This window comes from Ruegeria sp. HKCCD7296 (assembly GCF_013110775.1).
In the GTDB taxonomy this organism is placed as follows: domain Bacteria; phylum Pseudomonadota; class Alphaproteobacteria; order Rhodobacterales; family Rhodobacteraceae; genus Ruegeria.
In genome coordinates this window covers 55594-112102 of the sequence record NZ_WVRF01000013.1, presented here as the reverse complement: position 1 = coordinate 112102, position 56509 = coordinate 55594, and the positions used below count along the sequence as shown (strand labels likewise).

Genomic DNA, 56509 nt, shown 5'->3' with positions numbered 1-56509 from the left:
CAGTGAATTCCCGCGCCCCATCTCGTGGATCGATTTTCCGCCCCAGCAAAACAACGTGTCGGAGGATTTCTCTCTCAAAGTACCCATAGTTTTCGGGCCTCACCGCACCCGCAATCAAAGCGGTAGCGTCAGGTTGGAAACCTGTTCGCAACAGCATTTCGGTAAGATAGTCGCGCGCTTCTTCACGACCCGAAGCAAATGCTGCTTTCAGACCAACGGACAGCACAAGAGATTTTCGTTTCTCTAAGGTATCCCTGTGTGAGGAGATAAAAGCCTCGAATGACTCGGGGTGCCGTCGCTCGTGGACAGGAGCCAGAAGAATGACCTTGACCACATCACCCAGTGACACGCGGTCGGACATTTTGTCGGTATTGACCAGATTTGTGTTGAAACCGGCTTCCTTGGCAATTTTACCGACGAACCGCGCGATCTTTGCGGTCTGACCTTCGACTGTAGCGAAGGCTATGAGTACGGTCATTCCGATCCTCCCATAAATCGGCCTGAATAGATCCTAGAATATGAATGAATGGTGCGTGTTTGCCCTTGATCTCAATCAAAAGCGTTTTCCGGATCAATGAGGTGGTGTTGTGGCACATTTTTTCTGCGCTCAGTACGGCGTGAACAAAGACGCTTTGTGATGGCTTAGTTCAGCCACTCAACGCTAAATGGTCTGCTTTGCTATCGCAGAGAAAAGGCCAAAACAGCGAAGCAAATTAAAGTATTGATGACCCAGAAAGCCAATCTTAATCGTCGCCGCGCAGTTTGGTTTCTGAACCGATCAATCATAGTCGAACCTTTCGGACAGAATCCGCTCTGACGAAGCTCCTCGGGCGATCAGGTGTTCTTCGACACTGTCCATCATTGCAGTTGGGCCGCAGAGCACAAACAGCCAGTTCTCAAAATGCTCCGCGGACAAGTTGCGGTCCAAAAGAGGACCGTCGATCAAACCTGTTTCTCCTTGCCAATCCTTTGGGGGTTCGGAAAGAACAAACACCGCGTCCTCTTTGGACAGCTCCTGGCGATAAACAATCTGTTCCTCGGCCCGGTTGCCATAGATGAGCTTTAGATCGTGTTGTGTTCCGTTAAGCCTGACTTGACGCAGAATGCTCAGCATCGGTGCTATCCCGACACCACCTGCGATCAGAACGACGCCTTTCTCAGGCTTGTTTTTAATCGACAAGTTTCCGTGAGGGGCGTCCAGATATGCGTGGGTCTGCAAAGTGATCTGTCCGAGATTGCGTGTGAAATCCCCAAGCTCTTTTATGACAAATGAAACTTCGGGGCCGTCGGCTGGTGCTGAACTGATTGAAAATGGGTTCTCGTTTAACGAGAAAGCACTGTGGCCGACGTTGAGCCAGGCAAACTGACCTGCTTCGAAGGTTATTCCTTTGTGACCATCGGGCTTGAGGCGCAATTCCCATTGCCTCGGTGTCAGTCGAGACACAGAAGTGACGCGCCACGGTTTTTTCCTCTGACGCAAAGGGCGAACGAGATAGACATATAAAAGAGTTCCCACCGCAACACTGCTCAGTGCCAGCCAGAAATAGGTCAGTGACGGATGTCCGCCGTAGCGTCCGGCATACACCGTATGGTGCAAAAGCAAGCAGGCCAGCACTAAGGCGCCCAGCCCGTGCAAGAAGCGCCATGTCTCGTACTTGTATTCAAGGGATTTGCGCGCAATCGCCGAGACGACCAGTATGAACAGCACGAAGTAAGCCCCGATACCCGATGCAAGGGTGGAAAGGTCGGTTGTAATCGTCAGTTGATGCGTCACGTCCCATGGGCGGTGTCCACCAGTGGGTGTACCCTGATAAAGAAGCGGATGTATCAACGCAAAGCCCAATGCGGTGCGCGCCATCAGTTGATGCACTCGCATTGTCACATCCATACCCAAACTGGAAGAAATGAATCTAAACCTTCCAGACAACAGGAATTCCACCAGGATTATTGAAAAAGCAATCATTCCAAGTCCGGAAGCAAGCTCTTGATGAAAGGACCGCGGGGACCAGCCCAAAAAACCAGAAATACCCAATGGGGCTAGGATCAGCAAAACGTAGACCAGTACCAAGAACGGCCATTTCATACGGATTTGCTCCGCGGTTCTATAAGTGGGCAACTCGAACTCATTAAATTCAAACGGTAGGCGGACCTGTGAATCCGATCAAGACTTCTGAAATTATTCGTTCCTGTGGGGCGACGGGGCTGTCTGTTGGCGGGTTGTTCTTCATTCATCAAGCCCGGTAGGTGCGCTCAATGCCAAGAGTGATTGCTTGCACAAGATCAAGGTCTGAGACGGTGTTCGCTGCCGCAGTGTTGTGCGCGAAATCGAACCAAGGAGAGACGGCGCAGAGGGTTGGCCATCGGTAAATTCTCTTTGAGTTGCGGTCCGGAAGCAAGGACTGGAATGAACTTGGTCAGAGATTGCAAGAGTCTAATTAGATTGGAAAAATTTATTGCGCGAGCGGTACGATGAGTTTCGTGCTGAGGCGTGTTAGAATGCGTACACGCGTCAAGAGAGGTGGTCGAAATGCGCAAGCCGGGCGAGAATGGTGTCGCGCCCTCGAGTACTGTTGACAGAAGGGAAGTGCGGGCTTTCTTAGAGAGCCTCACTGGACCATCGCGTGGTAACGTAAACTGGCTTGCTGACAATGCTCTGACCGTATCTGTTGGTGAAGGCAGAGCGTTAAGCGTTCGCCCCAAAGACGACCTGCCCCCGCATGATAACGATATCGCCACCCTTCAATGGGCAGATGACGGATATGCGATAACCGTGTCAGCGGGACGAAATGTGTGGGTGAACGGGCAAGAAATCTCTTCAACGCTGCTTGTTCATGGCGACATGATCGAGTTCGGCGAAAAAGGTCCGATGTCTCGGTACAGGTTGTGCAATCACTCGTATCCTGTTCGCCATTCGGTTGAAGATATCCTCAGTGATGCATACGCCTATACTCGTACTAGCCGGCGACCGTTCGCCAAGAAAATGTCTGGCGCGTTGCGCGACAGCGGGCGTCGGCTTGTGTCCCAGACCACATTTCTGTTCAGGATCACAGTCGTAGCTGCGCTGCTTGTGATCTTAGGCTTTGGGTTCCTGCTTTACCAAAACGACAGACGCTTGGCGGACAGCATCGAACAGGAATCCCGTAAGATCGAAGCGGTTGCAATTATGCTTGCACAGACTCGGGAAGACGCACTCACGCCCAAGGATTTGGCCTCGTTGCGAGAAGCATTCGAAAGCCAAGTTTTGTCGGCTGAGCAGCGATTAGGGACGTTGGAACACAGAGCAGGAGCGCCAACCCGAGTGATCGCAGCTTCGACTCGATCCGTCGCTTTTATTCAGGGCGCTTATGGGTTGCGGCACTTGGAAAGCGGGAAGCTTTTGCGGCATGTATTGGGGCCGAACGGAGAAAAGCTGAAAACCCCTTTAGGCCAGCCTTTGATTGAACCGGGTGCGATGGGCGAACCCGCTGAATTTCAGTTCACCGGCACCGGCTTTCTGTTGGAAGGGGTTCCGTTAATGGCCACCAATCGTCATGTCGCTTTACCTTGGACTTCGGGAGACAGAGAGCAAACTCTGAAAGACGCGGGCCTTAGGGCAGAAATGTTGAGGTTGTTGGCCTATCTGCCGGATCAAGCTGAACCAATAGACGCTCAATTGGAAAGGTTCAGTGAAATGGCAGACTTGGCGATATTGGCAGTTGATCCAGGTAAGGTACACGGCTTGGGGATGCCGTTGGCAGATGCCGCTCCGCAGGCCGGAGAAGAACTGTACTTGCTGGGATACCCAACAGGTTTAAAGGCTTTGATCGCCCAAGCGGGGCCGGGCTTTTTGGAAACGCTTGAGAAAGATGGAACCCTGAATTTCTGGTCCATAGCGTCTCAGCTGTCTGCGCAAAGCAAAATCCAACCCCTCGCCAGCCGGGGGATCGTTGCGCGGACCAGCTCGGGTGCCATCGTCTATGATGCTGAAACCACAACCGGCGGAAGCGGAGGGCCTGCGCTCAATCGGCGAGGAGAGGTCGTTGCCATCAACGCCGCGATCCTGCCTGAGTTTGGGGGTTCGAATATTGGTGTTCCAGTGGCACATCTCGAAGCTTTGCTGAGAGAGGTCGAAAGCCAGTAATCACTCGCTCGTTTGGAAGCGAGAGCTTTGAACAAAGAACACTGTCACCAGCGGAACGATCACTGAGATCAACGCGACTGAGATCAGCAAGTATCCAAGCTGACTGTAGTCTGCGGTAGAGGTGACAGCGCCAGTTTCTGGATTTGTGACAGCGCGAGTGACGATAAATTTTTGGTTGAGGTATTTGGTGCTGAGACTGCTTGCCGACAATGCCATGTTGGTAAACGATGCCATCACCGCAAAGAAGGTCGCCTTTAACTGAACGGGAGCATTGCGCGCGATCCAAGCCAACATCGGGACCATGGCGATCTGTCCGAGTGGAGACTCAACTGCGGTGTCGAGAATGGCAATAAATCTTGCGTCTACAATTCCGCCGGTTCGCTCCGCTGTCCATTCATGAATGCCGTAGTAGAGAGCAAGGTTAGGCAGGGCGAGTATGCCTGCGGCGATTGTCAGCAATATCACTACATGCGCAATCGAGCGGTTGGCCATGAAGGGGCGCAAAACGATTAATCCGAGCAAAGCCAGCAGTGACGTTAACAAAGCCAAGATTGCAAGGAACTGTTCATCGAACCCCAGTTCATCGATTTCGAACCAAGTCAGACCAGGCCCAGGGAGAGGCACAGCGCGAAACACAAAAATGATTATGGCCGTTCCAATCAGAGCCTTGGCCTGAGCCGGTTCCAACTCTTTCAGCAGACGCGACATGAGGTACAGGATCACCGTCAGGGAAACGGCAAAGACTGTTTCTTGCGCAAATTCGAAGTCCGCGGTTCCCAGTACAATGCTGAGAACAACGAATGCGAGGCCGCCGAGTAATATGGACCACTTGACTTCGGTGGCGTCCTCTGGCGCGTGTGTCGGGTGGCCCCGCCGGATGCGCTGCCGCTGTATCAAGCTGTGAAGAACAACGCCGCTCACGGACAATACCGGGATTGCCAGCGCTATCAGGTAAACCTGGCTATAAAGCGCAAGGCGCTCGGATTTTTGAAGGTTTTCTGTTCCAGAGAAAATCCAGATGTTCACAGCCGCAACCGCCGCAAACCCGGAAATGATCGCGACTCTGCCCAGAGTTTGCATTGTTGTGTGCTGTGCACGGGTTTCTTCAGGCGTAAACGGTTGGCCGTGCTGGTCAACCTTTGGAACCGCCTCGACCGTCATGGCGTCAGCAACGACATCCTGAATGGCATAGCCCGAGGGTGCCAACAGCAGCGCAACAACATACCAGTCTTCCAGCGGCATCGTGGAGGCCATCTGCGCGGGTGCTACCACGAGCCGGTACATGATGAGCAACGATAACGCGATGAGGGACGCGCCAAACAGGATCAGCAGGGATTTCCAGCGCCAAAACAGGTCCACGACATGACCAAGCGGCATTTTAAGAATCCACGGGATACCCGCCCAAAACGCGAGCCCTGCAACGAATGAGGCGGACAAGTTGAGATAGTCTTTCAGAAAAAAGGCTCCGACGACCGAGGTCAGCCCTGATACACCCGCCGCGAAGTAGACCATCAAAGGCGGCAGATAGGACCATTGCAGTTGCTGAGCCAGATCCACGAAGGTTCTGTGCCACCAGACTGAAAGGCGCAATCCTATGGACGGTCGACTGGTAGTCATATGGCTAGAGAAACCCTGCTCCGAAGAGCATTGTGCTTGTGATGACTCCAAGGATGGGCACGAAAAGTGGAACTTTGAAGTGCTCTTTAGTATCGCTTGGCTTCATCTTCAGCAGGATCAGCGCGATGTTGACAAGCACAAAGACGCCCAGAACGATCTGAGACGTGCGTTCAGCCAGAATACCTATCGGCAACGTTTGGGTTAGCAAAACGATGATCGCCACGACCAGCAAAGTAGCGACAACCGGTGTCTGCGTTGCTTGAGGTACTGTTGCCAGGACTTTCGGCAGGTGATCCCTGTCAGCAAGCCCGTAGATCACCCGTGATGACATGATCATCTGGATTAGTACCCCATTGACCGTCGCCACAATCGCGACTGCAGAAAAGCCTTGTTTGATCACCTCAGGCGCATTTGAAAACACAAGCGCAAGTGGTGCCGAGGACATTGAAAGAACATCAATTGGAACAACAAGCAGAACTGTCATTGAGGTCCCAAGATACAACACGGTCGCCAGAACCAGCGTTAGCAAAATAGCCTTTGGGATGGTGTGTACCGGGTCTTTAACCTCTTCTGCGACATTGGCCATGTCTTCAAAGCCAACAAAGGCAAAGAAGGCGAGAAGCGATGCTGCAAAAATGCCTCTCCACGCGTCAAGTTCAAGCGGGGGAAGCATTGAACTGATCCTGTATCCTTGCGGATCCTGAATGGTCATGCCCCAGCCAATCACAAAGAGAAGACCTGCGATTTCGATGATCGTAATGATTGCTGCAACGAGAACCGACTCCGTTATTCCCCAAAGTGCAATAGCGCCCATGATCAATACTACGCTGATGGTCAGTAAAGGGATGGCTAAGCCGGTCAATGCGTGCAGATAGGATGCTGCGCCAATTGCAACGGCCGAAGCGGAGATAACGCCCGAGGCTGCCACCGCAAGTCCAACGAAAACCGCCATCCAGTTTTTCTGGAACCCCGCCTCAACATAGGCTGCTTCACCAGCACTCACAGGAAATCGTGTTGCGAGTTCTGCATAAGAAAGCGCGGTTAGTGATACGACGAGCGCGGCTACAACGAATGACAACGCCGCGAAAGGTCCGGCAATGTCTGCTGTTGCACCGACTAAAACGTAAATGCCAGCTCCTACCGTTACGCCAAGGCCATAAAGCGTTAGCAATGGGGTCGTAAGGGCCCGTTTAAGTTTCTGTTCTTTGGGATCAACAGAGTTCATAGGCGCTTTTCACCGACTGGTCTGTTTGTCTGTTGCCAATAATGCCATTCTCCTTACGGTTAGCGATTTGCGGCTCACCTTGTCCCCGCAGTTGAATCCATCGAATTCGATTTGTCTCAACGTTCGGGCGAATTGGGCGCCAATAAAATTCGGGGCTCGCCATCACTTTTGCCGAGCCCCGTGGGTGGAACTTCCACTCCTCCAAAATTCCGTTCGCCTCTTTGTTTGGTTTGGGGACAGGTCGGCGAACGTAGACTACGCTAAAACATTCTTATTTCACTATGTGAATCTTGTTGCTGCTTTGATCTATATCAACCAACGCGTCACATCGGGTCTGCAAGGCTGAAAGTGGGCCGCAGTCTGTTGCTCGCGGCCCCGAGGGTACAGCGAACGTGCCCGTCGTACATTGGCTAAGCAAGGCAAGTTGTTTGTGATGTTCTGGAATCTATTACCAGCATTTGGCGGCATCGGTCTCTTCCTGGTTGGAATGCTGTTGATGACGGACGGGTTGAAGGCATTGGCTGGTGCGCGGCTGCGCGATGTTCTGAGCAAGTTCACGTCCACGCCTCTTACGGGTGCGGTGACCGGCGCTGTCACGACAGCTGCAATACAGTCGTCCAGTGCAACCACTGTCGCGGCCGTGGGCTTTGTCGCGTCTGGTTTGCTCACGTTCCCGCAAGCGCTTGGGATCATCTTTGGAGCCAATATCGGAACGACCATGACAGGTTGGCTGGTCGCGCTTTTGGGGTTCAAGCTGGACCTTGGGCAAGCGATGTTGCCTGTTGTTTTTGTTGGCGCATTGTTCGCGCTTTCGGGCAGGAAAGCGGTTTCTAACTTTGGGCTGGCGTTAGCCGGGTTCAGCTTGGTTTTCATAGGAATCGAACAACTCAAGTCCGGCCTGGACGCATTTCGTGGCGTAGTTACGCCTGCTGATTTTCCACCAGATACACTTCTAGGCAGGCTGAAGCTTGTCTTGATTGGTGTCCTGATCACGATGGTGACGCAGTCTTCGAGCGCCGGTGTCGCCACGGCCTTGGCGGCACTGAGCGCTGGTGCTGTGAGCTTCCCTCAAGCGGCGGCGTTGGTCATTGGAATGGATGTGGGTACGACGTTTACGGCCGTTCTGGCTACTTTGGGCGGGGGCACGATGGCCCGCCGAACCGGTTCTGCCCATGTGATCTACAACGTGATGACAGGAGTAATGGCGTTTTTTTTGCTGGGGCCATTTACTTCGGTCTTTGTAAGCGGGGCGGGGGCCCAAAACTCTTTGACCGCGCTTGTGGCATTCCACAGTTTCTTCAACGCCTTGGGGGTGGTTTTGATCCTGCCGTTCGCCAAGCCGTTTGCCAGATTTGTCGAGGCGCTTATACCCGATCGAGGAGCTGAGCTAACAAAATCTTTAGATCCGCTCGTGCTAGGGTTGCCGGAGATAGCGGTGGATGCGGCAAAAGCCTCAGTCGATCAAATTGTGCTGGCCGAAGTGGCGCACCTTAGGTCGTGTATGGGTGTGCGGCTGCCAGGCGAAACCGACTACGGGCGGGACAGCATTGAGACGGCCTTGGCCGAAGCGCGCGCGTATCTAGACAAGATAGAGCTTTCCCGCGAGTCCGATGTCGAGATTTCCAGGATCAAAGGTATGTACCACATACTCGATCATCTGGATCGGTTGCTTTACCGATGTAGCCAAGTTGACAGGATCAGCGAGTTACCAAAAGACCGGCGTTTGAAACGGCTTGCTTTGGTGGTGATTGCGGCAACTGACAGTTACTTGAAAATCGATGACCAAGAGGAATGTGAAAACACGCTGAACCGTGTTCGCCGCTTTCTGCGACGACAGAGGAAACTTCGCAGAGACTTGCTCATTTCCGACGCTGCGACCGACAGTTTGCCGGACGAGGTGGTCTGGGCTCGGTTGGATTCTCTGAGATGGATGCATCGAGTGTCTTATCATCTTTGGCGAATTCGCTGGCATTTGAATGCACTGGAAGGAGCCTCCTTTGGAGGCAAGCGTGGCGAGGTCCATGCCGAGGCTGCGAAGTCGGAGGTCGACGCAGATTAAATCAGGCATGTGCTCCAACGCTATAAAGCTGAAACACCAGCGTTCGTCTTGGCGCATACAACATGAGCGAGGTCAAAGAAGTTTCTTAAGTATGCCATTTAATGGGACCATCATCGGAAGCAGTGAATTGGAGGAGCAAATGCAGTTATTTCACGGGGTATTATTGACGCTGTTCGTCACCGGCTCTGCACTGGCGCAGGACGTAAGTGTGAGCGACGGAAGCGATTTGTACCGGACCTATTGCTGGCAATGCCACGGTTTCGAAGCGACTGGCGATGGGCCGATGGCCGAAATGCTGGCTATTCAAACACCTGACCTCACCAAGTTGGCGGCCGAAAACGGCGGCGTGTTTCCGATAGTTCGCATAGCTCAGCAGATTGACGGTCGCTCGCAATTGCTTGCGCATGGGGGCGAAATGCCAATCTTCGGCGCGGTTTTTGAGACGGACCAACAGATTGCTGTCGCTTTGCCTAATGGCCAACCTATGATGGTGGGTCTGCCGCTGGCGAATTTGCTCGTCTTTCTTGAATCGGTTCAGGCGGAATAGGCTCCGAACGAGCGTGCAGCTACTTGGTATCCGCGGTGCGTCTGATCGACATAAGCGTCAGTGGCGGCCCAAACACTTCAAATGCCACCGTACTGGCCAAGGTAAAGGCCATTATGGATGCCGCCCAATTTGGAAACTGTTCCCCGGCGACCAAAGCCATCCCCACTGCAACCCCTGCCTGCGGCAGTAAAGCGGGGCCACACCAGTAAGCCTGACGGCGTGGTAAGCCTCCTAGTCTTGCGCCACAAAAGCCGCCCACAAGTCGTGCAATGGTTCGTAAAAGCAAGAAAAGGGCTCCGGCCCAGCCCATCAAGCCAAAAGCCTCAATATCCAATGAGGCTCCGGCCAGCAGGAAGAACAGGATCATGAATGGCCATTGAATGTGCTCGATTTCGTGAAAGGCTCGGTCATGGTGGCGGGCAAGGTTCCCGATCACGGCTCCGGCGACCATGCCTGTTACAAGGAACGAAACTTCCAGCCAGAGCGAAAGACCCGCTGTCAGAAAGACGATCCCCACCGCTTCGGCCTGCATTGGTTCACCTGGCTTTAATCGACCGGTCAGGTAAGCGGACGGAATGCCCAACACGCCGCCCAGAACAATTGCGCCCCCGAAATCCCAGATCGCTGTGGTCGTGACGGTGGCCCAACCGTCCGAATGACCGGCCAGAACCAAGGCGATGCTGAAAACGATCAGACCCCAAGCATCATCAATTGCGACAACGCCCTTTAAGGTCTCGGTGAAATTGTTGGATACCCCAGACTGTCTAATCACGTCTGTCATGGCAGCCGGAGCCGTAGCTGTAGCAATTGCCGCCAATACGAACGCCAACCCGAAAGGTACGCCAATTGCGGTCAGTCCAACCGACACAATAATGAGGGTGGCAACCACGATCGAAATGGAAATTGCCAGAATGGCCCGGCCATGTCGAACAAGGTTCTCGCGGGTCAAGGACCCTCCAAGAAGAAACGCAACCATGGTCAAAGCCACGATGGATACCTCATCGAACCACATTGCAACGTCAAGCGGGATCAACCCCATTCCGGCGTTCCCGGCGATCATGCCGAGGAAAAGTAAGGTCGTAACCCGAGGAAGATGCGTGGCCCGACCAAGCTGATCAGCCACCAATCCGGCAAGGAAAAGGACGCCAAGAGTAATCAGAAAACCCGCAATGTTCATTTGAAACCAAGCGTTAAGTTCTTGCTTGATCTACTTTAACTCCAATCCTGCCATCTAGGAACCGATGTCGAAAGGTTAGGAGTGTTCTCTCGCGGCGTAAGCCAAGAAGCATGAAAACAAGGAATATTGATCTGTATTAAGGCGAAAGCTCGCTGCAGGTGGGACAATGGGTCATCAGGGAATGAGGAGGAATTTTCGATGTCGACAAAGAAATCTAACCCTAGCCACCCGGCTTCACTAATGGACGTATTCAAGCAAATGCAGCCGCCCGTTTCTGGCAATCCAGCTTTCGGTGCCCAGATCGAACAGTTTTGGGACGCGCAAGAAAAAATGTTAGAAGAAACAGAAGCCTTTGCGCAGCATTGGTTCGAACGGCGTCACGAGGCGGTCCGGACGGCCCTGCAAGCTGCACGTAAAGTATCTTCCGCCAACCCGTCTGAACCGACGAAAGCCCTTCAGAGCATGACGGAATGGCAACGCCATTCGGTTGAGCGGTTGGTTGCTGATGCTCAGGAATGGTTCGAAACTGTGGCCCGTTGTGCCGCATATGTCGCGGAAACCGAAGCTGAAGCTGTCGAGAAAACCGTTGATGATGTTGCGACCGCAACGAAGAGTGCTGGCAAATCATCGAAGTCTGAACCTGTGTAGGTTTCCTGCTGTCGCAAATTTCAGGCTGACGTCGATGGAGCTGTAGATAGGAGACCAAATGTATAAGAACATCCTGATCCCGGTTGCTCTGGACCAAGAGCACGACACGCGCGCGTCCTTTGAGGCGGCGCGCCAATTGGCCGATGAGGACGCTGTTTTCACTGTGATACACGCCCAGGAACCAATCCCGGCCTATGTAGGGTCTCAGATTCCAAGTGAGGTGCTTGCGAACACGCGGCATGAAATCTTGGACAACCTACATCAGACGGCCTCTGAGATTCCAGGAGCGAAGACGCGACTTATCTCGGGTCAAGCAGGTAGAGCGATCGTTGATTTCGCGAACGAGAACGATGTGGATTGCATTGTTTTGGCATCGCACAAGCCCGGTTTCGAGGACATATTCCTCGGATCAACCGCAAACAGGGTTGTGCATCATGCGAAATGTTCGGTTCACGTAATTCGCTGATCCAGAGTGGGTTGGGTCACGTCGAAAGAACTTAACTAATGGCGAGCGAGAGGCTGTCGTAGCTTGCGCGTATAAAAAGCTAATCGCCAATCAAGTTTTTGTAACCCGCTCCGAGAAAGTCCGTTTTGCAGTGATGCAGTACGGTCTGTTCCCATTGTCGCTTCGAAAAGAAGAAGGTTTGTTGTACGAGCGTGCGGTCTAAGTCAGCCATGGGAATGCACGATGCAGGTGAATTCGCTTGATCGTACTACTGTTTCGCGGTGACACAATCCTGGCAAGGTGTGAAAAAGCACTTAGTTGAAGGGACTTACGCTGGTAAAATTGGTCTGAGAGCGCTTTTCACAGTTTGGCCAGACTAGATTGTACCGGGAATTCCTGTTTGCTAACGTCAAGCACGCGCTGGGGAGGGCGTGGACACCCGAATGTTGGACTACTCGCACAATGTGTGGCTCGTGGCAGCGTCTCTGGCCGTGGCGCTGATGGCTGGGTTTACTGGCCTCTATCTGACTCATGGGGCGTCTCGCCTGGACACGCAGCGGCGCAAACTTGTGGTCGCTCTGGCAGCAGTTATTCTGGGCGGCGGTATATGGTCGATGCACTTTGTTGCCATGCTGGGCCTGCAACTGCCGATCCTGTTCTATTATGATGCCTTGATCACTCTGATTTCCGCGCTGGTCGCAATCCTAATGGTTGGGCTGGCGCTGTTGTTGCTGCATTTTCGCCCACGCACGCCACAGACGATGATTGGATCAGGGATGATCGTTGGGCTGGGGATTGTGTTGATGCACTATATTGGCATGGCCGGAATGCAGCTGTGTCGTCCTGTATATAATGTTCTGGATGTATTCGTGGCGACACTGGCTTCGGTGATCCTGTCCGTGGCGGCCATCTGGGTCGCTTATGGAAACCGCACACAGCGCAACATATTGCTTGGGACAGTGTGCTTTGGGCTGGCTGTATTTACCATGCATTTCGTAGCAACCGGTCTGACCGACTTTGTCGCAAGCGACAGCGTCGGTGGTGCAGGGCCTGCGTTGGACAATCAGGTTCTGGCGATGGGCGTGACCGTTTCGGTGTTTCTGATATGCGGGGCGTTTCTGTTGACAGGCATCTCGTTTATTGAGCCCACGGAAACACCCAAGCCCGAACCCGCCTCGGAACCGGCCGCATTTCGCGCCGGTGTTCCGTTCGAGCGAGAAGGTCAGACCTTTTTTACAGAACCTGCAAAAATCGCAGCCATCAGGGCCGAAGGGCATTATTCTGTTCTCTATATGGGTGCCGAAAAACTGTTTTGCCCTTGGTCGATAACCGAGGCCGAAACGCGACTAAAGCCAGATGGTTTTTTACGCGCTCATCGCAGTTATCTGGTGAACCCCAAACACGTCTCAGGCTTTGAGCGTCACAAGGACAACGGCACATGTTATTTCGACGGTGTCGACGCCCTGACCAAAGTCCCGGTAAGCCGTTCCCGTCTGACGGATATTCGCGAGGCGCTCGGTCTCTGATCGCAGTTCGTGCAGCTTATTCGCATTTCGTGAAACAAGCCGCGCGCTCTGTTGTTCGCTGCTGGAACGGCTGGCTGCATAGCTCTCTCCTTTCCCCAGGTCCCCCAAGGCATATCGCTCGGACCCAGGGAGGAAAAACATGATACCAGCCGGTTTTGAGTATCACCGGCCAGGCGACATCGCCTCGGCCATTGGCATTTTGCAGGAGCACGGAGATGAGGCGCGCGTGATCGCGGGCGGGCACAGCCTGATCCCGATGATGAAGCTGCGCATGGCCGAGATGGGCCATCTTGTCGATTTGCAGGCTATCGACGAACTCAAAGGGGTCAAGATCGGTTCCGACACGGTGTCCTTGGGGGCGATGGTGACGCAGCACGAGATGATTACGCATGACGGTCTGGCCTCGGCAATCCCTTTGATCCGCGAAGCTGCTTTGCAGATCGCCGATCCTCAGGTGCGGTACATGGGCACCGTTGGTGGCAACGTGGCCAATGGGGATCCTGGCAATGACATGCCGGGTTTGATGCAATGCCTGAATGCCACGTTCGAACTGTCGGGGCCTGACGGCAACCGCAGCGTAGCCGCCCGTGATTTTTATGAGGCCGCATATTTCACTGCGCGCGAAGATGAAGAGATCCTGACCCGGATTTCAATACCTGTTCCCGCTGCCGGCGTTGGGCAAGCCTATGAAAAGCAAAAGCGCAAGATTGGCGACTATGCGACGGCCGCTGCCGCGGTGATGTTTGGGCAGGGAACCGCTTCGGTTGCAATGACCAATCTGGCCGACACACCCATTTGGTCCGCAGACGCGAGCACCGCTCTCGCAGGTGGTGACGTCGAGGGCTGCGTTGCCGCTATGCTAGATGCGATCGATCCCGTCGCCGATAATCGAGGACCCGTTGAATTCAAGAAACACGTGGCCGCCGTAATGCTGCGCCGCGCCATCGACCGTGCGCAAAGCCGCGCAGGGTGAGGAGAGAAAGCAATGTCGAAAATGCACGTCAAACTCACCGTGAACGGCAAAGAGGTCGAAGGTCTGGCCGAACCGCGCACGTTGTTGATCCATTTCCTGCGGGAAGATCTGAAAATTACCGGCCCTCATATCGGTTGCGAGACCAGCCATTGTGGGGCCTGCACCGTTGATATCGATGGCAAATCCGTCAAGTCCTGCACCACCTTTGTGGCCCAGGTGAACGGGTCAGATATTACCACCGTTGAAGGGCTGACCAATGATGATGGCAGCTTGGGCGTCTTACAAGAGATGTTCCGCGAACATCACGGGTTGCAATGCGGCTTCTGCACGCCGGGCATGATCACCCGCGCGCATCGTCTGTTGCAGGAAAACCCTAATCCGACCGAGGAAGAAATCCGTTTTGGCATGGCCGGAAACCTGTGCCGCTGCACCGGATATCAGAACATCGTCAAGGCGATCTCAGCTTCGGCTGACATGCTGAACGCTCAGAAGGAGGCCGCGGAATGAACGACCAGACTCTGACCCCCGAAGAACGCGCCGCCAACCTCAAAGGTATGGGCTGCGCCCGCAAACGCGTCGAGGACGTGCGCTTTACCCAAGGCAAGGGCAACTATGTAGATGATATCAAGCTTGACGGCATGCTGTTCGGTGACTTTGTGCGCTCCCCCTACGCACATGCCCGCGTTGTCAGCGTGAACAAAGAGGCAGCCTTGGCGGTACCCGGCGTTGTCGCCGTGCTAACAGCTGAGGATCTTGCACCTCTGGGTTTACACTGGATGCCGACGCTGGCAGGTGACAAGCAGATGGTACTGGCCGATGGCAAAGTGCTGTTCCAGGGCCAGGAAGTTGCTTATGTCGTCGCCGAAGACCGCTACATCGCCGCAGATGCAGCCGAACTGGTCGAGGTCGAATACGAGGAACTGCCCGTTCTGACCGACCCGTTCGAGGCGCTGAAATCCGACGTTGTCCTGCGCGAAGATCTTGAAGGCCAGACAGAAGGCGCGCACGGACCGCGTAAGCATCACAACCATATCTTCACCTGGGAGCAGGGCGACAAAGACGCAACCGAGGCTATTTTGGCCGAGGCTGATGTCGTGGCCGAGGAGATGGTCTATTATCACCGCACGCACCCTTGCCCGCTGGAAACCTGCGGCTGTGTGGCCTCGATGGACAAGGTGACCGGCAAGCTGACGCTTTACGGTACGTTCCAGGCACCCCATGCGATCCGGACGGTTGTGTCGCTGATCTCGGGTCTGGCCGAACACAATATCCGCGTGATCAGTCCTGATATCGGCGGCGGATTCGGCAACAAGGTCGGCGCCTATGCGGGTTACGTCTGCTCGGTCGTGGCGTCCATTGTCACCGGTAAGCCGGTGAAGTGGATCGAGGACCGGATGGAGAACCTGATGTCCACCGCCTTTGCCCGCGACTACTGGATGCAGGGCAAAATCGCAGCCACCAAGGATGGTAAGATCACCGGGCTGTGGTGTCATACAACCGCCGATCACGGTGGGTTTGATGCCTGTGCCGACCCGACCAAGTTTCCAGCTGGATTCATGAATATTTGCACCGGTTCCTATGACATCCCCACCGCGTATCTTGCTGTCGATGGTGTCTATACCAACAAAGCTCCGGGAGGCGTGGCCTATCGCTGTTCGTTCCGTGTGACCGAGGCTGCTTATTTCATCGAGCGCATGATCGAGGTTCTGGCCATCAAGCTGAACATGGATGCGGCCGAGCTGCGTCGGATCAACTTTATCAAGGCCGATCAGTTCCCGTATCAGTCGGCGCTGGGCTGGGAGTATGACTCGGGCGATTATCACACCGCTTGGGACAAGGCGTTGAAGGCCGTAGACTATGACGGTCTGCGGGCCGAACAGGCGCAGCGGGTCGAGGACTTCAAAGCTGGCAAGACCCGTAAGCTGCTGGGGATTGGCCTGACACATTTCACCGAGATTGTCGGGGCCGGGCCGGTCAAGAATTGCGATATTCTTGGGCTGGGTATGTTTGATAGTTGCGAAATCCGCATACATCCAACGGGTTCAGCCATCGCGCGGCTCGGGACGATCAGTCAGGGTCAAGGCCATGCCACGACTTTTGCCCAGATCATCGCCAGCGAGATCGGCCTGCCCGCCGACGATATCACGCTGGAGGAAGGCGACACGGACACCGCGCCTTATGGTCTTGGGACCTATGGCTCTCGGTCCACGCCTGTGGCTGGGGCGGCGACGGCTATGGCCGCGCGCAAGATCCGCGCGAAGGCGCAGATGATTGCTGCCTATCTGCTTGAGGTGCATGATGACGACGTCGAATGGGATGTGGACCGGTTCGCTGTCAAAGGCGCGCCCGAGCGGTTCAAGACCATGAAAGAAATCGCCTTCGCCGCCTATAATCAGGCCATCCCGGGGTTGGAGCCGGGGCTGGAAGCCGTCAGCTACTACGACCCGCCGAATATGACCTATCCGTTCGGGGCCTATATCTGCGTTATGGAAATTGACGTGGATACCGGCGAATGGGAAGTGCGGAAGTTCTATGCGCTGGACGATTGCGGCACGCGGATCAACCCGATGATCATCGACGGGCAGGTCCATGGTGGTGTAACCGAAGCGCTGGCGATCGCGATGGGCCAGGAAATTGCCTATGATGAGATGGGCAATGTAAAGACAGGCACCCTGATGGACTTCTTCCTGCCAACCGCCTGGGAGACACCGAACTATATCACCGACTATACGGTGACACCGTCCCCGCACCATCCGATTGGTGCAAAAGGAGTGGGTGAAAGCCCGAACGTGGGCGGCGTTCCTTGCTTCTCGAACGCGGTGCATGATGCGTTCCGGCCCTTTGGGTTGGTGCAAAGCCACATGCCGCACGACCACTGGCGGATCTGGAAGATCGCCAATGGTCTTGGGATGCATGGGTGAAATGGTCCGGACCGGCTGGCGCCGGCCCGACCAAAGCGAGGGGGCTCTGCCCCCTCGGACCCCCGAGGTATTTTTGGCCAGATGAAGATTGGATCCTGGTTTTGACTTTGACTGACGTTCAGAACGGATTGGCCGCACAGGGCTATGTTGCCGATGATCGTTTGGCCATGGCCCTGCATCTTGCGCAGACGCTGGGTCGTCCGTTGCTGCTTGAGGGGCCTGCGGGTGTCGGCAAGACCGAGGTTGCCAAGGCTCTTGCGGCTCAACGTGAGACGCGATTGATCCGGTTGCAGTGTTACGAAGGGCTGGACGCCAGTCACGCCATTTATGAGTGGAACTACCAACGTCAGCTTTTGGCCATTCGTGCAAGCGAGGCTGGCGGAGGCACCAGCGAGGCGCAACTGTTCACCGATGATTACTTGCTGAAGCGTCCATTGCTGGAGGCAATCAGCGAAGAAGATCCGCCGGTTCTGCTGATCGACGAAATCGACCGGGCCGATGAAGAGTTTGAAGCCTACTTGCTTGAAATTCTGTCAGACTTTCAGATCACCATCCCCGAACTCGGCACCCTGAAGGCGCGTTCGCGCCCGATTGTAATCCTGACGGCCAACGGGACACGAGATCTGTCCGACGCGCTGCGGCGTCGCTGTCTTTACAGTTTCCTCGACTACCCATCGCGAGAAACTGAAATGGCGATCCTGAATGCGCGCATGCCTGACGTCGAAGGGCGGCTTGCGCGTCAGATCATCGGGGTCGTGCAGGCTTTGCGGAAGGAAGACTTAGAAAAGACACCCGGCATCGCCGAGATGCTGGACTGGGCAGCCGCGCTATCAGGATTGGGTGTCAACGACATGGCGCAGTCTAAGGAAGAGGTTCAGGCAACCCTTGTGTGTCTTCTGAAAACTGCCGCTGACTACGATGCCGCGCCGCCCGAAGTCATGGATCGCCTGATCGGGAAAGTCGCCTGATGCAAGTCACTCGGTTTCCCTCCCGCGCATCTGGTTTGTCGGATCGCATGTCCGGTTTCATCGCACATTTGCGCATGAACGGGATGCGTGTGGGATCTGCTGAGACAGGAGACGCGCTGGCTGCTCTGGCAGCAGTTGACGCAACGGATGTCAGACAGGCTCAGCGGGCGCTTTGTGTATTGCTGGCAGGCGACGCTGACGATTGGCGTCGCTTCGAGGACTTGTTCGATGCCTACTGGTTAAATACAGGCAAGCACCGAACTGGAACTGCCCACACGGCTCATGTGCGGGTTCAATCCACAAAGCCGATGATTTGGCAGCAGCAAAGCCAAGACGCTCGGGAGGCGGAAACCGGCACGGATCAGGCGCAAGAACCTGATCCTGGCGACGGGGAGGCCTTGGGGAGAGACGGGAGGCTGATCGCAACCCGTACGGCTAACCTGTCGCGTCGGGATTTGCGTGAGCTGATGGATGAAGACGCGTTGAAGCAAGCGGAACAGGCGGCAACCGCCATCGCGCGAGCCATCCGGGACCGTCGCTCGCGCAGACGCAAACTTGCGATGCGCGGCCCGGCTTTGGATATGCGCCGTATTCAACGCGCCAGCCTTGCGAGGGGTGGTGAGCCGATTGATCTTTACCGTCGTGCTCGCCCGCCACGCCCTATGCGGATCGTGGCTTTGTGTGACGTTAGCGGTTCGATGACAGTTTATTCGCGAGTTTTCCTTGCCTTTCTCAAGGGGTTGATTGGCAGCGGAGCCGAAGCGGATGCGTATTTATTTCATACGCATTTGATGCGGGTGACGGATGTACTGCGCGATCACGACACGCTGCGCGCGGCTGGCCGATTGTCGCTGATGGCCGAAGGGTTTGGCGGCGGTACTGACATCTCGGGTAGCCTTGAAAAATTTTTGAATGGATACGGTGCCCGTGCCCTGAACGGGCGGACGGTGGTATTGATCCTTTCGGATGGTTATTGCAGCTCGTCGCCTGCGGCTTTGGGGCATATATTGGCGCGGGTCCGACGCAAGGCACGGCGGGTGGTTTGGCTGAATCCGCTTAAAGGATGGAAAGATTACCAGCCCATTGCCGCTGCCATGAAGGCCGCAGAGCCGTATCTGGACGCGCATCTTCCTGCCAACACGCTTGAAGCACTGGCGGCACTAGAACCTGAATTCCGAAAACTGTGAAAGGATAAAACCATGGCAGGTTTCGACATCTTCGACACGATTGAACAGCTGCGCCAGCAGGGGGACGCTTTTTGCGTGGCAACTGTCCTTCGCACCGCCGACGCGACCTCGGCCAAGGCGGGCGGCAAGGCAGTAGTCACGCGAGACGGTCGGATATTGGGACATCTGGGTGGAGCCTGTGTGCAGCGCGTTGTACGGGCATCAGCTCAGGAAGCACTTACAGGTGGCTTTCCGAAAATGATCCGCGTGAAACCCTCGGACAAGGTGGTGGCAATGACAGACCCGGACGGCGTGGAAACCTTCAAGAGCGGTTGCCCTTCGGGTGGAACGGTCGACTTGCTGATTGAGCCGTATCAGCATGCGCCGCGTTTGATCATCTTTGGAGAGTCCCCGATTGCCCATGCCCTCGCAGAGCACGCAGCGCTTATCGGATTGCGTGTTTGCTTGCCCGAAGGTTCTGAGAGTGAAGTGGATTTTACCAGTTTCGATCCGAAAAACTTAAGCGCTTTGGGTGTTGAGCCACGCGATTTCGCAGTGGTCGCTTCGCAGGGAAAAGGTGATGGCGCCGCATTGAAAGCCGCGCTCGAGACACCGGCGCGCCGTGTGTCAATGGTTGCGAGCCACCGAAAGGCTGAGGTGTTGTGCGACAGGTTGGAAGCGCAAGGTTTGAGTTCTGCACAAACCAAGCGGCTCAAGTCGCCTGCCGGTTTGGACATCCATGCGATCGACCCACACGAAATTGCCCTGTCGATCCTTGCTGAAATTATCCTTTGGCGGAACTCAGATAAATCCGAGGAGACTTCGCATGAAGAAAAAATGGCTTAACTGGTTGGCGTCCTTCCGGGCTGCAAAACCGGATTCGACCCCGGAAGAAGCGACCGAGGTGGCACTTCGTGTTTTCCCAAGATGTTGTTGAGAAAAGGATCCTCAGATGGAGCTAAATGACGAAATTCGCATCTCTGCGCCCCGAGACGTAGTGTACCGCGCGCTGAATGACCCGGATGTCCTGCGCGAATGCATTCCTGGGTGCGAAGAGCTTATCCAGCATTCACCTGAGCATCTTGAGGCCAAAGTTGTGCTGAAAATCGGCCCCGTTAAGGCGCGATTCAATGGCGAGGTTACGCTGGACAATTCAGAAGCGCCTGATGCGTTCTCGTTGAGTGGAGAAGGGAAGGGAGGAGCCGCGGGTTTCGCAAATGGTGGCGCTGATGTCTCTCTTGTGGCTGATGGGGAAGAAACAGTGCTGTCTTATACCGCCAAGGTCGCAATTGGCGGTAAAATTGCACAACTGGGCAGCAGGTTGATCTCAGGAACTGCCAAAAAACTCTCGGTCAAGTTTTTTGACAGGTTTGGGGAAGTTGTTGCCGATCAATACGTTGGCTAAGCGCAGCGGCCAAACTTAACGAACGTGCTTTGCGTTGCGGCGGTCCTTTCGACTTCCGCAACGCAGTGCGACTTGCGGGTTTAGGGTGAGACGCATTCATTTATAGGGTGAATCTGCTTAAATTTTAGGCCGCCGGGCGTGCATTCGGTTAATATTTGATCGGATGACGCGAAACTAGGCATTCTGCGACGGTGCAAATTGGCGTTTCGGCGCGTCAGCAAGGAAACAGATGGCACCAACAGGTCTTCCAAAGGTGCCTTATTACTCAAGCTGCTGTTATAAAACCCGCGCAAAGTGCGAACCCACCACGCGCCGCTGGTTCAGTTAACCTAAGCACCAAGCTGCTGGGCGCTAAGAGTGTATTAGACAGGTTTCACCATTCCGGGTCCTTCAAGTGCTTGTTCCCAAGAACCACAACGCCGCATTTGGAGGCGGTTCTTCTCAACACGGCCGGTGGAGTGACCGGGGGCGATAGATTTCGGTTTTCAGGCAAAGCTGCAGAAGGCACTACGCTGACGCTGACAACGCAGGCTTGCGAACGTGTCTACAAAGCGCAGCCTGAAGAAATCGGCCAGATTACCAACCACCTGACAGTTCAGTCTGGCGCTCGTGTGAATTGGTTGCCGCAAGAGACGATCCTGTTCAACGATAGCGCGTTGGAGCGTCGGCTGAAGATTGATTTAGCTCCTGAAGCTGAGTTGTTGATGGTCGAGCCGCTGGTCTTCGGGCGCGCGGCGATGGGAGAGCGGCTCAGCAAAATCCGTCTCAGTGATCGGATCGAGATGCACCGCCAAAAAGGTCCGGTTTTTCTGGATGCGATACGGTTTTCAGGCGACTTGAACGCTCATCTGTCCAAGCCGCATATCGCAAACGGCGCTGGGGCAATGGCGTTGATCGTATTTGCCTCGAAGGCTGTGGAAGCTCATTTGGGTCCGGTTCGCGACATGCTGCCGGATACGGCAGGGGCGACACTTATAAAAAACGAACTGCTGATTGTTCGCGCCCTGGCTGAAAACAGCTTTGCCTTGCGCCGTACCTTGATGCCGGTTTTGCGGCAACTGAACAAAGGCACATTACCCCGATGCTGGATGCTCTGACATGAACCTGACCCCACGTGAAAAAGAAAAGCTGTTGGTCGCCATGGCCGCGGAAGTTGCCCGCAAGAGACTGGCCCGCGGCGTTAAGCTGAACCACCCCGAAGCCATCGCCCTGATTACGGACGCCGTGGTCGAAGGTGCGCGCGATGGTCGATCGGTCGCTGACATGATGCAAGCCGGGGCTGAAGTCATCAGCCGGGAACACTGTATGGAAGGCGTGCCAGAGATGATCCACGAAGTACAAGTCGAGGCAACGTTTCCCGATGGAACCAAGCTTGTCACCGTCCACAATCCCATTCGATAGTAAAAAAGGAACGCGTTATGATCCGCATGCTCTTTCCCGCCCTTGTTCTTTCTGGCCCGGCAATAGCCCACACTGGCACGCATATTCACGCACACCCAACCGACTATGCCACGTTGGGCGCTGGGCTGGCTTTGATTGCTTTTGCTCTCATCGCGCTGCTGACCAAGCTGACCAAATGATTCCGGGTGAGGTCATTCCGGCCGACGGCTCACTGACGCTGAACGCCGGGCGCAGCAGTCGCCTTGTTATGGTCGCCAATACAGGTGACAGGCCAGTACAGGTCGGCAGCCATTACCACTTTGCCGAGGCGAACGCTGCCCTGGATTTTGATCGCCATGCAGCTTTGGGGATGCGGCTGGATATTCCTGCGGGGACGGCCGTTCGATTTGAACCGGGTCAGGCCCGCGAAGTGATGCTGGTTCCTTATGACGGGCGGCGGCACATTTATGGTTTTAACATGCACATCATGGGGGCTTTGAAAGATGCCGGGCAAGATCAGCCGGAGTGATTATGCCGCCATGTTCGGCCCAACTGTGGGTGATAAGGTTAGGTTGGCCGACACCGATCTTATTATCGAGGTGGAAAGAGATCTGATTGTGGATCGCGCGACAGCCGCGCGGTTCAGCAAAACGGGTCACCGCGAAGACGTCTATGGCGAAGAAGTCAAGTTTGGCGGCGGTAAAGTAATCCGCGACGGGATGGGGCAATCTCAGGTCACGCGTGCTCAGGGGGCTGTTGATACGGTGATCACCAACGCTCTGGTCGTTGATCATTCCGGTATCTACAAGGCAGATGTGGGGCTGAAGGACGGGCGGATCGCCAAAATCGGCAAAGCAGGGAACCCCGATACGCAGCCGGGTGTAGACATCATTATCGGCCCGGGGACCGAGGCCATCGCAGGCGAGGGGCGCATCCTGACGGCAGGCGGGTTTGATAGTCATATTCATTTCATTTGCCCCCAGCAGATCGAAGATGCGCTGCATTCCGGCCTGACGACCATGCTTGGTGGTGGCACCGGTCCTGCACATGGCACTCTGGCGACCACCTGCACGCCGGGGCCCTGGCATATCGGCCGGATGTTGCAAGCGGCGGATGCCTTTCCCATGAACCTGGCCTTCGCGGGGAAGGGCAACGCCTCACTGCCAGCGGCGCTGGAGGAACAGGTCAAGGCAGGCGCTTGCGCGATGAAACTGCACGAGGACTGGGGAACAACCCCTGCCGCCATCGACTGCTGCCTTTCGGTTGCGGATGCGATGGACGTGCAGGTGATGATCCATACCGACACGCTGAACGAATCTGGTTTTGTAGAAAATACCGTGGCTGCCATGAAAGGCCGAACGATCCATGCCTTCCATACCGAAGGTGCAGGTGGCGGCCACGCCCCAGACATCATCAAGATCTGCGGCGAGAACCATGTTCTGCCATCCTCGACCAACCCAACACGCCCCTTCACCGTCAATACGGTTGAAGAGCACCTGGACATGCTGATGGTATGCCATCACCTTGACAAATCCATTCCCGAAGACGTGGCCTTTGCCGAAAGCCGTATCCGGCGAGAGACCATCGCGGCCGAGGATATCCTGCACGATATGGGCGCCTTCTCGATCATCGCGTCTGACAGTCAGGCAATGGGCCGCGTGGGCGAGGTGCTGATCCGTACGTGGCAAACCGCCGATAAAATGAAGAAACAACGCGGGCGTCTGAGCGAGGAAACCGGAGACAACGACAATCTTCGTGTTCGGCGTTACATTGCAAAGTACACTATCAACCCGGCCATTGCGCATGGACTGAGCCACGAAATCGGCAGCATCGAAGAAGGCAAGCGTGCCGATCTGGTCCTGTGGAACCCAGCCTTTTTCGGAGTGAAGCCCGAGATAGTTTTGCTGAGTGGTACCATTGCTTGCGCTCAAATGGGTGATCCCAACGCTTCGATCCCTACACCGCAACCTGTTTATAGCCGCCCGATGTTTGGCGCCTATGGGAGATCGGTTGAACATTCCGCGATCACATTTGTCTCGCAGGCCGCGCAGGAGGATCGGATCGGTGATACACTGGGATTAGCCAAGCAAACCGTGGCTGTACGGAACACACGGGAGATCGGCAAACAGGACCTTCTGCTGAACAGTGCGACACCTCATGTCGAGGTTGATCCGGAAACCTACGAGGTGCGGGCAGACGGCGAATTATTGACCTGCCAACCCGCTGAAGTGCTGCCAATGGCGCAACGCTATTTTTTGTTTTGACTAAGAATTGTGCTGCGTTGCAGCGCGCGCAACGGAGCCATGAGCAAACATGCACTACTCAATGAGGCCGATATGACAAATATTCAAACCCAAGGGAGGACCAACGATTACGAGGGTCCAAATGGCAGACTCAGCAACTCAGACGCACGCACGGATTTCGCTGCGTGGCTTGATCGCATCCATCGGGTCATCAATCTTTTCAGTTCTAATGAGCTTGGCCGAAGCGCAATCGCGCGTGCGGCAAGTCAACTACTTGCAATCGCTCAGCGACGAAGAACTGAAAAAGCGCGGCCTTACGCGCGAACGGATTGTGCATCAGGTATTTGCGGATTCTATCTGGCTCTGACTGTTTCCGGTGCTGAGGAGGGGATCGCATGACTGCCCTTCTGTGTACCGCGCGTCAGTATTCGGGTCACACGCACAGCGACCCGGCGGACAGCTTGTACCTGACCTATGATGATCGGTTCCTGCGTCGCAAGGTTCTGACATGCGAAAGTGGCGAGCAGATATTGATCGATCTGGCGCAGACAACGTCGTTAGATCACGGAGGCGCGCTGATCCTCGATGACGGGCGCGAGGTGGAAATCCGGGCAGCGCCGGAAGCTTTGCTTCAGGTGACAGCCCCGGACCTGACGCGCATCGCCTGGCACATTGGCAATCGTCATACACCGTGCCAAATCGAGAAAGACCGCCTGTTCATACAGGTCGACCATGTCATCAATGACATGCTTTTGAAAATCGGTGCTACGGTGCAGGAAGTGCACCAACCGTTCACACCCGAAGGTGGCGCTTATGGTCACGGTCGGACTCATGGCCACACCCACTGACACCGATATCCTGACCTTGGCCCAATGGCTGTCCCCTGCGTACCCTGTCGGGGGTTTTGCCTATTCTCATGGCCTGGAGGCAGCGATTGACGAAGGGTGTGTCACGTGCTCACAGGACGCCGAAGAATGGATTTCGGATGTGCTGGAGCACGGCTCGGGGTGGAATGACGCGTTGTTTGTTGTCGCGGCATACAGGGCGCGGACACAAGGTGAACTGGTCAACATCGATGCGACCGCACGGGCCTTCTGCGCGTCATCCGAACGGCTTATGGAGACCGATTTGTTGGGGCAGGCGTTTGGAAATGTGACGCGAGATGTCTGGAAGTTGGATCTACGCCAACTTACGTACCCGGTCAGTGTAGGGCAAGCTGCCTGTCGGCAGAATCTCCCCGTGTCTTTAACGACCAAGATGTTTCTGCAAGCATTCGCCAGCAATCTTGTAGCTTGCGCAACGCGCCTAGTTCCTTTGGGCCAAACTGACGCGCAGCGATTGATCCGCACCCTTACACCATTGTGTGAGAAGATCGCTAGCAGGGCACAAAAGGCTGGCTTGGATCAACTGAGCTCAACAGCGTTTCTGACGGACATCGCATCCATGAAGCACGAAACACAATATTCGAGGATATTCCGAACATGACGAATATGAACGGCCCACTTCGCGTCGGCATTGGCGGCCCGGTAGGAGCTGGAAAAACCACGTTGACCGCTGCACTGTCCGAAGCTCTTCGAGATGTCTGTTCAGTGGGCGTCATAACCAATGATATTTACACACAAGAGGATGCCGAAGCGCTTATGCGTATGCAAGTCCTGCCCAGGGACCGGATCATTGGCGTGGAAACCGGAGGCTGCCCGCACACTGCAATTCGCGAAGACGCCTCGATCAATCTGGCCGCTGTCGCTGAAATGCAGGCGCGTCATCCTGATCTGGACGTTGTGCTGATTGAAAGTGGTGGTGACAATCTGTCCGCGACGTTCAGCCCCGAACTTGCTGACCTTACAATCTATGTAATTGATGTGGCTGCTGGCGAGGAAATACCTAGAAAAGGTGGGCCAGCGATCACCAAGTCGGACATCCTGGTAATCAACAAAACCGATCTGGCACCTCATGTCGGTGCGTCGTTGGAGGTTATGGAACGAGACGCGCAAAAGATGCGCAAAGGAAGACCTTTTCTGTTCTCGTCACTTCGCAATCGAAAAGGGGTTGGCGCAATTGTGGATTTGTTGGAGCAGACAGGAGGTCTGAGAGTGTCAGGGGCCAGTTAGCTGCGTAACAGACGATGCTAAAAGGCCCACCTAATCATCTAATCTGGTAGTAGAATGACAGTTTTCGACTGACGCCGCCAGGTGGGCGCGGGAACGGCGCGGCGGTGCGAACCTGTTGCTTTGCGGCGCGCTCTATATCGGGTGAGCCAGAGCTTTCGACAATATCGACCCACGCCAAAGTGCCATCGGGACTGATTTCAAAAAACACGCGCGCATATCCGCGCGCTGCGACATAGACAATCGGGGCCCGGTTTAAATGAACCAGAACCTCACCGGCATAATTCGTTGAATCCGAGTTTCCTGGGCCGCGCCCACCAGATCGATTGCTGCTTCTGCTTTGTCGAAAGACGTCCACACCTTCTCTTTTGAAGGCAGAGAGCGGCGATTCAATCGTCTGCTCTGGAAAGCGCAGATTGTCAAAATTGTTGAAACGCTCCAATGTTCTTGGTTGGGCGGGTTGCGCGTCGCGGTTGGGCGGCCGTGGTCGAAGCGACGAAACCAGCGCTTGTTCGGTTTCGTCTGCTTCCGCTTCGGGGATGGGCAGATCTGCCTCCTCATCCAACGGTTCCTGGGTTGCTTGGGGTGTTACAGGTTCGACGGTTTCACCGTTTTCCGGGTCGATTGGAGATAGCTCTGCCGGCAAAGCGGCAAGCTGTTCTTCTGATACCGGATCTTCGACCGAAGACGGTTCAACCGGAGATGCTGTTTGATCTGGGGGCGCTTCTGGCGTTTCAGTCACGGTGTCAGACCCTGCGGTTTGCGCAGCTTCACCGGTATCATCCGGGCCCTGTTCCACAGGTTCGGTGACCGCTTCTTCCGGTGCTCTGGGCTGAATGATTGCGGAGTCTCCGGTATCGGGCGCGTAGGTCTGTTTTGGGTCGGGCGACGCGACACGGGCGTCGCTTGTGGGGGCTTCGGCCTCTCTGGGCTCAATTGGCGGTTCTTCCAGAGGGGGTGGTGTCTCTGCCGGTTCGGGTTCGACAGGTTCAAGCCGGGCATCTGCAAACTCTTCAAAACTGTTGCTCAGTTGGACAGTATCTGTACGGCTTTCACCTGCGGCTTGGTTTGACAGGTTTGGCACGGTCAGGCTCAGGCCCGCGAGATGCATCAACAGCGATACCGAGATCGCGAGAATCGCGACAAAGATAGACCGCCTGATCATTCGAGGGCCTGTTCTGTCACAAGAAAAACCGACGGAGCGCCTAACCGGCGCAGGGTGGTGGTGATTTCCATCAATCGGGGCGCAGACGCATTTCTGTCTGGCACGATGCGCACCGGCCCGGATTCTCGATCGGCCATGAAAGCTTCGGCGTCTGTTGGCCTGCCGCGAAAGCTCAACGTTCCGTCCTGATGAAGAACAAGCGCATCGGGTGGTTCACGGCCTTCAAGATCTGCAGTGTTCACCAATTCCAGGTCCGGATCCAATGGAGGAGCTATTGTGCCGGCGATCAGAAAAAAGATTAGAATAAGAAAGACAACATTGATCAGCGGGATGGTTGAATCGCGGTTTCGGCTGGTTCGGATGTGGCGGATCATTCTTTTACTCCAACACTCTAACCATGAGACCTTCGCGCCCGCGCAGGCGAACAAGAAGGTCCACAAGGCGTTGTGCGGACGTATCCGGATCAAGGCTGATAAAAACCTGACCGGACTGAATCTGACTGTCCAAGTCGTCAAGCGACGTAACTTGGCCATTCAGCGCGACCCGCTCGGCGCCGAGCTGCACAAAAAAGCGTTCGATTGTCGTTGTTTCGTTTGCTGCGCCCTGGGTTGCACTGCTGAGTTCAATCTCGCTGAACCTCGAGAAAGTCGAGGACAGCATGAAGAACAGCAAAAGCAGAAAGATCACGTCGATCAGGGGCGTCATCGACATCCGCCGCCGGACAAATGGTGCCGTGTTACGCATGTTCTGGTGCAGCCGAAACCCGTGCGGTACCTGCTGCGCTATTGATCGAGGGCCCGGGCACCAGAACCGTGCGCAGGGCTTTGTCCGCAAACACACGCTCGCGCGCTGTGCGGCTTTCGAGCCAAGACAAGACCATGGAGGTTGGCATTGCAACGGCCAGCCCCACCGCAGTGGTTATCAAGGCGACCCAGATGCCGCCAGCCAGAACCGAAGGATCCACTGACGACCCTGCGGCCTGCAGGCTCTGAAACGCGCTGATCATACCAAGAACGGTGCCAAATAGTCCCAGTAAGGGTGCAAGCTGCGCCACAGTGTCCAACAGGCGAAAACCGCGCTCAAGCCCGGCAAGCACAAGGCCGGTTTCGGCATCCAGTCTGTCATCGGCTCCGGCTACGCCCGCTGCATCCATCGCCGCGCCGACAATAGGGGCCAGATAACTTTTGCTACCGGCCAGCTTTGCTCGGGCGGCGTGTTGGTCGCCAGCGTCCCATGCGGCAAGTGCTTCGGACAGCACTTTATGTCTCCCGACACCACAGGCCGCAAATTGCCAGAGTTTGTAAAGAGTGACAGCCAGCGTCAGCACGGACATCGCGATCAGGATCGCCACGACCGGCCCGCCAAGTGCGAAAATCTCACGAAGTGCGGTTAAAGGACTCATCCCAAAAGCTCCATGGCTACTCGACTGCTCAGCGACAGGGTCTTTCCGCATACCTGGCTTTCAGCGCCATCGACCAGGCAAGAGTTCGTTCCGTTTATCAAGACCTGCCCAACTTCGGCGCAAGTTCGGTTTGGTAAATCAAACTGGCGTACTCGAGGCCTGTCCGCCGGCAAGTCACGGAAATCGAACAGGGACAAGGTCACAACACCACCTTCGGCATCAAAAACAACGGTTTCAAATACCGCGCCATCAATCGTAAGCCCGGTTTCATTCTTGGCCAAAAAGGTTAGCCTGCATGATCCGGTGACATCCTGGACCGCATTCAGTTCTACGAAGAGTTTGCCATCATGTTTGGTGTCAGATTGCGCTAGCGCGGTAGACGACAGGCTGGCGCAAAACGCTGCCGCTGCTAAAATGCGACTGGAAAACATAAACTTACTCCGTTTTGCTGCGCTCGTTTCAGGGGCGGCACGATCAGTTGACCTATTTGTTTGTCGACCCAGTCATTCGTCAAGTAAAGCCTAACCAAGGGTCGTGGGGTAAAAGGATCGTCAGCGCAAGTTGATGAGTGCTTTCACAAGCTAAGAGATACGGGGCGCAAACAGAATTTCAACTGTGCACGGCAACACCGATCCTGGCCATTTCTGCGCCTCGGAAAAAGTAAGACTTTATCGTGCTTGGCAACCAAGAAAGGCCCATCCACTTGCCGTGTCAGAGGTGCGGGAAACGATGGTTTGATAGTGACTTGAACATTAAACTTGCTAAACGCGCATGAAATGGCGCATATTTGTCTATATTTTTTGCACATAAAATAACAAAAAATTATGCTTTTGCAGGGGCGATCATCGAGCACAGTGCGATTTGCACACATCAGGACCCAAAGGGGGAAGGGGCTCGGTTTTGTCGTGGTTAAAGATTGTATTGGTTCTTTGCCTTGTTGTTACCATGCCGTTGCAAGCTGTTGCCAACATTGGAAAAGTTATCAGCGCCAAGCAGGGCGCCCAGCTTGTTCGTGAAGGAAAAGCGCAGCCTGTTGTTTCTGGTATGGATGTCGAGTCCGGAGATGCGATCACCACAGATCAAACGGGTTTGATCCAGATAGTCTTTGTGGATGACACTAAGATCGCAATTGGTCCCAACGCCCGCATGGTGCTGGATGTGAGCCTGTTGCGCGGCAATCGCAAAGCCAAAAGCTTTGCAGTTCAGGCGCTGGGCGGCAGCTTTCGGTTCATTTCCGGTAAAAGCCGAAAGCGCGCTTATTCAATCACGACACCTTCGGCGACAATGGCAGTGCGCGGAACAACCTTCGACATGTGGGTCGTTTCCGAACAGCAAAGCGCAATGCTTGTGCTTGAGGGGACGGTCAGAATGTGTGGGGTTCAGGGCACCTGCAGATCTTCGGGGCGTCAGTGCAGCATGTACGCAACAAGCGGAAGCGGAGCCGTCGGGCGCCCTGCAAGTCAGGCGCAATACGAACAGGCTTTGCAAAGCGGCTTTCCCTTCATTCAATCTCAGGAAGGTCTGTTGCCCCCGTTACAGGTCAGAGTTGAAGGTTGCGCCGGAGAAGCCGCGCCCATACGTCGTGTCAAGCCAAACAGGGCAGAGCCTCGCGACGCGCCCCCGCAACGGCGGGAAAGAACGGACACCGTAGACGCGACTCCTGCGTCAAGCCCGTCAACTTCGGGACAGAGTGAGCCCGAAAGACCAGAGCCGCAACAAGAGGAACCGGAAAGAGAGGAACCGGAACAAGAGGAACCGGAAAGAGAGGAACCGGAACAAGAAGAGCCTGAAAGAGAGGAACCAGAGCGGGAAGAACCAGAAAGAGAAGAAATCGATCATGAGGAGCCAGAGCGCGTAGAACCGGATCACGAAACGACCGATAGAACGGAATCTGAAGAAGGGTTCTCAACAAACGTTTTTGATTGACGGCGCGTTTTTCCTCTTTCCCGGAGGATGGTGTGAGCGAAAAGACACGTAAAACCAAGAATGGGCGATGGGCCTTTCGTCTTGTTGGGCTGGTCCTGATCCTCTTTGGCTGTTTCATCCGTGCAGTGGATCCTTACCCGGTTCGAATGACTCGCCTGGTTTATTTCGATGTGCTTCAAAGGTTGTCTCCGCGAGAATTCAATCCGGATCTTCCCATACGCGTCGTGGATATCGATGAAGATGCGTTGGCCAATTGGGGACAGTGGCCCTGGCCGCGCACTCTGGTCGCTCAAATGGTGAAGAATCTGGGCGACTACGGTGCAGCAGCCATCGCTTTCGATATGCTTTTCGCCGAGCCTGACAGGTATTCACCATCACGCCTTCTGAACGATCCATCGCTTAAGGGTATTTTGACGGTGGAGCACCATGCCCAGAAGCTGGACAACGATGTGTTGCTTGGGATGGAAATAGCATATTGGCCAGTTGTTCTGGGTGCCGCTGCGCGTCTATCGCAGGAAGGTAAAACCATCACGCCCAAAGCAGGAATTGTCGAATTTGGGGAAAACCCTGCAGAGGGTTTGATTTCGGTTCCTCATTGGACGCCAATCGCGCCTCCGCTGGACCGAACTGCGGCAGGAATTGGTGGCGTCAATGTCTCACCCATTGGTGGAACTGGTATCGTGCGCCGCGTGCCGGTTCTTTGGGACGGGCCGGACGGGCCCATGCCAGGTCTGGCAATCGAATCTCTGAGGGTTGCACTGGGGGAAACCACCATTTTTGCCGAAGGCGCGTCAGACGAAGCAGGCATCATGCTGGCTGTTGAAGTCGGGGGCTACCGGATGCCAACAACCGAGAACGGTGAACTTTGGCTGAAATACCGGCGTGACACACCTGACCTTTATATTTCGGCTAACGATGTCATGGCAGGTTCCTCCGATCCGTCTTTGCGGGCCGAAATCGAGGGCCGCATAATACTCGTGGGCACATCTGCTGCCGGTCTGTTTGATATTCATCAAACGGCGCTTGGCGAAAGTGTCCCAGGTGTTTCAATTCATGCGCAGATGATCGAGCAAGTTTTGACCCAAGAGATGCTGAGCCGGTCTGATGTAACGGCGGCGCAGGAGTTGCTTGCCTTTGCCCTTTTGGGACTTGTCGTTATTGCTGTCATGTCCATTTTTGGTGCTGTTGCCTCCTTTATTGCTGGTGGCATTGCCGCGGCTGCCGTTCTGACGATCAGTTGGCTGGTCTTTCAGAATCAGTCTGTGTTGTTTGACGCGACCTTCCCATTAATCGGGGGTATGGTGAATTTTGGTCTGTTGGCAGGCTACTTGTTCATTTCGACCGAACGCGAAAAGCGTGAGATTCGAAAGGTGTTTTCGCACTACGTTGCCCCTGAAATTCTCGATGAAATGGAAAGTACGGGCCACCAATTGCAGCTGGGAGGAGAGACCCAGGAAATCACCGTTATGTTCTCGGATATTCGGGGTTTTACGTCTCTGTCCGAAACAGCATCCGCCACCGAGCTCGTCTCCGTTCTGAACGCGCTGTTTTCCAAAATTGGGGATCAGGTCCTGCGCGAGCGCGGAACGATCGACAAATTTATTGGTGACGCGATCATGGCCTTCTGGAACGCGCCAATCCCTGTTGCAGACCATCCGTGCCGTGCAGCATTCGCGGCGCTCAAGATGCGAAGCGCGTTAGAAGAATTCAATGAGTCCAGCATTATGCGAAACAGGCAACCCATTGCTTTGGCAACAGGAATTGCCACAGGACAGGCGTGCGTTGGGAACATCGGATCAGAAAAGCGCTTCAATTATACTGTTATCGGCGACGTCGTGAATGTCTCAGCAAGGCTTGAACAAAGTTGCCGTGCGGTTGACTATGATATTGTCGTATCAAACGGGGTTTCCCGCGCGGGGCAAGCGGATCTGGCATTGTTGGAGGCAGGGCGTGTTGATCTGAAAGGTAAAGCCAACCCCGAACCTGTGTTTGTTCTGGTGGGGGATCAATCGGTCCTGAAGGCGCGGGCGTTCCAGGATCTTACTTCTCTGCACAGCGAATTGATTTCAGCGATAAAAAGCCGACACCCTCAGGGCAGGATCGAAGAACTGTGCCGGCGCTGCGAAGATCTGGCTGAAGACATCGAGCCAGGTCTCCGCCGGTTTTACCGTGCGCTTCTTGGCAGAACGGCTGATTTCAGATCGGACATGCCATCGGGTCAACTCATGTTCACCAGGTACAACCAGCGGGTAGGGGCCGAGTAGACCGCGATGCGATCTTGGTTTCGTTCCCTCACAGACAGTCGTGACTCAATAGAACAGACCTAGCGGGCTAACGTTAAAGCATCCTTGCGCGTTGCGTCTCTTCGGTGACGTGGCCGGTATTGCGAACTGAAAGTCCATGCCGTGCTGAATTTCGCACAATAGGGTGTCTCTTTTCTTGAAATTGGCGTAATACGTTAGCGCAAACTATTTTGCCGCAAGTAAGTAGTGACCCGGCGCAGGCCCGCCTGCGTCACGAAGCTCTACGGTAGGCAAGAAGGGGGGAGAACAGGTGTATCTTGGTCTGGATCTGGGGACGTCCGGTCTCCGTGGTATTGTCGTTGATGAAGGCGGCCATGTGCTGGCCGAGGCCGATGCAAGTGTTGAAACCTCAACACCTCGTTCCGGGTGGTCCGAGCAGGTGCCGGGTGAGTGGATTGAGGCCTGCCAAAAAGTGGTTACCCAATTGCGAAAGGCAAATGCCGCGGCTTTTTCCGCTGTGCGTGCTGTTGGTTTAAGTGGGCACATGCACGGTGCCACACTGATCGACAAAGATGGAAACGCATTACGGCCATGCATTTTGTGGAACGACACGCGATCCGCGCTTGAGGCTGCTGATCTGGACGGTGCCGCGAGGATGCGTGCGATCACGGGTAATATCGTGTTCCCGGGTTTCACCGCGCCTAAACTGGAATGGGTGCGCAGGCATGAGCCCGAGGTCTTCGAAAAAGTCTTCAAAGTACTGTTGCCAAAAGATTATCTTCGTTTGTGGCTGACGGGCGAGTATATCAGCGACGTGTCAGACAGCGCCGGAACCGCGTGGCTGGATGTTGGCAGTCGCGAATGGTCCGACACAGCGCTTGAGCAAGGTCACATGCACCGCGATCAGATGCCAGAACTGGTTGAGGGCAACGCTGTCGGAGGGCAGTTGCGGCCCGAGATATTGCAGAACTGGGGATTGGCCGGGCCTGTAATTGTTGCAGGCGGCGCAGGCGACAATGCAGCAGCAGCCTGCGGTATTGGCAGCATTAACGAGGGGACGGGTTTTCTGTCATTGGGTACCTCTGGTGTGCTGCTGGTGGCCAAAGAAAGTTATGCACCCGCGCCGGAAACAGCGGTTCATTGCTTTTGTCACGCCGTGCCTGAGCGTTGGATTCAGATGGGCGTCATTCTGTCTGCCACAAACAGCTTGAACTGGCTGTCTCGAAACTTGGGACAGCCCGTTGGGGCGTTGGCGTCGGCGCTACCGGATCAGATCAATGGGCCGTCTGGTACGACCTTTTTGCCTTATTTGTCAGGGGAACGGACGCCGCATAACGACAGCGCCATCCGAGGCGCATTCCTTGGACTGGATATCGCCACGGATCCGAAGGCTCTGACGCAATCCGTGATGGAAGGTGTTGCCTTTGCCATGCGTGATTGCCTTGAGGCGCTCAAGGCCACGGGAACCACGCCAGAAAGCCTGACCGTTGTGGGCGGCGGAGCGCGATCTCGGTTCTGGCTAAAGACACTGGCGACTGTCCTTAATACACGTCTTGTTCTGCCCAAGGGGAGTGAGTTTGGTGCCGCGACCGGCGCAGCGCGTCTGGCGGCCTGCGCATTACGGGGGGCAGACCCGGCGGGCGTCATGACCCCTCCGGAAACGGCTGAAGTCATTGTGCCAAGGACCGAGCTATGCGACGGGTATGAGAATGCCTATCAGCTTTATCGCCAATACTATGCGGCGTTGGCACCGCTTTCCGCGTCTTGATGGCGGGGCAACGCTCAGCAACCATAGAACGGGTTGTGCTGGAAGACGGTGACATGTCCGCCTCATTGCTCAGCTATGGTGCGATCACCCAAGGGTGGTGGTTGGGGCAAACGCCACTGATACTGGGCTATGACACACCGCAGGACTATCTGACGGACCCATATTACCTGGGTGCAATCGTCGGGCGCTTGGCCAACCGTGTCAGTGGGGCGCAGTTCGATTTTCTGGGTGAAGCCATCAGAGTTACGGCGAACGAAGGCAAAAACGCGCTACACGGCGGTCGGGATGGTCTGTCCCATCAGTATTGGAGTGTCGAGAAAACTGCTCTAAATCAGGCGGTTTTGTCGATAACTTCACCTGATGGTGAGGGCGGGTTTCCTGCGGAAGTCCAGTTCGTGATAAAGGTGGAGCTGGCTTATCCGTGTCTGATCTATACGATCACGGCGCATCCGGATCGGCCCACGCCGATCAGCATCGCGCAGCACAATTATTACTCACTTGGTTGCCCGCAGGGCATTCTCGATTGCCGTCTCAAACTACATGCCAAAACCCTTCTTGAATTGAACGCAAACGCCATACCCACCGGCCGCATTCTAAAAGCCGATGCAGAAAGCCTGGATTTCACGCGCGGTCGCGTAATCGGTCAAGAAGCTGGCTTTCTTGACCACTATTTTGTGTTTGAAGATGGACGGGACGTGACCATGCCTGTTGCAGAAGTCGAAACGCCATCGGGTTTAAAGATGAAGGTTTATTCAGATCAACCGGGCGCACAGGTCTATGCAGCAGCACATTTGTCTGATCCTTTCAGACCCGGGGCGGCGCTTTGTATTGAGCCCGCCGGATACACCGACGCGGTGAACAATCCGGCCTTTCCTTCTGTGATCTACACGCCGGAAAAACCCTATCGTCAGAAGCTTAAGCTTGAGATTGTCGAGGATTGAACATGAAAGCTCGGATTTCGGCAGTTTCAATAGGCTTTTGGCTGATGGCATCAGCACTTCAGGCGCAGGACCTTGGACCCGTTCCGAAATTTCTTGAGCCGGACCTGGAACGTGTCGAACTGGGACAGTTGTTGTTTTACGACCCCATTCTTTCGGGGAACAAGAATATCAGTTGCGCGACTTGCCATCATCCGAAACTGGGCACGTCTGATGGGCTTTCACTTGGAATCGGAGAAGGCGGTGTGGGGCTTGGGGCCGAGCGTAAGATCACTCAGGACAACTCTCCCGAACAGCGGATTCCGCGAAACTCGCCGGGCCTGTGGAATCTTGGTGCGTTGGAATTCACAACTTTTTTTCATGATGGTCGGCTGGAGGCTGATCCGTCACAACCTAATGGCATCAGAACGCCATTGGGGACGGATATGCGGCGCGGCTTTCAATCGGCTCTGGCTGCGCAAGCGATGTTCCCGGTGCTTTCACCTGACGAGATGGCGGGTCACTATTCTGAAAACGAGGTGAGCAAGGCGGTACGGCTTGGCTTGTTGACCCAGGAGGGCGGGGCCTGGGACCTGATCGCGGCGCGGGTGGCGGGGATACCGGAGTATTCGCAGCGGTTTGAGGACGTCGCGCCCGGGGAAGAGATCACCTTTACCGCCATCGCCAATGTCATCGCGGATTTCATCGCTTTTGAATGGCGGGCAGATAACAGCCTTTTTGACCGCGCGATGCGGGGTGAAGAAACTCTGCCCGCGACAGCGCAATTGGGTATGACCCTGTTTTACGGTGAGGCCGGGTGCAGCAGTTGTCATAGCGGATGGTTCCAGACGGATCACAGTTTCCATTCCATCGCCATGCCCCAGATCGGCCCCGGAAAAGCGGCCAGGTTCGAAAACCACGTGCGCGATGACGGGCGGTTGCGCGTCACAGGGGATGCAAGGGATGCGTTTGCTTTTCGCACGCCCTCATTGCGGAACGTGACACTGACCGCGCCCTATGGGCACAGTGGCGCGTATGCTGAGCTTGAAGATGTGGTGCGTCACCATTTGGATCCTGTGGCAGCCTTGCGCAATTATTCGGTCGAGAAAGCCGAACTGCCCGAATTTGATGGCGCGCTGGATGCCCAGGCTATGCAAGACCCCACGCATGTGGAGGCAATTGCCGCCTCAAACAAATTGGCCCCAATGAGCCTGAGCGATGATGACATCAACGCCATCCTGAGTTTCCTTGGCACTCTGGAGGACCCGGCAGTTCGGTTGGGGGTGCCCAAGACGGTTCCAAGCGGTTTGCCCGTTGACCAATAGTCAGCGGTCAGCGGCTAAGGCGTATCACCTGATTGGGGTTGGCGGTCCGCCAATCACTTGCTTTGCCATCGGGCCAGATCACCCTGATCTGTAAGCTTTCCGCATCGCCCAGACCAAAGTGGTGAAATCCAGCAATGCCACTGGCATGACCGCCGCCAACTGTGACTTCCCGGGTCTGCACTCCGGCGTCCGTTTTGACCTCGATAAAACTGCCGATGGCCAAGCGGTTGGGTTGTGCTTGACCCACATCCACCATCAACCAGTTGCCATTTTGCGGCTTGTTCTGAAAAACCTCCAGTGATGAACCGCGATTGACGACCACCATGTCCAGCCAGCCATCCCCGTTCAGATCGGCCAAGGCCCCGCCGCGGGACTTTGCCATAGAAGCCACGCCCGCTTGTTCTGCTGTTTCGACAAATTGCCCATTGCCGTTTTGTATCAGTAGGTTGTTTGGATCGGTTTGTGCAGCGTCTGGCATCTGTTCGACATTGCCCTTAGCGACAAAAATATCGTCCCGCCCGTCATTATTAACGTCACCGAATTGGGCGTGCCAGCCGGTTGAAGGACGACCATCACCACCTGTGTGTGGCCTGTGTGCTGTCGTCCCCCGATCATAGGTCGCGTCACGCCATGTCGGCCCCTTAGTCGACGGATCGAATGTCTGGAATTTTTGATCCCCCATCGAGGTCAGGTAGACGTCTGGAAACCCGTCGCCGGTCAAATCTCGCGAGGCGATGCCCATGCCCCAGATCGAATACGGCAGCCATCCGTCTGCGTGCTCATAAAGGCGTGGGGTGTTCTCCATCGCCCAAAGTTGCTCTTGCCCGTTGCGCACATAGTAGTGACGGTCGTTGCTGACACGCAGATCCGCACGCCCCGACCGCGCCCAGTCGGAAAACAGTACCGAGAGGGAACAGTGCCCGGGTTCCAGATGTACGGGAACGCCATATGAGCTGCCATCCGGTCGATACAGCAAAGTCGGCCCGCATGTCTCAAATGGTCCATCGGGGTTGTTGCGGTCAACGTAGGTGCCAAACGCCAGCGTGGGCAGCGCTTGCCCGCTTTCCCAAGTGGCAGAGAAACCCGTGGTCCAATGATCCTCAGAAGTGAAGTTCAGCGAGTTGAAAAGGTCGAACGCGCAATCCGGCCCGCCGCGCAGCAACAGATCTGAACCCACGCGCAGAACTGCCAGGTCAAGCAACCCGTCGCCATCTACATCCACCGGATATGCGCCGGTCACACCAGTCAGGGACAAAGCGCTGGGCGTGTCTGCCCGAAACTGAATGTCTTCCTCGGATACGTTCACAAAAAACTGCGCTGGGTTTGAACCTCCGGCAGCAAAAAGTTCGGGGCGGTCGTCGCCATTACAGTCGAAAACAGCGACCCCACCGCCCACAAAATGTTCCCACCCGCCGTCATAGATATGGGGTTGAACGTCAACGCCAAAAAACTGCGGGGAAGGCGCATCCGCCGCAACGGTTGTTGCTGTGGTCAGCAGGAAAGCCAAACTAGTTCGCATGTGCCGCCAATTCCCTGACTTTCAGAATCGAGACCTGTTCGATTCCATAAGCAGCCGCCCCCTTTGCCCACATTGAATCCCCCCAGTGATTCACTTTGATCGCGGGCAGGGGTGCGTCAACGCTGACGACACCGTTTCTGATACGCGTCATTACGTCTTCCGAGTGCAGATATTCAAAACTGCCCCTTGTGCCGGACAGGATAATGCATTCCGGATCGAACAAATTGATCAGGTTCGAAACCCCCATTCCAAACATTTGACCGGCCCGGGACAGTACGGAAATCGACCGAGCATCGCCGGCATTTGCGGCCGTAAGAATATCTGTAAGTGTGCGAGGATCCGTGGCCTGGCTGGCAATCGTCGCTTCGCGGATCAACGCGTATTCTCCGACATAGGCTTCCAGACATCCGCGCTGTCCGCACTGGCACAGCGCGCCGTCCAGTTGAACCTTCAAATGCCCGAACTCCGCGCCGCATCCGCGCTCGCCGCGATAAAGTTTGCCATCAACGACGATACCCAAACCGATGCCGTGTTCGATGGTCACAACCAGAAATGTTTTCAGCCCTTTTCCCAGCCCAAACAATTGCTCGGCCTTGGCCACCAGATTGGCGTCATTTTCGATAAAGGCGGGGCAGGGCAGCGCCTTGGACAAGAGCGGGCTCAGGTCTACGTTGCGTTCTGTCAAAGAAGACGACCAATGTACAAAGTTCTTTTCTGCGTCGATCAACCCCGCAATGCCGATACAGACGCCGGACAGATCAGACAGCGACCGGTTCGCAGTGCCACAGGCAAGGTCAAGGGCAGTGCGGATCGTTTGTGTGAAGATTTCGGGTGCCATACGCGCCTCATCCAATGGATGGGTATAAGAGGCGATTTCGGTACCTTCGAAATCCACCAAGATGACCGAGATCTGATGCCGCGCGACCTTTACACCCGCAATCATGTGACAACCGCCGTGCAGTTTCAAAAGCACACGTGGCCTGCCACGACGTGTGGATTTTGACTGCGACTCCCCTTCAATTTCCTGGATAAGACCGGCGGACAGCAGGTCTGCTGTGGCAGATGTGATTGTTGCAGGACTGGTTTCAAGCGCCGTGGCGATGTCAATTCGCGAGATGGCTTCGGTTGCGCGAATCTGCTCCAGCACCCGCAATCGGGTGATGTTTCTTTGGTCCGTGGCGTTTGAAGAAGCTTTGCTTTTCAGCATCTTGCCCTCGCGAATCTAATCCCTGTTTCAACCTAGGCGGTTTTTTCTGTTACCGATAGCATAAATATTTTACCGACTGAAATAAATATGCTACTCAGAATTATCGGGGCCACGAATCATGAAGCGATGGCTCAATGAAACCGGGAGGAAATCATGAAAAGAATTCTCAGCGCTTCCGCTGTGGCGGTGTTGATGGGTACGGCCGCTTTTGCCGAACCTGTTGTGGGCGTCAGCTGGTCGAATTTCCAGGAAGAGCGTTGGAAGACCGACGAGGCCGCGATCAAAGCCGCGCTCGAGGCGGGTGGAGCCGAATACATTTCGTCGGATGCGCAATCGTCCTCGGCCAAGCAGTTGTCGGACATTGAAAGTCTGATTGCTCAGGGCGTTGATGCACTGATCATTCTGGCACAAGACTCTCAGGCCATTGGTCCGGCGGTTCAGGCAGCCGCTGACGAGGGCATTCCAGTTATCGCGTATGACCGCCTGATCGAAGATGACCGGGCGTTTTATCTGACCTTTGACAACGTAGAAGTTGGCCGGATGCAAGCGCGCGCTGTATTCGACGCGATGCCCAAGGGTAATTACGTGATGATCAAGGGTTCGCCCACCGACCCGAACGCGGATTTCCTGCGTGGTGGTCAGCAAGAGATCATCCAGGGCGCCGTTGATAGTGGTGACATCGTGATTGTGGGTGAGGCTTATACCGACGGCTGGCTGCCTGCGAACGCGCAGCGCAACATGGAGCAGATCCTGACAGCGAACGAAAACAACGTTGATGCCGTGGTCGCCTCGAATGACGGTACTGCTGGTGGCGTTGTTGCTGCTCTGACCGCGCAAGGCATGGACGGTATTCCGGTCTCGGGCCAGGATGGTGACCACGCGGCGCTGAACCGTGTTGCCAAGGGCACGCAGACCGTCTCGGTTTGGAAAGACGCACGTGAGCTGGGCAAAGCTGCCGGTGAAATCGCGGTTGCGTTGAGCAGCGGAACAAGCCCTGCGGATGTCGAAGGCGCGATCAGCTGGACCTCGCCCGGTGGCACCGAGATGAACTCGGTCTTCCTGGCGCCTGTGCCGATCACCAAGGACAACCTGACCGTTGTGGTCGACGCGGGCTGGATCCCGCTGGAAGACCTTTGCCAGGGCGTCGAAAACGGCCCTGCGCCCTGTAACTAAACCAAGTTCCAAATCACAACGTCTCTGGCCCGCAAGGGTGGGCCAGAGATCATAGCTGAACATGAAAGATCGGATATGACCGAAACTTCGTCTCAGCCGGTACCCCAAAAAGCAAAGGCCAACCTGTTCCAGCAGCTGGAACTGGATATGCGGCTATTGGGCATGATCGGCGCCTTCATCATCCTGTGCATCGGCTTCAACATCGTTACGGATGGCCGTTTTCTGACACCCAGAAACCTGTTCAACCTGTCGATCCAGACCGTTTCGGTTGCGATCATGGCTTGTGGCATGGTGTTCATTATCGTCATGCGCCATATTGACCTGTCGGTTGGGGCGCTTCTGGCGACCACATCTGCGGTCATGGCGATGACTCAGACCGAGCTATTGCCCAACGTATTGGGAATGGGTTTGAACCACCCGGCGACCTGGGCGATCACTTTGGTCGTGGGTCTTGTGGTGGGCACATTGATCGGCGCCTTCCATGGTTGGATGGTGGGCTACCTGACCATTCCGGCCTTTATCGTGACGCTTGGCGGTTTTCTGGTCTGGCGCAACGTTGCCTGGTACATGACCGATGGCCAGACAATCGGCCCGCTGGACAGCAACTTCCTGATGTTCGGGGGGACAAACGGCACGTTGGGAACTACCGTCAGCCTTTTGTTCGGCCTTGCCGCCACTGCTATTGCGATCTGGGCGTTGTGGAGCGGCCGCCGGTCCAAAGCCGCCCACGGGTTCCCTGTGAAACCTGTTTGGGCTGAGACAACTCTGGCTGGAATCATTGGCATCGCCATCATGGGCTATGTCCTGATCGTCAACAGCTATGCAATCCCGACCCGCCGTCTGGAACGGATGTTCGAAGCGCGGGGTGAGACCTTGCCCGAGGGGCTGATTGTTGGCTACGGCATTCCGATCTCGGTTCTGATCCTGATCCTGGTGGCCGTGACATTGACCGTTGTAGCCCGCAAAACCCGCTTTGGCCGTTACATCTTTGCCACTGGCGGCAACCCGGATGCGGCAGAGTTGTCCGGTATCAACACGCGCATGATGACCGTCAAAATCTTTGCTCTGATGGGATTCTTGTGTGCGTTGTCAGCGGTTGTGGCCTCGGCCCGTCTGGCCAACCACTCGAACGATATTGGCACGCTGGATGAACTGCGCGTGATTGCTGCTGCGGTGATCGGTGGAACCGCTCTGTCGGGTGGTATTGGTACGATCTACGGCGCAATCCTTGGTGCTTTGATCATGCAGGCGCTGCAATCGGGCATGGCCATGGTCGGCGTGGATGCGCCGTTCCAGAACATCGTCGTCGGCACTGTCCTGGTTTTGGCTGTCTATATCGACATCGTCTATCGCAAACGTCTGGGGGCGAAATGATGCAAGCTCAAGAAACACAGAACCAAGCTTCGGGCCGTGGTTCCGGCCAGCCTCCGCTTGTGGAAATGCGCGATATCTCGATTTCTTTCGGGGGCATCAAGGCGGTAGACCACGTCTCAGTTGATCTGTACCCGGGCGAAGTTGTGGGCCTACTGGGGCACAATGGGGCCGGTAAGTCCACTCTGATCAAGGTGCTTTCGGGCGCCTATCAGATGGACCATGGTGAAATCCTGATTGATGGCAAGAAGGTTGAGATCAACAACCCGCGTGACGCGCGCGCCAACAATATCGAGACGATCTATCAGACGCTGGCGCTGGCAGACAATCTGGATGCAAGCTCGAACCTGTTTTTGGGGCGCGAGATGGTCACCCCCTTTGGTCTGGTCAACGATGCTGCGATGGAGGCTGAATGCCGCAAGATCATGGCGCAGCTGAACCCGAATTTTCAGAAGTTCAACGATCCTGTTTCGGCCCTGTCGGGTGGTCAGCGGCAATCAGTGGCCATTGCGCGCGCGGTGTATTTCAACGCACGCATCCTGATCATGGACGAGCCTACGGCCGCGCTGGGTCCGCATGAAACGCAAATGGTGGCGGACCTGATCCAACAGCTAAAGGCGCAAGGCATCGGGATTTTCCTGATTGACCACGATGTGCATGCGGTGATGGAGCTGTGCGACCGAGCCTCGGTCATGAAGAACGGGCAATTGGTTGGTACCGTGGACATCCCTGATGTCACTGATGACGACCTGTTGTCGATGATTATTCTGGGCAAGAAGCCCGGCGAAAAGACGGAATGAGGTAAACGAGATGATGAGCGGTTTCTTTCAAGGGATCGAGCAGGTCCAATTCGAGGGCGAGGGCAGTAAGAACCCGCTCGCATTCCGTCACTACAACCCGGACGAGATCGTCATGGGCAAACGCATGGAGGATCACTTGCGTTTTGCCGTGGCGTGGTGGCACTCGTTCGCGTGGGAAGGGGGGGATCCGTTTGGAGGCCCCACTTTCGAGCGCCCCTGGCACCCGCAGGACGACATGGGGCGGGCCAAGATGAAGGCCGATGTGGCCTTTGAGATGTTTCAGATCCTGGGGCAGCCTTACTTGTGCTGGCATGATGCGGACATTCGCCCCGAGCAGGGGAACTTCGCGGACAATCTGCGCACGTTGAACGAGATCACCGACTATATCGGTGAAAAGATGCAGGTGTCAGGCACCAAGCTGCTGTGGGGCACGGCTAATATGTTCAGTCATCGCCGCTGGATGGGCGGTGCCAGCACCAACCCTGATCCCGATGTCTATGCTTTTGCTGCGGCCACGGTGAAATCCTGCCTGGACGCCACCCACAAGCTGGGCGGCGAGAACTATGTGCTTTGGGGCGGACGCGAAGGGTATGAGACTCTGCTCAACACTGACATGAAGACCGAGCTGGATCATATGGGCCGGTTCCTGAACATGGTGGTCGAGTACAAGCACAAGATCGGGTTCAAAGGCGCGATCCTTGTTGAGCCCAAGCCGCAGGAACCGTCAAAGCACCAGTATGATTTTGACGCGGCCACCTGCATCGGTTTCTTGCGTAAGTATGGGCTTGAGGATGAGGTCAAACTGAACCTTGAACAGGGGCACGCGATCCTTGCGGGGCATAGCTTTGAGCACGAGATCGCCGTGGCCGCAGCCGAAGGGATGCTGGGGTCCATCGATATGAACCGGAACGACTATCAATCGGGTTGGGACACGGATCAGTTCCCTAACAACACGCCCGAAGTCGCGCTGGCCTATTACCACATCCTGAAAGCGGGCGGGTTCACCACAGGTGGCACCAATTTCGACGCCAAGCTGCGCAGACAATCCATCGACGCCGAAGATCTGATTGCCGCGCATGTGGGCGGGATGGACATCTGCGCCCGGGGCCTGAAAGCAGCGGCTGCAATGCTTGAAGATGGCGGTTTGGAGCAGGCGCTGGCTGACCGCTACGCAGGCTGGAAGACGCCCGAGGCGCAGGCGATGCTGGCTTCGGGCCTGGACGAGATTTCCGAGCGGGTTCTGGCCGAGGGGATCAATCCGCAGCCGAGATCAGGGCGTCAAGAAATACTGGAAAACTACGTCAACAGATTTGTCTGAGGGCCAGGGTCCGGGAGAGGGCGGTTGGTTCCGCCCTTTACGGATCAGTCGTCCTGAACGACCTGCTGATGGACTTCGATCACATTGCCTTCGGGGTCGTGAAAGAACACCTGATGCCACTCTTTCGCAAATGTAGTCCCATAGTCTGAATAGGGGATGCCGCGTTCGTCCAGCAGCTTCAGGAAGGCGGGTAGATCATCGGTGCGAAAGGCGATGTGGCCGCGCTCGACTGGGTTGATCACCCGCCCGTTCTTGAAGGCCACGTCAAAGGCGCGCTGGGCCAAATGCATCTGCATGTTGCCTTCGGTCGCAAAGCGGATTTTGCCGTCATAGCCGCTGTGTTTGTCAGCTTCGGTGCGCGGGAAATTATCCTGCGGGATATCATCCAGCCCCAGCACGTTAGTGTAAAAATCATGCATACGATCAACATCATCAGCCACGAAGTTGATGTGGTGGAATTCCAGTTTCATGCTCTGCCTCACCTCGGACAATTGGTGTTTCGGCAGTTCTAACACGTCCTCATGGGGCTGTAGATGGCAAAACGGGATAGCGGGTTGTGTCGGGTGTTCATCCGCGACCATAAAGATCGGAACGAAACCGTTGACCCGTGGCGGTGATCTGTGATGCTGGCGGGATAACACACCGACCACCACAGGTTAGAATGTCCAACCAATCTCAAACCGAAGCCGTATTCCTGAGCGGCAATCTGATGCGGCATGTCACCCGCATGTCGTTGACGACAAGCATCGGGCTGATGGCAATTTTTGCAGTCGACTTTGTGGACATGGTCTTCATTTCGATGCTGGGCAACGACGCGTTGGCTGCGGCGGTGGGTTACGCTGGAACGCTTTTGTTTTTCACCAACGCGATCAATATCGGCTTGTCGATTTCTGCCGGGGCGCTGGTTGCACGGGAACTTGGGGCGGGGCGGGCCGAACAGGCAAGGCATTATGCGTCCAGTGTGGCGGTGCTGGGTTTGATCGTCGGGTTGGTCGTACCCGTTCTGGTCTTGTTGAACCTTAGCCATCTGTTGTCATTGCTTGGCGCAGAAGGTGAGGTTCTTAGGCTGGCAATGCGCTATGTCTCGATCATCCTGCCGACAATGTGCGTCATGTCGATTGCCATGGCGGCCATGGCCGTGCTGCGCGCTCGTGGCGATGCACGACGGTCGATGATGGCAACGATCTATGGCGGAGTGGTGAATGCCGTTCTGGACCCGATCCTGATCTTTGCTGTGGGGCTGGGGCTGGATGGGGCCGCGATTGCCTCGGTTCTGGCGCGGCTGTGCATGCTGGCGGCGGCGCTGTGGCCCGCGTTGCGGGTTCATCAGGGCTTTGCACGCCCGTCTTTGAAGCAGGTGGCACAGGACTTGCGCCCTGTGCGGGCCATCGCGATTCCTGCCGTTCTGACAAATGTAGCTACGCCCATTGGGAATGCCATCGTTGTGCGGGAAATTGCGCAATACGGAACGGACGCGGTGGCGGGTATGGCCGTCATAGGTCGTCTGCTTCCAGTGGCCTTTTCGGTCATCTTTGCCTTGTCGGGGGCAATAGGGCCAATCATCGGGCAGAATTTCGGAGCTGAGAAATTCGATCGGGTGCGTACGGCCTTTCTGGCCGGAATCAAATTCACGGGGCTTTATGTTCTGGGTATGGCTGCGATTCTGTTTCTCTTGCGGGCGCCGATTGCGGATTTGTTTGCGGCCGAAGGTGAAACTCGGGTTCTCATTTATTTGTTCTGCGGACCTCTGGCGCTGGCATCGTTTTTCAACGGTGTGATTTTTGTTTCGAATGCCAGCTTTAACAATCTTGGGCATCCAGTCTATTCAACTTGGATCAATTGGGGGCGTCACACGGTAGGAACCTGGGTTTTCGCAACCATCGGATCAAATCTCGCGGGGGCGTCCGGTGTTCTGTTGGGACAAGCTTTTGGCGGCGTCATTTTCGCCTTAATCAGCTGGGTCATGGTTGAGCGCGTGGTTGGCCGACTAAGACGTTCGCTCGCGCCCGAACCATTTGTGGATCAGGGCCGGATTCATTCCCTGTTTGGGCGCCGCGGCTGGTAACGCATCGCATCAGTTGCCCTGATTGCGTGCCTCAAGACGTTCCAGATTGACCACGGTCGACAGCATAAGACGGTCATGGCTCCAGTCTTGTGTTTGCTGGATCGAAGCCGCCCCAAGCGCCAGAAGGGTGGCGAACGTCAGTGACATGCCAAGAAACACCGCTGGCAAAGGCGTCTCGGCGGGCTGTGCATCGGTCAATGCAATCACGCGCTGACGCAGTACGCGTTTGGCTTTTCCACCGGTCACAAAGGCAACGTTTAAGACGCGTGGATTTCTCGTTGAAAGAGTGCGCGCGCAATAGTCCAGAAGACACGTGGTATATTCGCGCGCATCGATCCTTTTGCGCGCAACAACGGATTGGTCACATGCCAGTTCACGCAAGCGGCCGAATTGGTACTTGAGCATCAGGTATGCCGGGTTCCAGAACAGCAGAGGGCGCAGAAGCTCAAAGCCGAGTTCCCATTCCACATCGCCCGCGCGAATGTGCTGAAACTCATGGGCCAGCGCAAAGCGCAATTCGCGCGGTGTGTCCAGAAGATGGCTGGGCAGAACGACATGACGGCGGCGCAGCCCGCGCACCGCGAACGGCACGGTAATGCGATCCGAAAGGCGGATATCCACCTTTGCTGATTGCCGCCAAAGGAAGCTGGACCTGACCGTTTGGCGGATCATCACGGCGTCCCGTAAAGCTCGAATGGCATATACAGCCGCAGCGACAGCGAACAGGGCGGCGAGTGAGATGAAAACGGGCTGCTGTCCTGACAAAGCAAGATCGACCCATCTTTCACGTGTATTCAGCAGGGCCTCGAACTGCACGGCAGGCATGGCGATATCACCGCGCAGATAAGCGGCAACCGCTATGTCGCCAAGGGCGACGGCGCTCCCCGGCCATGCGTGAGCGGCCAAAGACGACACACCCAACGCTAGAAAAGGGCTGATCAGAATACAAATGCACAGAACCTTGAGTGCGCGCAGCTGTGCGACATAGCCATGGCGCAGAGTCGTGCGGGTCAGGGCGACGCGTGCCATCAACCAGATGGCCGCCGACAATGCCAGCACTATGTTGAGTTCGATATATGCGTCGAGAACCGGTCTAACCGCTGTCATTTTGCAGTCTCCTCTCTACCAGCGCTCGAATGTCCTCCAGGTCGGCTTCGCTCAGTCCGGCATCATCGACGAGCCGTGCCACCAGTGTGGCTGGGGTGTCGTCGAACAGAGTGCGGGACAGGTTTTGCAGCGAACGGGCCTGATATCTGTCCTTTTCCAAAAGCGGCGTATAGATCAGGGTTTTTCCTGACTTGCGGCTTTCCACAAAACCCTTTTCATCCAGAATACGCAGGATCGTGGCACCAGACGTATAGGCCAGATTGCGTTCTGAGGGCAGGCGGTCCAGGACATCGCGCACCGAGCCTTCCCCGAGAGCCCAGAGCTCGTTCATGAACTCCAGTTCGACCTCGGTCAGCAGATTAGTCGTCTTTTTCTTTCGCATCGATCTCGGTGTCGTCATGGTTCGTATGCCTGACAGACAAGCATCCTTTCGCTGTTTCGCAAAGCTTAAACTTTCCAGAAGACGAAGATACCCCAGCCGATCGACAGGAAAAGTGGCGTCCAGACAGGTTGTCCGACAATTCCCAGCCAGGCGAGGAAGATATAGGCCGAGCCGAGAAGCGTGATGAACAGCCTGTCGCCCAATGTGGTCGTCAATCCCAGCACGCCACGCCGTTCGATCCCATCGCGGTACTTGAACCCTTCGAGCAAGCCAATCAGGGCGATTGCCGAAAAGATACCGACGAACAGGGCCAGAGTTGCTGGCGTCCATGCCATCCAGAAATCGGGCCAAAGGGGATCGGTCCAGGAAAACCCCTTTTCTTCTTGCTGGCCGACATTGCCCCAACCCGCTTGCTGAGCGACAGCCATGGTGGGCAGGAAGGGGAGGGTGAATAGTAGTTTACGCATATCGAACCTCACACTCGGCCCATCGCGAAACCGCGCGCGATGTAGTTGCGGACAAACCAGATGACGATGGCACCGGGTATGATGGTCAGCGTCCCGGCGGCAGCCAGTAGGCCCAGCTCATACCCCGCGCTTGATGCGGTGCGGGTCATCACGGCGGCGATGGGTTTGGCTTCGACTGCAGTCAGGGTTTTCGCCAGCAGCATTTCCACCCATGAGAACATGAAGCAGAAGAAGGCTGCGACGCCGACGCCCGCTTTGATGTTGGGCAGGAAGATCGTCACGAAAAAGCGCGGGAAGGAATAGCCATCGACATAGGCCGTCTCATCCAGTTCTTTCGGGATGCCGCGCATGAAGCCTTCCAGAATCCACACTGCCAATGGCACGTTGAACAATGTGTGTGCCAGTGCAACCGCCAGATGGGTGTCGAACAAGCCGATGGAGGAATAGAGCTGGAAGAACGGCAGAGCGAACACCGCCGCCGGTGCCATTCGGTTGGTCAGCAGCCAGAAGAACAATTGCTTGTCCCCCAGGAACCGATAGCGAGAGAACGCATAAGCCGCAGGTAGTGCCACACAGACCGAAAGCACCGTGTTGATCGTCACATAGAGGATCGAGTTGATATAGCCCCAATACCACGTCGGATCGGTGAAGATGGTGATGTAATTCTCCAGCGTAAAGGTCTGAGGAAATAGGGAAAAGCCCGACAGAATCTCGTTCGTGGTCTTGAAGGACATCGCCACCAGCCAATAGATCGGCAGCATCAGGAACGCGATATAGAGGATCGGGATCAGGGACCGCTTTTTCATTCCGCGTCATCCTTTGTCATCAGTGTGTAGAAGACCCAAGAGACCAGCAGCGTGATGGCGAAATAGATCAGGCTCATCGCGGCCGCCGGGCCTAGGTCGAACTGACCCAGCGCGATCTTAACAAGGTCGATCGACAGCAAGGTGGTTGAGTTGCCGGGGCCACCGCCGGTCAGGACGAAGGGCTCGGTATAGATGTTGAAACTGTCCATAAAGCGCAGCAGAACGGCGATGGTTAGGACGGTCTTCATCTTGGGCAATTGAATATAGCGGAACACGGACCATGGGCTGGCACCGTCGATCTTGGCTGCCTGATAATAGGCGTCCGGGATTGACACGAGGCCCGCGTAGCACAGCAGCACGACCAGCGAGGTCCAGTGCCAGACATCCATGACAATCACAGTGATCCAGGCCGAGATCGGCTGTTGCGTCATGTCATAGTTGATGCCCAAAACATCATTCAAGAAGTATCCCAGCAGGCCGATCTTGGGCAGGGTAAAGATGTTCCACATCGAGCCGACCACGTTCCATGGGATCAACATGGGCAGCGCCATCAGGACCAGACAGACCGGCACCCAGAACCCTTTGCGGGGCATGGACAGCGCCACGATGATGCCCAGTGGAACCTCAATGATCAGGATCAGGAAGGTGAACAGGAATTGCCGACCGAGGGCCGCTTGGAACCGGTCCGACCGTAGGATTTGTTCAAACCAGCCAAGCCCTTCCCAGAAGAACTGGTTGTTGCCGAAGGTTTCCTGCACCGAGTAATTGACCACCGTCATCATTGGCACCAGCGCGTTGAACGCGACCAGCGCCAGCACTGGCAGGACAAAGAACCAGGCCTTTTGGTTTTCCGTTCTCATTGCGCCCGCTCCTGAGTTGCGATCCAGCCGTCACGGTAGACGCGGGATTGTTCTGGTTTGAATTGCAGAAAGACATGCGAGCCTGGGTTGGGCGCGTTGTGTTCCGCCACCGCCTTTACCGGCGTGTCTCCAACCATGGCGCTGACCACATAGTGGCGACCGATGTCCGCAACTTTGGTCACATGCGCAGGGACGCCTGTTTCGCCAAAGCTGATGTATTCCGGGCGAATACCCAGATCGGTGCGGCCACCTTCGCCCAAGGTGGGACCTTCCAACATGACCTCGTGTCCTTCGAACACCGCGCGGTCACCCTTGGCCTCGCAGGGCAGAACATTCATGCCCGGTGAGCCGATGAAATGGCCGACGAATGTGTGTTGGGGCCGCTCGAACAGCTCGACCGGGGTGCCAATCTGCACGACCTCGCCCTCTTGCATCACGACCACTTCGTCCGCGAAAGTCAGCGCTTCGGTTTGGTCGTGGGTCACGTAAATCATGGTGGCCTTGACGCGTTGGTGCAGCTCTTTCAGCTTGGACCGTAGTTTCCATTTCAGATGCGGGTCAATCACGGTCAGCGGTTCATCAAACATCACCGCGTTCACGTCATCACGGACCAGACCGCGCCCCATCGAGATCTTCTGCTTGTTGTCTGGGCTGAGGCCGCTGGCGCGGGTATTCAGCATATCCGTGACGTCCAGCATCTCGGCAATCTCATCGACGCGGCGCTTGATCGTCGCTGCATCTACGCCCCGATTTTTGAGCGGAAAGGCCAGGTTTTCGCCCACGGTCATCGTGTCGTAGATCACCGGGAACTGGAACACCTGTGCGATGTTGCGCTGATCGGGGGGCAGGGCGGTGACGTCCTGGTCATCAAACAGGATCCGACCTTCCGAGGGGGTAAGAAGGCCGGATATGATGTTCAGCAGCGTGGACTTGCCGCAGCCCGACGGCCCGAGCAGAGCGTATGCCCCACCATCGCGCCAGGTCACATCAATTTCTTTCAGCGCATAATCCTCGGGGCCTTTCGGCGCGGGCATGTAGCTGTGTCGCAGGTTTGAAAGCTTGATCTGTGCCATGTCAGGCCACCCTCTTGCCGTCTTGGCTGAAATACCGGCAATGGGCCGGATTCAGGTAGAAATTGTGATCCTCACCAACCTGATAAGGGTGCACGCCAGCGGCCAGAGAGACCCAGTCATCCGATCCGTGCCGAAAATGCGCACTGGAATCCGAGCCGGACAGTTCTGTCACGATGACGCGGCCTGTCAGTTCGACGTCCGCGTCAGACGTACGGAATGGCGTCACTCTGTGCGGGCGCACGGCAACCATGTAATCGCCGTCAGCCATGTCAGAAACAGCCCAGCCTCCGCCGCCCGCCAGTTGCGCCTGAGCGCCCGAAACTGTGATGCTGGCCACGTTTATCGGCGGGTCAGAAAAGACGCGCGCGGCGGCGATGTTTTCAGGGTTGCGGTAAATGTCTGCGGTCGGTCCGAATTGAGTCACGCGACCATCTTCCATCAAGGCCGTGTAGCCGCCCAGCAAAAGAGCCTCTTCGGGTTCCGAGGTGGCGTAAACCACCACTGCGCCGCGTCCAGCGAACAGGTCCGGCAGCTGTTCGCGCAGTTCCTCGCGCAGTTTGTAATCCAGGTTCGCCAGCGGTTCATCCAGGAAGACCGCACGACTTTCTTTCGCGATGGCCCGAGCCAGCGCAGTACGTTGCTGTTGGCCTCCCGACAGCTCATGCGGGCGGCGGTGTAACATGGGGCGTAATTGAAGCAGATCGGCGGCCTCTTCCACGCGGCCCTCGATTTCGGACTTTACCATGCCAGCTACGCGCAAGGGCGAGGCGATGTTGTCAAAAACGGTCATGTGGGGGTAGTTCACGAAGAATTGGTGCACCAGGCTGATCTGTCGCTTTTGCGTGTTCAGCCGAGTCACGTCCTGCCCATCCATAAGGACCTTGCCCGAGGCGATCGGGTCCAGCCCGGCCATCATCTTGATCAGAGAGGTTTTGCCCGATCCGGTCGCTCCCAACAGAACGTTGAAGTGACCTGTATGAAGCTTCAGGTTTGTGGGCTTGATATGGATGACGTTGCCGACCCTTTTGGTCGCGTCTTGAAGTTCGATCATGTCCGTGAGTTCCGGTCCTTCAGTGCATCGCACTGGCCTTGGGATGGGGATGCCGCATACGGCATCCCCGATTGCTTTGGCTTACTGAGACTGCCAGCGCTGAACCAGCTCGTCATAGTTGACGGTCTGGCCCTGTGGCTTTTCGTTCTCAAGCTTGGCTTTGGGCGAACCTGCTTTTTCCAACCAGAAGGACGCATCCTGCGGTTCATTCAAGCGGGGGCCACAGCCACCGTAGACACCGGCGCTTTCATCCGCGGCCTGCATACGGGCCATGGTGATGTCCATCTCTTCGGCCAGACGGTCCATCGCCTCTTGCGGGGTAAAGGCACCTGAGTTCACGTCACCAATCTGCTGCCACCAAATCTGGGCCAGTTTCGGATAGTCCGGAACGTTGATGCCGGTCGGCGACCACGCCACACGGTCAGGCGAGCGATAGAACTCGACCAAACCACCCAGTTTGGGTGCGCGTTCGGTGAACGACTCGTGGTTGACCGAGCTGTCGCGGATGAAGGTCAGACCCACATGGGACTTCTTCACGTCAACAGTCTTGGACGTCACGAACTGAGCGTACAGCCACGCAGCCTGAGCACGATCCGAGGGGGTCGATTTCAGGAAGGTCCACGAACCCACGTCTTGGTATCCAACCTTCTGGCCTTCTTCCCAATAGGGGCCATGCGGGCTGGGCGCCATCCGCCACAGCGGTGTGCCTTCGTCATCCACGGTGTTGTTGCCTTCGGACTTCGGCTTCACCATGTCAGCAGTAAAGGCGGTATACCAGAAGATCTGCTGCGCCACGTTGCCTTGGCTGAGCGCAGGCAGCGACTGGTAGAAGTCATAAGACGCCGCACCCGGAGGCGCGTAGGCCCGCAACCACTCATCCCATTTTCGGATCGCATAGACCGCAGCCGGACCGTTTGCTGCACCACCGCGCGATACGGATGCGCCAACAGGGTTACAGGTGCCCGCTTCCATGCGGATGCCCCATTCATCGACCGGAACACCGTTCGGCTCGCCCACGTCACCGGCACCAGCCATCGACAGCCAGGCGTCAGTCATACGCCAGCCAAGGTCAGGCGCGCGCTTGCCATAGTCCATGTGGCCATAGATCGTGACGCCGTCGACTTCCTTCACGTCATTGGTGAAGAATTCGGCGATATCCTCATAGGCTGACCAGTTGACCGGAACACCCAGATCATAGCCGTACTTTTCTTTGAACGCGGCCTTGTTGGCTTCGTCATCGAACCAGTCCTTGCGGAACCAGTAAAGGTTCGCAAACTGCTGATCGGGCAACTGATACAGCTTGCCGTCGGGACCGGTGGTGAACTGAATGCCCATGAAGTCATCCAGGTCCAGCGTCGGCGAGGTTGTCGCCGCCCAATCGCCGCCCATCATGTCGGTCAGCGGATAGGCCAGTTGCAGACGCGAATGCGTACCGATCAGGTCACTGTCGTTGACATAGCCGTCATACAGGTTCCGGCCCGTCTGCATCTGAGTCTGAACAGCCTGAACCACTTCACCTTCACCCAGGATTTGGTGGTTGACCTTGATGCCGGTGATTTCTTCGAACGCCTTGGTCAGAACCTCGGATTCGTAAGAATGGGTCGGGATGCCCTCGGACAGGACATTGATTTCCATGCCAGCATAGGGTTGTGCAGCTTCGATGAACCACTGCATCTCTGCCATCTGTTCGTCTTTCGACAAGGTCGATGGCTGGAATTCGTCGTCGATCCAACGTTGCGCTGCGGCTTCGTCGGCCCAAACGGGACCGTGCCCCGCAATGACGGCAGCCGCCGCCACTGCGGAAAGTAGATGTCTCCGCATCTGTCTCCTCCCAAAGATTATGGTTTCCGGCGGTAACCGGATGCCGGACAGCATCAGCGATTTTTTGCGTACCTGTCAAACTAAATTTTTAGTAATTGACGCCCGGGCATCTTTGGATGGGTGATGTTGAACTCATTTGCTAATTTGTGAATTCGTTGTAAGCTAATGCCGTTATTGCAAAAAATTGCCGGTGAACAACGCCGCGAGTTTAACAGAAAACAACTTGGATCAGCGAGGGTAGATGATGTCCCGAAGCTTGTTGAAATACACCCGAGTTCTGGAAATTGTAGGCGACACGATCAAAGTTCGGGTGCCGGTTGAGGGCGAAGGAAACCCTGCTGTTCGATACAACGACCTCGCCGTCATTGAAACTGTAGATGGCCGAAAAACATTGGCCCAGGCGATCTTCATCGACCGGGATGTTGTGACGCTTCAGGTGTTTTCCGGCACCAAGGGGATTTCGACCGAGGCGACGGCGACCTTTCTTGGTCACCCGATGCAGACACCGTATTCGGCCAATATTCTGGGGCGGGTCTTTGATGGCGCAGGGGTGCCGATAGACGGTGGGCCAGATCTGTCTTCCGAGCCCCGAATCGACATTGGCGGACCGACCGTAAACCCGGCTGAGCGCGCCGTTCCCAACAAAATGATCCGCACCGACGTGCCAATGATCGACGTGTTCAACACATTGGTCGAAAGTCAGAAAATCCCGATTTTTTCAGTTTCGGGTGAGCCATTCAACGCGTTCCTCAGCCGAATCGGCATTCAGGCAGATGCGGACATTGTCGTTTTCGGCGGCTTGGGGCTGATCTTTGACGATTACCACACATTCCGAACTTCGTTCGAGGATGCTGGCGTGTTCTCACGCACTGTGATGTTCGTCAATCAGGCAATGGACCCTTTGGTCGAACGACTGTTGGTCCCTGACATGGCTCTGGCGGTGGCTGAGAAATTTGCGGTGGAAGAGGGCAAGCGCGTTCTCGTTCTGCTGACCGATATGACAGCTTATGCCGACGCGATGAAAGAAGTGGGGATCAGTCAGGAACGCGTGCCGTCCCAGCGGGGCTATATGGGCGATCTCTATTCGCAGCTCGCACGCCGGTACGAAAAGGCGTGCGATTACGCCAAGGGTGGATCGGTCACGGTTCTGACTGTGACAACGATGCCCGGTAATGACGTAACCCACCCGGTCCCCGATAACACCGGCTACATCACTGAAGGCCAGTTCTATCTCCACTCTGGCGTGATTGATCCGTTCGGCAGCCTGTCGCGCCTCAAGCAGAACGTAATCGGCAAGACCACGCGCGAAGATCACGGCCAGATCATGAACACGATGATCCGTTTCTATTCAGAAAGCCGCGATGCCGCGCAAAAGCAGGCGATGGCGTTTGATCTTTCCGACTATGACCATCAATTGCTGAAGTTTGGAGGATTGTTCCGTGCACGGTTCATGAACATCAACGTTTCCATCCCTCTGGAGGAGGCGCTGGACCTGGGCTGGAAGACACTAGCAGAGTGTTTTGCGCCAGAACAATTGTTGATGAAACAGACCCTGATCGACAAGTATTTCCCAAAGGATGCCAATGGCGCGGTTGCAGCTGAATAAATCGTCACTGGCCCGCCAGCAGACGCAGCTGAAAAGCTACGAGCGGTTCCTGCCGTCGCTGGACCTGAAGCGCCAGCAGTTGATGGCCGAACGAGTGAAAGCGCGTGAGGACGTCAAACGCCTTGAGCAAGAGGTGGCGGCCCTAGCGCAGCAGGTGGGTGAAAAGCTTCCCATGCTGGCCCAGCAGGGTATCGATCTGGACGGTCTGGTTGAGCTTAAGTACTACAAGGTCAAAGAGGTCAACGTGGTTGGCGTCAAAATGCCTGACCTTGACCGGATCGAAGTTGTCGTGCGTCCTTATTCCGTGCTTGCCAAACCCCATTGGGTTGATGCCGCCGCGCAGTTGCTACATGACATGATCGAAGCGCGCCTGCGGGTCAAAATCGCCGAGGAGCGCGTGCGCATTTTCGACAAGGCGGTGGCCACGATTACGCAGCGGGTCAACCTGTTCGAAAAGGTTCTGATCCCCCGTGCCAAGGCCAACATCAAGAAGATCCGCATCTATCTGAGTGACGAACAAATGCAGGCGGTCGTGCAGTCAAAAATCTCTAAACGCAAACACGCGCGAGAGGTTTTGACATGAGCGTCGCACGTTTGAAGAAGATGTCT

The 56509-nt window shown here is 55.8% G+C and carries 56 protein-coding genes and 1 pseudogene (2 of these 57 running past the window's edge); 35 read left to right on the top strand and 22 right to left on the bottom strand.

Annotated elements, in window-relative coordinates; all coding sequences use genetic code 11:
* Positions 1–478 carry the 5' portion of a flavodoxin domain-containing protein gene (locus GS632_RS16625; RefSeq protein WP_171722216.1) on the bottom strand. It extends 86 nt beyond the left edge of the window, so 478 of the gene's 564 nt are visible here — the first part of the coding sequence; it begins with the start codon at positions 476–478; its stop codon lies beyond the left edge, outside the window.
* Positions 479–778: 300 nt separating this feature from the next.
* A complete protein-coding gene (locus GS632_RS16620) occupies positions 779–1963 on the bottom strand; it encodes a ferredoxin reductase family protein (protein WP_171237309.1) in 1185 nt (394 codons plus the stop codon).
* Between the two features lie 564 nt (positions 1964–2527).
* On the opposite strand from GS632_RS16620, the gene GS632_RS16615 reads away from it, so the two are divergent.
* Positions 2528–4120: a trypsin-like peptidase domain-containing protein gene (locus GS632_RS16615; RefSeq protein WP_171237310.1), complete on the top strand. Its 1593-nt coding sequence runs from the start codon at positions 2528–2530 to the stop codon at positions 4118–4120.
* Here GS632_RS16615 and GS632_RS16610 read toward each other — a convergent pair whose 3' ends face one another.
* Positions 4121–5737 carry a hypothetical protein gene (locus GS632_RS16610; RefSeq protein ID WP_171722214.1) on the bottom strand — a complete coding sequence of 539 codons (1617 nt, stop codon included), beginning with the start codon at positions 5735–5737 and terminating at the stop codon, positions 4121–4123. It abuts the gene before it with no gap.
* A gap of 4 nt (positions 5738–5741) precedes the next feature.
* The gene (locus GS632_RS16605; protein WP_171237311.1) at positions 5742–6962 is read right to left on the bottom strand and encodes an APC family permease; all 1221 of its coding nucleotides are present in this window, start codon (positions 6960–6962) and stop codon (positions 5742–5744) included.
* Between the two features lie 433 nt (positions 6963–7395).
* Between GS632_RS16605 and GS632_RS16600 the strand changes: the two genes are divergently transcribed.
* Positions 7396–9021, top strand: coding sequence for a Na/Pi cotransporter family protein (locus GS632_RS16600; protein ID WP_171174995.1), 1626 nt, complete (start codon positions 7396–7398; stop codon positions 9019–9021).
* A gap of 139 nt (positions 9022–9160) precedes the next feature.
* A complete protein-coding gene (locus GS632_RS16595) occupies positions 9161–9568 on the top strand; it encodes a c-type cytochrome (RefSeq protein ID WP_253284499.1) in 408 nt (135 codons plus the stop codon).
* A 19-nt stretch (positions 9569–9587) separates the two neighbouring features.
* On the opposite strand, the gene GS632_RS16590 is transcribed toward GS632_RS16595, so the two are convergent.
* Positions 9588–10745, bottom strand: a complete 1158-nt coding sequence (locus GS632_RS16590; RefSeq protein WP_171237312.1) for a cation:proton antiporter — start codon at positions 10743–10745, stop codon at positions 9588–9590.
* Between the two features lie 126 nt (positions 10746–10871).
* On the opposite strand from GS632_RS16590, the gene GS632_RS16585 reads away from it, so the two are divergent.
* From GS632_RS16585 to ureG, 19 genes are all read left to right on the top strand, one after another.
* Positions 10872–11393 (top strand): phasin family protein, encoded by a 522-nt coding sequence (locus GS632_RS16585; protein WP_253284498.1) that lies wholly within the window; start codon positions 10872–10874, stop codon positions 11391–11393.
* Between the two features lie 58 nt (positions 11394–11451).
* Positions 11452–11859 carry a universal stress protein gene (locus GS632_RS16580; protein ID WP_171236399.1) on the top strand — a complete coding sequence of 136 codons (408 nt, stop codon included), beginning with the start codon at positions 11452–11454 and terminating at the stop codon, positions 11857–11859.
* A 422-nt stretch (positions 11860–12281) separates the two neighbouring features.
* Positions 12282–13364 (top strand): MHYT domain-containing protein, encoded by a 1083-nt coding sequence (locus GS632_RS16575; protein ID WP_171236400.1) that lies wholly within the window; start codon positions 12282–12284, stop codon positions 13362–13364.
* Positions 13365–13503: 139 nt separating this feature from the next.
* Entirely contained in the window at positions 13504–14337 is an 834-nt protein-coding gene (locus GS632_RS16570; RefSeq protein ID WP_171174986.1) for a xanthine dehydrogenase family protein subunit M, read from the top strand.
* A 12-nt stretch (positions 14338–14349) separates the two neighbouring features.
* Positions 14350–14844, top strand: a complete 495-nt coding sequence (locus GS632_RS16565; protein WP_171237313.1) for a (2Fe-2S)-binding protein — start codon at positions 14350–14352, stop codon at positions 14842–14844.
* Positions 14841–17258, top strand: a complete 2418-nt coding sequence (locus GS632_RS16560; protein WP_171174984.1) for an aerobic carbon-monoxide dehydrogenase large subunit — start codon at positions 14841–14843, stop codon at positions 17256–17258. The genes GS632_RS16565 and GS632_RS16560 overlap by 4 nt, the downstream gene beginning before the upstream one ends.
* Before the next feature lie 101 nt (positions 17259–17359).
* Positions 17360–18226 (top strand): MoxR family ATPase, encoded by an 867-nt coding sequence (locus GS632_RS16555; RefSeq protein WP_171174982.1) that lies wholly within the window; start codon positions 17360–17362, stop codon positions 18224–18226.
* Positions 18226–19413: a VWA domain-containing protein gene (locus tag GS632_RS16550; RefSeq protein ID WP_171237314.1), complete on the top strand. Its 1188-nt coding sequence runs from the start codon at positions 18226–18228 to the stop codon at positions 19411–19413. The genes GS632_RS16555 and GS632_RS16550 overlap by 1 nt, the downstream gene beginning before the upstream one ends.
* 12 nt (positions 19414–19425) lie before the next feature.
* Entirely contained in the window at positions 19426–20238 is an 813-nt protein-coding gene (locus GS632_RS16545; protein ID WP_171174978.1) for an XdhC family protein, read from the top strand.
* Positions 20239–20344: 106 nt separating this feature from the next.
* Positions 20345–20797 carry a CoxG family protein gene (locus tag GS632_RS16540; protein WP_171236405.1) on the top strand — a complete coding sequence of 151 codons (453 nt, stop codon included), beginning with the start codon at positions 20345–20347 and terminating at the stop codon, positions 20795–20797.
* Between the two features lie 398 nt (positions 20798–21195).
* Positions 21196–21894 (top strand): urease accessory protein UreD, encoded by a 699-nt coding sequence (locus GS632_RS16535; protein ID WP_253284497.1) that lies wholly within the window; start codon positions 21196–21198, stop codon positions 21892–21894.
* Between the two features lies 1 nt (position 21895).
* The gene (locus tag GS632_RS16530) at positions 21896–22198 is read left to right on the top strand and encodes an urease subunit gamma (RefSeq protein WP_171237315.1); all 303 of its coding nucleotides are present in this window, start codon (positions 21896–21898) and stop codon (positions 22196–22198) included.
* Between the two features lie 17 nt (positions 22199–22215).
* A complete protein-coding gene (locus GS632_RS16525; RefSeq protein WP_171174974.1) occupies positions 22216–22377 on the top strand; it encodes a hypothetical protein in 162 nt (53 codons plus the stop codon).
* On the top strand, positions 22374–22706 hold the full coding sequence (locus tag GS632_RS16520) for an urease subunit beta (RefSeq protein ID WP_171237316.1): 333 nt from the start codon (positions 22374–22376) through the stop codon (positions 22704–22706). The genes GS632_RS16525 and GS632_RS16520 overlap by 4 nt, the downstream gene beginning before the upstream one ends.
* Complete coding sequence (gene ureC, locus GS632_RS16515) at positions 22681–24441, top strand: urease subunit alpha (RefSeq protein WP_171722213.1); 1761 nt, start codon at positions 22681–22683, stop codon at positions 24439–24441. Before GS632_RS16520 ends, ureC begins: the two co-directional genes overlap by 26 nt.
* Positions 24442–24562: 121 nt before the next feature.
* Complete coding sequence (locus tag GS632_RS16510; protein WP_171174960.1) at positions 24563–24787, top strand: DUF1127 domain-containing protein; 225 nt, start codon at positions 24563–24565, stop codon at positions 24785–24787.
* A gap of 28 nt (positions 24788–24815) precedes the next feature.
* Complete coding sequence (locus tag GS632_RS16505) at positions 24816–25268, top strand: urease accessory protein UreE (protein ID WP_171174958.1); 453 nt, start codon at positions 24816–24818, stop codon at positions 25266–25268.
* Positions 25252–25905: an urease accessory protein UreF gene (locus tag GS632_RS16500; protein WP_171237318.1), complete on the top strand. Its 654-nt coding sequence runs from the start codon at positions 25252–25254 to the stop codon at positions 25903–25905. The genes GS632_RS16505 and GS632_RS16500 overlap by 17 nt, the downstream gene beginning before the upstream one ends.
* The gene (gene ureG, locus GS632_RS16495; protein WP_171174955.1) at positions 25902–26531 is read left to right on the top strand and encodes an urease accessory protein UreG; all 630 of its coding nucleotides are present in this window, start codon (positions 25902–25904) and stop codon (positions 26529–26531) included. Before GS632_RS16500 ends, ureG begins: the two co-directional genes overlap by 4 nt.
* Before the next feature lie 34 nt (positions 26532–26565).
* Here the strand turns inward: ureG and GS632_RS16490 are convergent, their stop codons facing one another.
* Genes GS632_RS16490 through GS632_RS16470 form a run of 5 tightly spaced genes read right to left on the bottom strand, consistent with a single transcriptional unit; the run spans position 26566 to position 29526 of the window.
* Entirely contained in the window at positions 26566–27693 is a 1128-nt protein-coding gene (locus tag GS632_RS16490) for a TonB family protein (RefSeq protein ID WP_171237319.1), read from the bottom strand.
* Positions 27690–28067 carry a biopolymer transporter ExbD gene (locus tag GS632_RS16485; protein WP_171722212.1) on the bottom strand — a complete coding sequence of 126 codons (378 nt, stop codon included), beginning with the start codon at positions 28065–28067 and terminating at the stop codon, positions 27690–27692. Before GS632_RS16485 ends, GS632_RS16490 begins: the two co-directional genes overlap by 4 nt.
* Before the next feature lie 4 nt (positions 28068–28071).
* Positions 28072–28398, bottom strand: a complete 327-nt coding sequence (locus GS632_RS16480; protein WP_171237321.1) for a biopolymer transporter ExbD — start codon at positions 28396–28398, stop codon at positions 28072–28074.
* Positions 28399–28429: 31 nt separating this feature from the next.
* Entirely contained in the window at positions 28430–29095 is a 666-nt protein-coding gene (locus GS632_RS16475) for a MotA/TolQ/ExbB proton channel family protein (protein ID WP_171237322.1), read from the bottom strand.
* Positions 29092–29526: a hypothetical protein gene (locus GS632_RS16470; RefSeq protein WP_171237323.1), complete on the bottom strand. Its 435-nt coding sequence runs from the start codon at positions 29524–29526 to the stop codon at positions 29092–29094. The genes GS632_RS16475 and GS632_RS16470 overlap by 4 nt, the downstream gene beginning before the upstream one ends.
* 514 nt (positions 29527–30040) lie before the next feature.
* Between GS632_RS16470 and GS632_RS22395 the strand changes: the two are divergent.
* Positions 30041–30451 (top strand): annotated as a pseudogene (locus GS632_RS22395) (FecR domain-containing protein); the annotation flags it as partial.
* 155 nt (positions 30452–30606) lie between these two features.
* On the opposite strand, the gene GS632_RS22390 reads toward GS632_RS22395, so the two are convergent.
* Positions 30607–30927 (bottom strand): pentapeptide repeat-containing protein, encoded by a 321-nt coding sequence (locus tag GS632_RS22390; protein WP_371810101.1) that lies wholly within the window; start codon positions 30925–30927, stop codon positions 30607–30609.
* 126 nt (positions 30928–31053) lie between these two features.
* Between GS632_RS22390 and GS632_RS16460 the strand changes: the two genes are divergently transcribed.
* The 4 genes from GS632_RS16460 to GS632_RS16445 all read left to right on the top strand — a co-directional run bounded on the left by GS632_RS16460 (position 31054) and on the right by GS632_RS16445 (position 37274).
* A complete protein-coding gene (locus GS632_RS16460) occupies positions 31054–33285 on the top strand; it encodes a CHASE2 domain-containing protein (RefSeq protein WP_371810098.1) in 2232 nt (743 codons plus the stop codon).
* Positions 33286–33574: 289 nt separating this feature from the next.
* Positions 33575–35032, top strand: coding sequence for a xylulokinase (gene xylB, locus GS632_RS16455; protein WP_171237324.1), 1458 nt, complete (start codon positions 33575–33577; stop codon positions 35030–35032).
* Positions 35032–35973 carry an aldose epimerase family protein gene (locus GS632_RS16450; RefSeq protein ID WP_256368493.1) on the top strand — a complete coding sequence of 314 codons (942 nt, stop codon included), beginning with the start codon at positions 35032–35034 and terminating at the stop codon, positions 35971–35973. The genes xylB and GS632_RS16450 overlap by 1 nt, the downstream gene beginning before the upstream one ends.
* Before the next feature lie 44 nt (positions 35974–36017).
* The gene (locus tag GS632_RS16445) at positions 36018–37274 is read left to right on the top strand and encodes a cytochrome-c peroxidase (protein ID WP_253284495.1); all 1257 of its coding nucleotides are present in this window, start codon (positions 36018–36020) and stop codon (positions 37272–37274) included.
* Positions 37275–37281: 7 nt separating this feature from the next.
* Here the strand turns inward: GS632_RS16445 and GS632_RS16440 are convergent, their stop codons facing one another.
* Both GS632_RS16440 and GS632_RS16435 read right to left on the bottom strand, forming a co-directional pair.
* Complete coding sequence (locus GS632_RS16440; RefSeq protein ID WP_171237327.1) at positions 37282–38793, bottom strand: CRTAC1 family protein; 1512 nt, start codon at positions 38791–38793, stop codon at positions 37282–37284.
* Entirely contained in the window at positions 38783–40000 is a 1218-nt protein-coding gene (locus tag GS632_RS16435; protein WP_171174933.1) for an ROK family transcriptional regulator, read from the bottom strand. Before GS632_RS16435 ends, GS632_RS16440 begins: the two co-directional genes overlap by 11 nt.
* A gap of 192 nt (positions 40001–40192) precedes the next feature.
* Between GS632_RS16435 and xylF the strand changes: the two genes are divergently transcribed.
* From xylF to xylA, 4 genes are all read left to right on the top strand, one after another.
* Complete coding sequence (xylF, locus tag GS632_RS16430; protein ID WP_371732105.1) at positions 40193–41173, top strand: D-xylose ABC transporter substrate-binding protein; 981 nt, start codon at positions 40193–40195, stop codon at positions 41171–41173.
* Between the two features lie 75 nt (positions 41174–41248).
* Complete coding sequence (locus GS632_RS16425) at positions 41249–42547, top strand: sugar ABC transporter permease (protein ID WP_171237328.1); 1299 nt, start codon at positions 41249–41251, stop codon at positions 42545–42547.
* A complete protein-coding gene (locus tag GS632_RS16420; protein WP_171174927.1) occupies positions 42547–43344 on the top strand; it encodes an ATP-binding cassette domain-containing protein in 798 nt (265 codons plus the stop codon). Before GS632_RS16425 ends, GS632_RS16420 begins: the two co-directional genes overlap by 1 nt.
* Before the next feature lie 13 nt (positions 43345–43357).
* Positions 43358–44662 carry a xylose isomerase gene (gene xylA / locus GS632_RS16415; RefSeq protein WP_216601824.1) on the top strand — a complete coding sequence of 435 codons (1305 nt, stop codon included), beginning with the start codon at positions 43358–43360 and terminating at the stop codon, positions 44660–44662.
* Positions 44663–44706: 44 nt separating this feature from the next.
* On the opposite strand, the gene GS632_RS16410 is transcribed toward xylA, so the two are convergent.
* Complete coding sequence (locus tag GS632_RS16410) at positions 44707–45132, bottom strand: VOC family protein (RefSeq protein WP_171237330.1); 426 nt, start codon at positions 45130–45132, stop codon at positions 44707–44709.
* Positions 45133–45323: 191 nt separating this feature from the next.
* On the opposite strand from GS632_RS16410, the gene GS632_RS16405 reads away from it, so the two are divergent.
* Positions 45324–46727 carry an MATE family efflux transporter gene (locus tag GS632_RS16405; protein ID WP_253284494.1) on the top strand — a complete coding sequence of 468 codons (1404 nt, stop codon included), beginning with the start codon at positions 45324–45326 and terminating at the stop codon, positions 46725–46727.
* Positions 46728–46736: 9 nt separating this feature from the next.
* Here the strand turns inward: GS632_RS16405 and GS632_RS16400 are convergent, their stop codons facing one another.
* From GS632_RS16400 to GS632_RS16365, 8 genes are all read right to left on the bottom strand, one after another.
* The gene (locus GS632_RS16400) at positions 46737–47834 is read right to left on the bottom strand and encodes a M56 family metallopeptidase (protein WP_171722210.1); all 1098 of its coding nucleotides are present in this window, start codon (positions 47832–47834) and stop codon (positions 46737–46739) included.
* Complete coding sequence (locus GS632_RS16395; protein WP_171174919.1) at positions 47821–48216, bottom strand: BlaI/MecI/CopY family transcriptional regulator; 396 nt, start codon at positions 48214–48216, stop codon at positions 47821–47823. The genes GS632_RS16400 and GS632_RS16395 overlap by 14 nt, the downstream gene beginning before the upstream one ends.
* Before the next feature lie 65 nt (positions 48217–48281).
* Positions 48282–48683, bottom strand: a complete 402-nt coding sequence (locus tag GS632_RS16390; protein WP_171174917.1) for a DUF2160 domain-containing protein — start codon at positions 48681–48683, stop codon at positions 48282–48284.
* Between the two features lie 8 nt (positions 48684–48691).
* On the bottom strand, positions 48692–49489 hold the full coding sequence (locus tag GS632_RS16385; protein ID WP_171236423.1) for a carbohydrate ABC transporter permease: 798 nt from the start codon (positions 49487–49489) through the stop codon (positions 48692–48694).
* On the bottom strand, positions 49486–50349 hold the full coding sequence (locus tag GS632_RS16380) for a carbohydrate ABC transporter permease (protein WP_171089183.1): 864 nt from the start codon (positions 50347–50349) through the stop codon (positions 49486–49488). The genes GS632_RS16385 and GS632_RS16380 overlap by 4 nt, the downstream gene beginning before the upstream one ends.
* Complete coding sequence (locus GS632_RS16375) at positions 50346–51422, bottom strand: ABC transporter ATP-binding protein (protein WP_171237332.1); 1077 nt, start codon at positions 51420–51422, stop codon at positions 50346–50348. Before GS632_RS16375 ends, GS632_RS16380 begins: the two co-directional genes overlap by 4 nt.
* Before the next feature lies 1 nt (position 51423).
* Positions 51424–52473, bottom strand: a complete 1050-nt coding sequence (locus GS632_RS16370) for an ABC transporter ATP-binding protein (protein WP_171237333.1) — start codon at positions 52471–52473, stop codon at positions 51424–51426.
* 81 nt (positions 52474–52554) lie between these two features.
* A complete protein-coding gene (locus tag GS632_RS16365; RefSeq protein WP_171237334.1) occupies positions 52555–54294 on the bottom strand; it encodes an ABC transporter substrate-binding protein in 1740 nt (579 codons plus the stop codon).
* 244 nt (positions 54295–54538) lie between these two features.
* Between GS632_RS16365 and GS632_RS16360 the strand changes: the two genes are divergently transcribed.
* The 3 genes in view from GS632_RS16360 to GS632_RS16350 are tightly spaced (each overlapping or abutting the next) and all read left to right on the top strand, a layout consistent with a single transcriptional unit that may run on beyond the window.
* The gene (locus tag GS632_RS16360) at positions 54539–55900 is read left to right on the top strand and encodes a V-type ATP synthase subunit B (RefSeq protein ID WP_171174905.1); all 1362 of its coding nucleotides are present in this window, start codon (positions 54539–54541) and stop codon (positions 55898–55900) included.
* The gene (locus GS632_RS16355; RefSeq protein ID WP_171237335.1) at positions 55878–56483 is read left to right on the top strand and encodes a V-type ATP synthase subunit D; all 606 of its coding nucleotides are present in this window, start codon (positions 55878–55880) and stop codon (positions 56481–56483) included. The genes GS632_RS16360 and GS632_RS16355 overlap by 23 nt, the downstream gene beginning before the upstream one ends.
* Positions 56480–56509 carry the 5' end (the start) of a V-type ATP synthase subunit I gene (locus GS632_RS16350; protein ID WP_171174901.1) on the top strand. The gene runs 1767 nt beyond the window's last position, so the window shows 30 of its 1797 coding nt (coding positions 1–30); the start codon lies at positions 56480–56482; its stop codon lies beyond the right edge, outside the window. Before GS632_RS16355 ends, GS632_RS16350 begins: the two co-directional genes overlap by 4 nt.

What these genes read in the sequence shown, in the direction of transcription:
- GS632_RS16620 (WP_171237309.1), bottom strand. Translation starts at nt 1,963, where the DNA reads ATGATTGCTTTTTCAATAATCCTGGTGGAATTCCTGTTGTCTGGAAGG.
- GS632_RS16615 (WP_171237310.1), top strand. Translation starts at nt 2,528, where the DNA reads ATGCGCAAGCCGGGCGAGAATGGTGTCGCGCCCTCGAGTACTGTTGAC.
- GS632_RS16610 (WP_171722214.1), bottom strand. Translation starts at nt 5,737, where the DNA reads ATGACTACCAGTCGACCGTCCATAGGATTGCGCCTTTCAGTCTGGTGG.
- GS632_RS16605 (WP_171237311.1), bottom strand. Translation starts at nt 6,962, where the DNA reads ATGAACTCTGTTGATCCCAAAGAACAGAAACTTAAACGGGCCCTTACG.
- GS632_RS16600 (WP_171174995.1), top strand. Translation starts at nt 7,396, where the DNA reads ATGTTCTGGAATCTATTACCAGCATTTGGCGGCATCGGTCTCTTCCTG.
- GS632_RS16595 (WP_253284499.1), top strand. Translation starts at nt 9,161, where the DNA reads ATGCAGTTATTTCACGGGGTATTATTGACGCTGTTCGTCACCGGCTCT.
- GS632_RS16590 (WP_171237312.1), bottom strand. Translation starts at nt 10,745, where the DNA reads ATGAACATTGCGGGTTTTCTGATTACTCTTGGCGTCCTTTTCCTTGCC.
- GS632_RS16580 (WP_171236399.1), top strand. Translation starts at nt 11,452, where the DNA reads ATGTATAAGAACATCCTGATCCCGGTTGCTCTGGACCAAGAGCACGAC.
- GS632_RS16575 (WP_171236400.1), top strand. Translation starts at nt 12,282, where the DNA reads ATGTTGGACTACTCGCACAATGTGTGGCTCGTGGCAGCGTCTCTGGCC.
- GS632_RS16570 (WP_171174986.1), top strand. Translation starts at nt 13,504, where the DNA reads ATGATACCAGCCGGTTTTGAGTATCACCGGCCAGGCGACATCGCCTCG.
- GS632_RS16565 (WP_171237313.1), top strand. Translation starts at nt 14,350, where the DNA reads ATGTCGAAAATGCACGTCAAACTCACCGTGAACGGCAAAGAGGTCGAA.
- GS632_RS16560 (WP_171174984.1), top strand. Translation starts at nt 14,841, where the DNA reads ATGAACGACCAGACTCTGACCCCCGAAGAACGCGCCGCCAACCTCAAA.
- GS632_RS16550 (WP_171237314.1), top strand. Translation starts at nt 18,226, where the DNA reads ATGCAAGTCACTCGGTTTCCCTCCCGCGCATCTGGTTTGTCGGATCGC.
- GS632_RS16545 (WP_171174978.1), top strand. Translation starts at nt 19,426, where the DNA reads ATGGCAGGTTTCGACATCTTCGACACGATTGAACAGCTGCGCCAGCAG.
- GS632_RS16540 (WP_171236405.1), top strand. Translation starts at nt 20,345, where the DNA reads ATGGAGCTAAATGACGAAATTCGCATCTCTGCGCCCCGAGACGTAGTG.
- GS632_RS16530 (WP_171237315.1), top strand. Translation starts at nt 21,896, where the DNA reads ATGAACCTGACCCCACGTGAAAAAGAAAAGCTGTTGGTCGCCATGGCC.
- GS632_RS16525 (WP_171174974.1), top strand. Translation starts at nt 22,216, where the DNA reads ATGATCCGCATGCTCTTTCCCGCCCTTGTTCTTTCTGGCCCGGCAATA.
- GS632_RS16520 (WP_171237316.1), top strand. Translation starts at nt 22,374, where the DNA reads ATGATTCCGGGTGAGGTCATTCCGGCCGACGGCTCACTGACGCTGAAC.
- ureC (WP_171722213.1), top strand. Translation starts at nt 22,681, where the DNA reads ATGCCGGGCAAGATCAGCCGGAGTGATTATGCCGCCATGTTCGGCCCA.
- GS632_RS16510 (WP_171174960.1), top strand. Translation starts at nt 24,563, where the DNA reads ATGGCAGACTCAGCAACTCAGACGCACGCACGGATTTCGCTGCGTGGC.
- GS632_RS16505 (WP_171174958.1), top strand. Translation starts at nt 24,816, where the DNA reads ATGACTGCCCTTCTGTGTACCGCGCGTCAGTATTCGGGTCACACGCAC.
- GS632_RS16500 (WP_171237318.1), top strand. Translation starts at nt 25,252, where the DNA reads ATGGCCACACCCACTGACACCGATATCCTGACCTTGGCCCAATGGCTG.
- ureG (WP_171174955.1), top strand. Translation starts at nt 25,902, where the DNA reads ATGACGAATATGAACGGCCCACTTCGCGTCGGCATTGGCGGCCCGGTA.
- GS632_RS16490 (WP_171237319.1), bottom strand. Translation starts at nt 27,693, where the DNA reads ATGATCAGGCGGTCTATCTTTGTCGCGATTCTCGCGATCTCGGTATCG.
- GS632_RS16485 (WP_171722212.1), bottom strand. Translation starts at nt 28,067, where the DNA reads ATGATCCGCCACATCCGAACCAGCCGAAACCGCGATTCAACCATCCCG.
- GS632_RS16480 (WP_171237321.1), bottom strand. Translation starts at nt 28,398, where the DNA reads ATGACGCCCCTGATCGACGTGATCTTTCTGCTTTTGCTGTTCTTCATG.
- GS632_RS16475 (WP_171237322.1), bottom strand. Translation starts at nt 29,095, where the DNA reads ATGAGTCCTTTAACCGCACTTCGTGAGATTTTCGCACTTGGCGGGCCG.
- GS632_RS16470 (WP_171237323.1), bottom strand. Translation starts at nt 29,526, where the DNA reads ATGTTTTCCAGTCGCATTTTAGCAGCGGCAGCGTTTTGCGCCAGCCTG.
- GS632_RS16450 (WP_256368493.1), top strand. Translation starts at nt 35,032, where the DNA reads ATGGCGGGGCAACGCTCAGCAACCATAGAACGGGTTGTGCTGGAAGAC.
- GS632_RS16445 (WP_253284495.1), top strand. Translation starts at nt 36,018, where the DNA reads ATGGCATCAGCACTTCAGGCGCAGGACCTTGGACCCGTTCCGAAATTT.
- GS632_RS16440 (WP_171237327.1), bottom strand. Translation starts at nt 38,793, where the DNA reads ATGCGAACTAGTTTGGCTTTCCTGCTGACCACAGCAACAACCGTTGCG.
- GS632_RS16435 (WP_171174933.1), bottom strand. Translation starts at nt 40,000, where the DNA reads ATGCTGAAAAGCAAAGCTTCTTCAAACGCCACGGACCAAAGAAACATC.
- xylF (WP_371732105.1), top strand. Translation starts at nt 40,193, where the DNA reads ATGGGTACGGCCGCTTTTGCCGAACCTGTTGTGGGCGTCAGCTGGTCG.
- GS632_RS16425 (WP_171237328.1), top strand. Translation starts at nt 41,249, where the DNA reads ATGACCGAAACTTCGTCTCAGCCGGTACCCCAAAAAGCAAAGGCCAAC.
- GS632_RS16420 (WP_171174927.1), top strand. Translation starts at nt 42,547, where the DNA reads ATGCAAGCTCAAGAAACACAGAACCAAGCTTCGGGCCGTGGTTCCGGC.
- xylA (WP_216601824.1), top strand. Translation starts at nt 43,358, where the DNA reads ATGAGCGGTTTCTTTCAAGGGATCGAGCAGGTCCAATTCGAGGGCGAG.
- GS632_RS16410 (WP_171237330.1), bottom strand. Translation starts at nt 45,132, where the DNA reads ATGAAACTGGAATTCCACCACATCAACTTCGTGGCTGATGATGTTGAT.
- GS632_RS16405 (WP_253284494.1), top strand. Translation starts at nt 45,324, where the DNA reads ATGTCCAACCAATCTCAAACCGAAGCCGTATTCCTGAGCGGCAATCTG.
- GS632_RS16400 (WP_171722210.1), bottom strand. Translation starts at nt 47,834, where the DNA reads ATGACAGCGGTTAGACCGGTTCTCGACGCATATATCGAACTCAACATA.
- GS632_RS16395 (WP_171174919.1), bottom strand. Translation starts at nt 48,216, where the DNA reads ATGCGAAAGAAAAAGACGACTAATCTGCTGACCGAGGTCGAACTGGAG.
- GS632_RS16390 (WP_171174917.1), bottom strand. Translation starts at nt 48,683, where the DNA reads ATGCGTAAACTACTATTCACCCTCCCCTTCCTGCCCACCATGGCTGTC.
- GS632_RS16385 (WP_171236423.1), bottom strand. Translation starts at nt 49,489, where the DNA reads ATGAAAAAGCGGTCCCTGATCCCGATCCTCTATATCGCGTTCCTGATG.
- GS632_RS16380 (WP_171089183.1), bottom strand. Translation starts at nt 50,349, where the DNA reads ATGAGAACGGAAAACCAAAAGGCCTGGTTCTTTGTCCTGCCAGTGCTG.
- GS632_RS16375 (WP_171237332.1), bottom strand. Translation starts at nt 51,422, where the DNA reads ATGGCACAGATCAAGCTTTCAAACCTGCGACACAGCTACATGCCCGCG.
- GS632_RS16370 (WP_171237333.1), bottom strand. Translation starts at nt 52,473, where the DNA reads ATGATCGAACTTCAAGACGCGACCAAAAGGGTCGGCAACGTCATCCAT.
- GS632_RS16365 (WP_171237334.1), bottom strand. Translation starts at nt 54,294, where the DNA reads ATGCGGAGACATCTACTTTCCGCAGTGGCGGCGGCTGCCGTCATTGCG.
- GS632_RS16360 (WP_171174905.1), top strand. Translation starts at nt 54,539, where the DNA reads ATGTCCCGAAGCTTGTTGAAATACACCCGAGTTCTGGAAATTGTAGGC.
- GS632_RS16355 (WP_171237335.1), top strand. Translation starts at nt 55,878, where the DNA reads ATGGCGCGGTTGCAGCTGAATAAATCGTCACTGGCCCGCCAGCAGACG.